Source organism: Xanthomonas rydalmerensis (genome assembly GCF_033170385.1).
Taxonomy (GTDB): domain Bacteria; phylum Pseudomonadota; class Gammaproteobacteria; order Xanthomonadales; family Xanthomonadaceae; genus Xanthomonas_A; species Xanthomonas_A rydalmerensis.
On the sequence record NZ_CP126170.1, the window covers coordinates 3,049,959 to 3,106,985 of the forward strand.

At 69.3% G+C, this 57,027-nt stretch carries 50 protein-coding genes (2 of these 50 running past the window's edge); 16 read left to right on the top strand and 34 right to left on the bottom strand.

Annotation, left to right across the window (positions count from 1 at the left end):
* Positions 1-10, bottom strand: the beginning of a protein-coding gene (locus tag QN245_RS12790; protein ID WP_317843348.1) for an NAD(P)-dependent alcohol dehydrogenase. The gene continues 1,040 nt to the left of window position 1, outside the view; 10 of the gene's 1,050 nt are visible here — the first part of the coding sequence; its start codon is at positions 8-10; its stop codon lies off the left edge, out of view.
* Positions 11-130: 120 nt separating this feature from the next.
* On the opposite strand from QN245_RS12790, the gene QN245_RS12795 reads away from it, so the two are divergent.
* On the top strand, positions 131-1,018 hold the full coding sequence (locus tag QN245_RS12795; protein WP_317843349.1) for a LysR family transcriptional regulator: 888 nt from the start codon (positions 131-133) through the stop codon (positions 1,016-1,018).
* A gap of 97 nt (positions 1,019-1,115) precedes the next feature.
* Here the strand turns inward: QN245_RS12795 and QN245_RS12800 are convergent, their stop codons facing one another.
* From QN245_RS12800 to QN245_RS12865, 14 genes are all read right to left on the bottom strand, one after another.
* Positions 1,116-3,032, bottom strand: coding sequence for a CocE/NonD family hydrolase (locus QN245_RS12800; RefSeq protein WP_317843350.1), 1,917 nt, complete (start codon positions 3,030-3,032; stop codon positions 1,116-1,118).
* A gap of 235 nt (positions 3,033-3,267) precedes the next feature.
* A complete protein-coding gene (locus QN245_RS12805) occupies positions 3,268-4,515 on the bottom strand; it encodes a glutamate-5-semialdehyde dehydrogenase (RefSeq protein ID WP_317843351.1) in 1,248 nt (415 codons plus the stop codon).
* 171 nt (positions 4,516-4,686) lie between these two features.
* Positions 4,687-5,877: a glutamate 5-kinase gene (proB, locus tag QN245_RS12810; RefSeq protein WP_160965167.1), complete on the bottom strand. Its 1,191-nt coding sequence runs from the start codon at positions 5,875-5,877 to the stop codon at positions 4,687-4,689.
* A gap of 16 nt (positions 5,878-5,893) precedes the next feature.
* Positions 5,894-6,151, bottom strand: a complete 258-nt coding sequence (locus QN245_RS12815) for a YciI family protein (protein WP_160965169.1) — start codon at positions 6,149-6,151, stop codon at positions 5,894-5,896.
* A 70-nt stretch (positions 6,152-6,221) separates the two neighbouring features.
* Complete coding sequence (locus QN245_RS12820) at positions 6,222-6,971, bottom strand: BPL-N domain-containing protein (RefSeq protein WP_317843352.1); 750 nt, start codon at positions 6,969-6,971, stop codon at positions 6,222-6,224.
* Between the two features lie 86 nt (positions 6,972-7,057).
* Positions 7,058-8,353 carry an argininosuccinate lyase gene (gene argH / locus QN245_RS12825; protein ID WP_317843353.1) on the bottom strand — a complete coding sequence of 432 codons (1,296 nt, stop codon included), beginning with the start codon at positions 8,351-8,353 and terminating at the stop codon, positions 7,058-7,060.
* Between the two features lie 88 nt (positions 8,354-8,441).
* A complete protein-coding gene (argC, locus tag QN245_RS12830) occupies positions 8,442-9,422 on the bottom strand; it encodes an N-acetyl-gamma-glutamyl-phosphate reductase (protein ID WP_317843354.1) in 981 nt (326 codons plus the stop codon).
* Positions 9,419-10,036 (bottom strand): GNAT family N-acetyltransferase, encoded by a 618-nt coding sequence (locus QN245_RS12835; RefSeq protein ID WP_317843355.1) that lies wholly within the window; start codon positions 10,034-10,036, stop codon positions 9,419-9,421. The genes argC and QN245_RS12835 overlap by 4 nt, the downstream gene beginning before the upstream one ends.
* Before the next feature lie 27 nt (positions 10,037-10,063).
* Positions 10,064-11,380 carry an acetylglutamate kinase gene (locus QN245_RS12840; protein WP_184448599.1) on the bottom strand — a complete coding sequence of 439 codons (1,317 nt, stop codon included), beginning with the start codon at positions 11,378-11,380 and terminating at the stop codon, positions 10,064-10,066.
* Positions 11,381-11,460: 80 nt separating this feature from the next.
* On the bottom strand, positions 11,461-12,603 hold the full coding sequence (locus tag QN245_RS12845; RefSeq protein ID WP_317843356.1) for an acetylornithine deacetylase: 1,143 nt from the start codon (positions 12,601-12,603) through the stop codon (positions 11,461-11,463).
* Between the two features lie 6 nt (positions 12,604-12,609).
* Positions 12,610-13,062 (bottom strand): GNAT family N-acetyltransferase, encoded by a 453-nt coding sequence (locus tag QN245_RS12850; protein WP_317843357.1) that lies wholly within the window; start codon positions 13,060-13,062, stop codon positions 12,610-12,612.
* Positions 13,063-13,255: 193 nt separating this feature from the next.
* Positions 13,256-14,497, bottom strand: coding sequence for an argininosuccinate synthase (locus tag QN245_RS12855; RefSeq protein WP_184448602.1), 1,242 nt, complete (start codon positions 14,495-14,497; stop codon positions 13,256-13,258).
* A gap of 72 nt (positions 14,498-14,569) precedes the next feature.
* Positions 14,570-15,595: an N-acetylornithine carbamoyltransferase gene (locus QN245_RS12860; RefSeq protein WP_019798153.1), complete on the bottom strand. Its 1,026-nt coding sequence runs from the start codon at positions 15,593-15,595 to the stop codon at positions 14,570-14,572.
* 297 nt (positions 15,596-15,892) lie between these two features.
* On the bottom strand, positions 15,893-16,426 hold the full coding sequence (locus QN245_RS12865) for a hypothetical protein (protein WP_184448753.1): 534 nt from the start codon (positions 16,424-16,426) through the stop codon (positions 15,893-15,895).
* 408 nt (positions 16,427-16,834) lie between these two features.
* Here QN245_RS12865 and cysS point away from each other — a divergent pair, with 408 nt between their 5' ends.
* The 3 genes from cysS (at position 16,835) to QN245_RS12880 (ending at position 20,237) form a co-directional block, all read left to right on the top strand.
* Positions 16,835-18,250, top strand: a complete 1,416-nt coding sequence (cysS, locus tag QN245_RS12870; protein WP_160965189.1) for a cysteine--tRNA ligase — start codon at positions 16,835-16,837, stop codon at positions 18,248-18,250.
* Between the two features lie 302 nt (positions 18,251-18,552).
* Entirely contained in the window at positions 18,553-18,993 is a 441-nt protein-coding gene (locus QN245_RS12875) for a SufE family protein (protein WP_160970330.1), read from the top strand.
* Positions 18,990-20,237, top strand: coding sequence for an MFS transporter (locus QN245_RS12880; RefSeq protein WP_167087590.1), 1,248 nt, complete (start codon positions 18,990-18,992; stop codon positions 20,235-20,237). The genes QN245_RS12875 and QN245_RS12880 overlap by 4 nt, the downstream gene beginning before the upstream one ends.
* Before the next feature lie 132 nt (positions 20,238-20,369).
* Here the strand turns inward: QN245_RS12880 and QN245_RS12885 are convergent, their stop codons facing one another.
* Positions 20,370-21,446 (bottom strand): alpha/beta hydrolase, encoded by a 1,077-nt coding sequence (locus QN245_RS12885; RefSeq protein ID WP_184448604.1) that lies wholly within the window; start codon positions 21,444-21,446, stop codon positions 20,370-20,372.
* 627 nt (positions 21,447-22,073) lie between these two features.
* On the opposite strand from QN245_RS12885, the gene QN245_RS12890 reads away from it, so the two are divergent.
* From QN245_RS12890 to bamE, 3 genes are all read left to right on the top strand, one after another.
* A complete protein-coding gene (locus QN245_RS12890; protein WP_184448605.1) occupies positions 22,074-22,460 on the top strand; it encodes a hypothetical protein in 387 nt (128 codons plus the stop codon).
* Between the two features lie 61 nt (positions 22,461-22,521).
* Positions 22,522-22,695 carry a hypothetical protein gene (locus QN245_RS12895; RefSeq protein ID WP_255421692.1) on the top strand — a complete coding sequence of 58 codons (174 nt, stop codon included), beginning with the start codon at positions 22,522-22,524 and terminating at the stop codon, positions 22,693-22,695.
* 19 nt (positions 22,696-22,714) lie between these two features.
* Positions 22,715-23,389 carry an outer membrane protein assembly factor BamE domain-containing protein gene (gene bamE, locus QN245_RS12900; RefSeq protein WP_184448606.1) on the top strand — a complete coding sequence of 225 codons (675 nt, stop codon included), beginning with the start codon at positions 22,715-22,717 and terminating at the stop codon, positions 23,387-23,389.
* 252 nt (positions 23,390-23,641) lie between these two features.
* Here bamE and dksA read toward each other — a convergent pair whose 3' ends face one another.
* Positions 23,642-24,772, bottom strand: a complete 1,131-nt coding sequence (gene dksA / locus QN245_RS12905) for an RNA polymerase-binding protein DksA (protein WP_184448607.1) — start codon at positions 24,770-24,772, stop codon at positions 23,642-23,644.
* 114 nt (positions 24,773-24,886) lie between these two features.
* Between dksA and yidD the strand changes: the two genes are divergently transcribed.
* Genes yidD through QN245_RS12920 form a run of 3 tightly spaced genes read left to right on the top strand, consistent with a single transcriptional unit; the run spans position 24,887 to position 27,356 of the window.
* A complete protein-coding gene (gene yidD, locus QN245_RS12910; protein ID WP_184448608.1) occupies positions 24,887-25,159 on the top strand; it encodes a membrane protein insertion efficiency factor YidD in 273 nt (90 codons plus the stop codon).
* Positions 25,159-26,493 carry a dihydroorotase gene (locus QN245_RS12915; protein ID WP_184448609.1) on the top strand — a complete coding sequence of 445 codons (1,335 nt, stop codon included), beginning with the start codon at positions 25,159-25,161 and terminating at the stop codon, positions 26,491-26,493. The genes yidD and QN245_RS12915 overlap by 1 nt, the downstream gene beginning before the upstream one ends.
* Complete coding sequence (locus QN245_RS12920) at positions 26,493-27,356, top strand: M23 family metallopeptidase (protein ID WP_160970316.1); 864 nt, start codon at positions 26,493-26,495, stop codon at positions 27,354-27,356. Before QN245_RS12915 ends, QN245_RS12920 begins: the two co-directional genes overlap by 1 nt.
* Before the next feature lie 643 nt (positions 27,357-27,999).
* Here QN245_RS12920 and QN245_RS12925 read toward each other — a convergent pair.
* Both QN245_RS12925 and QN245_RS12930 read right to left on the bottom strand, forming a co-directional pair.
* On the bottom strand, positions 28,000-28,956 hold the full coding sequence (locus QN245_RS12925; protein WP_317843358.1) for a hypothetical protein: 957 nt from the start codon (positions 28,954-28,956) through the stop codon (positions 28,000-28,002).
* Positions 28,953-30,635 carry a sensor domain-containing diguanylate cyclase gene (locus tag QN245_RS12930; RefSeq protein WP_160970311.1) on the bottom strand — a complete coding sequence of 561 codons (1,683 nt, stop codon included), beginning with the start codon at positions 30,633-30,635 and terminating at the stop codon, positions 28,953-28,955. The genes QN245_RS12925 and QN245_RS12930 overlap by 4 nt, the downstream gene beginning before the upstream one ends.
* A 412-nt stretch (positions 30,636-31,047) precedes the next feature.
* Between QN245_RS12930 and QN245_RS12935 the strand changes: the two genes are divergently transcribed.
* Entirely contained in the window at positions 31,048-32,229 is a 1,182-nt protein-coding gene (locus QN245_RS12935; RefSeq protein WP_255421694.1) for a putative acyl-CoA thioester hydrolase, read from the top strand.
* A 27-nt stretch (positions 32,230-32,256) separates the two neighbouring features.
* On the opposite strand, the gene QN245_RS12940 is transcribed toward QN245_RS12935, so the two are convergent.
* The 6 genes from QN245_RS12940 to efp form a co-directional block, all read right to left on the bottom strand.
* Complete coding sequence (locus QN245_RS12940) at positions 32,257-32,961, bottom strand: isoprenoid biosynthesis enzyme family protein (RefSeq protein ID WP_160970309.1); 705 nt, start codon at positions 32,959-32,961, stop codon at positions 32,257-32,259.
* A gap of 193 nt (positions 32,962-33,154) precedes the next feature.
* Positions 33,155-33,859 (bottom strand): phosphoglycolate phosphatase, encoded by a 705-nt coding sequence (locus QN245_RS12945; RefSeq protein ID WP_317843359.1) that lies wholly within the window; start codon positions 33,857-33,859, stop codon positions 33,155-33,157.
* A gap of 46 nt (positions 33,860-33,905) precedes the next feature.
* Positions 33,906-34,625, bottom strand: a complete 720-nt coding sequence (ubiG, locus tag QN245_RS12950) for a bifunctional 2-polyprenyl-6-hydroxyphenol methylase/3-demethylubiquinol 3-O-methyltransferase UbiG (protein ID WP_184448613.1) — start codon at positions 34,623-34,625, stop codon at positions 33,906-33,908.
* Positions 34,626-34,678: 53 nt separating this feature from the next.
* Positions 34,679-36,013, bottom strand: coding sequence for a TRZ/ATZ family hydrolase (locus tag QN245_RS12955; protein ID WP_160970306.1), 1,335 nt, complete (start codon positions 36,011-36,013; stop codon positions 34,679-34,681).
* 25 nt (positions 36,014-36,038) lie between these two features.
* The gene (locus QN245_RS12960; RefSeq protein ID WP_317843360.1) at positions 36,039-36,704 is read right to left on the bottom strand and encodes a TMEM175 family protein; all 666 of its coding nucleotides are present in this window, start codon (positions 36,702-36,704) and stop codon (positions 36,039-36,041) included.
* Positions 36,705-36,831: 127 nt separating this feature from the next.
* A complete protein-coding gene (gene efp, locus QN245_RS12965; protein WP_184448615.1) occupies positions 36,832-37,398 on the bottom strand; it encodes an elongation factor P in 567 nt (188 codons plus the stop codon).
* A gap of 99 nt (positions 37,399-37,497) precedes the next feature.
* Here efp and epmB point away from each other — a divergent pair, with 99 nt between their 5' ends.
* Positions 37,498-38,532, top strand: coding sequence for an EF-P beta-lysylation protein EpmB (gene epmB / locus QN245_RS12970; RefSeq protein ID WP_317843361.1), 1,035 nt, complete (start codon positions 37,498-37,500; stop codon positions 38,530-38,532).
* Between the two features lie 61 nt (positions 38,533-38,593).
* Here epmB and QN245_RS12975 read toward each other — a convergent pair whose 3' ends face one another.
* The 3 genes from QN245_RS12975 to QN245_RS12985 form a co-directional block, all read right to left on the bottom strand.
* The gene (locus QN245_RS12975) at positions 38,594-40,738 is read right to left on the bottom strand and encodes a putative bifunctional diguanylate cyclase/phosphodiesterase (protein ID WP_160970999.1); all 2,145 of its coding nucleotides are present in this window, start codon (positions 40,736-40,738) and stop codon (positions 38,594-38,596) included.
* A complete protein-coding gene (locus QN245_RS12980) occupies positions 40,735-41,652 on the bottom strand; it encodes a phosphate/phosphite/phosphonate ABC transporter substrate-binding protein (RefSeq protein WP_202395008.1) in 918 nt (305 codons plus the stop codon). Before QN245_RS12980 ends, QN245_RS12975 begins: the two co-directional genes overlap by 4 nt.
* 151 nt (positions 41,653-41,803) lie before the next feature.
* Entirely contained in the window at positions 41,804-42,562 is a 759-nt protein-coding gene (locus QN245_RS12985; protein ID WP_160971001.1) for an RNA methyltransferase, read from the bottom strand.
* Between the two features lie 118 nt (positions 42,563-42,680).
* Here QN245_RS12985 and QN245_RS12990 point away from each other — a divergent pair, with 118 nt between their 5' ends.
* The 3 genes from QN245_RS12990 (at position 42,681) to QN245_RS13000 (ending at position 47,513) form a co-directional block, all read left to right on the top strand.
* The gene (locus tag QN245_RS12990; protein ID WP_160971003.1) at positions 42,681-43,508 is read left to right on the top strand and encodes an inositol monophosphatase family protein; all 828 of its coding nucleotides are present in this window, start codon (positions 42,681-42,683) and stop codon (positions 43,506-43,508) included.
* A 482-nt stretch (positions 43,509-43,990) separates the two neighbouring features.
* The gene (locus QN245_RS12995) at positions 43,991-46,138 is read left to right on the top strand and encodes a methyl-accepting chemotaxis protein (RefSeq protein WP_317843362.1); all 2,148 of its coding nucleotides are present in this window, start codon (positions 43,991-43,993) and stop codon (positions 46,136-46,138) included.
* A gap of 403 nt (positions 46,139-46,541) precedes the next feature.
* Positions 46,542-47,513 (top strand): IS110 family RNA-guided transposase, encoded by a 972-nt coding sequence (locus QN245_RS13000; RefSeq protein ID WP_317843363.1) that lies wholly within the window; start codon positions 46,542-46,544, stop codon positions 47,511-47,513.
* A 180-nt stretch (positions 47,514-47,693) separates the two neighbouring features.
* Here the strand turns inward: QN245_RS13000 and secF are convergent, their stop codons facing one another.
* From secF to QN245_RS13030, 6 genes are all read right to left on the bottom strand, one after another.
* Positions 47,694-48,659: a protein translocase subunit SecF gene (gene secF, locus QN245_RS13005; RefSeq protein WP_160971007.1), complete on the bottom strand. Its 966-nt coding sequence runs from the start codon at positions 48,657-48,659 to the stop codon at positions 47,694-47,696.
* Between the two features lie 73 nt (positions 48,660-48,732).
* Positions 48,733-50,577 carry a protein translocase subunit SecD gene (gene secD / locus QN245_RS13010; protein WP_160971009.1) on the bottom strand — a complete coding sequence of 615 codons (1,845 nt, stop codon included), beginning with the start codon at positions 50,575-50,577 and terminating at the stop codon, positions 48,733-48,735.
* A gap of 56 nt (positions 50,578-50,633) precedes the next feature.
* On the bottom strand, positions 50,634-50,978 hold the full coding sequence (yajC, locus tag QN245_RS13015; protein ID WP_010343515.1) for a preprotein translocase subunit YajC: 345 nt from the start codon (positions 50,976-50,978) through the stop codon (positions 50,634-50,636).
* Positions 50,979-51,326: 348 nt separating this feature from the next.
* Positions 51,327-52,469 carry a tRNA guanosine(34) transglycosylase Tgt gene (gene tgt / locus QN245_RS13020; protein ID WP_317843364.1) on the bottom strand — a complete coding sequence of 381 codons (1,143 nt, stop codon included), beginning with the start codon at positions 52,467-52,469 and terminating at the stop codon, positions 51,327-51,329.
* 162 nt (positions 52,470-52,631) lie between these two features.
* Positions 52,632-54,461: an ABC transporter ATP-binding protein gene (locus QN245_RS13025; RefSeq protein ID WP_184448620.1), complete on the bottom strand. Its 1,830-nt coding sequence runs from the start codon at positions 54,459-54,461 to the stop codon at positions 52,632-52,634.
* Positions 54,462-54,734: 273 nt separating this feature from the next.
* The gene (locus tag QN245_RS13030; RefSeq protein ID WP_317843365.1) at positions 54,735-56,351 is read right to left on the bottom strand and encodes a serine hydrolase; all 1,617 of its coding nucleotides are present in this window, start codon (positions 56,349-56,351) and stop codon (positions 54,735-54,737) included.
* 203 nt (positions 56,352-56,554) lie between these two features.
* Between QN245_RS13030 and QN245_RS13035 the strand changes: the two genes are divergently transcribed.
* Positions 56,555-57,027: the 5' portion of a DUF72 domain-containing protein gene (locus tag QN245_RS13035; RefSeq protein ID WP_317843366.1), read on the top strand. The gene runs 367 nt beyond the window's last position; the window shows 473 of its 840 coding nt (coding positions 1-473); it begins with the start codon at positions 56,555-56,557; its stop codon lies beyond the right edge, outside the window.

Below are 57,027 nucleotides of genomic sequence, written 5' to 3' on the forward strand. Positions count from 1 at the left end.
TGACGAACATGGCGGGATTCCGGTGGAGGGGAGGATGGCCATTGTCGGCATCGCTGATCCGCCTGATAAGATGATGAATCCTTTCCTTCCCTATTAGCCAAGCTAATCAATCGACCTGTCAGACTGGGCCATGGCACGACGCAATCTCAACGACCTGCTGGCCTTCGTCACCGTCGCCCGCGAAGGCAGCTTCACCCGCGCCGGCGCCGCGTTGGGGGTCACCCAGTCGGCGCTCAGCCAGGCGATCAAGGCGCTGGAAACGCGGCTGCAGATCCGCCTGCTCACCCGCACCACGCGCAGCGTTTCGCCCACTGCGGCGGGCCAGCGTCTGTTGCAGGCTATCGGCAACCGCTTCGACGAGATCGAGTCGGAACTGGACGCGCTGACCGCGCTGCGCGACAAGCCCGCCGGCGTGGTCCGCATCACCAGCGGCGACCACATCCTGCACACCACCCTGCTGCCCAAGCTGATCCCGGTGCTGCAGCGCTATCCGGACGTGCAGATCGAGTTCGACGTCAGCTACGGTTTCCGCGACATTGTCGCCGACCGTTTCGACGCGGGCGTGCGCCTGGGCGAGAGCGTGGACAAGGACATGATCGCGATGCCGATCGGCCCGCCGCTGCGCATGGCCGCCGCGGCGGCGCCGGCCTACTTCCAGCAGCGCCCGCTGCCCAAGGTGCCGGGCGACCTGACCCAACACCGCTGCATCAACATCCGCTTCCCCACCCATGGCGGCCTGTACGTGTGGGAGTTCGAGCGGCGCAACCGGCAGGTGAACGTGCGGGTCGAAGGCCAGGTGACGTTCAGCACCTCGCCGCCGATCGTGCGCGCCGCGCTCGACGGACTCGGCATCGCGTTCCTGCCCGAGCAGGAATTCGCGCCCCATCTCGAGGACGGTCGCCTGGTGCGGGTGCTGGAGGACTGGTGCCCGCCATTCTCCGGCTACCATCTCTACTACCCCAGCCGCCGCCAGCACTCGCCGGCGTTCTCGCTGGTGCTCGACGCACTGCGCCTTTGAGTGCGCCGCGCGGCCGCGGCAACCGCGCCGGCCAGCGAGTGCGGCGCGCGTCGCGCGCCGTGTCCGGCGTGGCCGCACGCACGTTCGCTAGCGGCGCTCAGCGCACCGGCAGCTCGATGTAGCTGGCCTGCTGCGGCGTGTGCCAGATCCGCTGCGTCGCCTTCTGGTAATCGCCCGGCTTGGCGAAGTAGATGTTGGGCACGTAGGTCTGCGGGTTGCGGTCGTACAGCGGGAACAGCGTGGACTGCACCTGCACCATGATCCGGTGGCCGCGCTCGAAGGTGTGGTTGGCGGTGGGCAGGCCGAAGCGGTAGGCCAGCGGCTGGTTCGGGGTCAGCGGCGCCGGATGCTCGAAGCTTTCGCGGTAGCGGCCGCGGAAGATCGCCAGCGACACCGGCAGCTCGTAGCCGCCCAGCTTCGGCTCGGACGCCATCTGGTCCGGATACACGTCGATCAGCTTCACCACCCAGTCGCTGTCGCTGCCGCTGGTGGAGGCCTGCAGGTGCACCTGCGGCGCGCCGGCGATGCGCAGCGGCGCCTGCAGCGGTTCGCTGACGAAGGTCAGCACGTCCGGGCGGCCGTCGACGAAGCGCTGGTCGTGCACCAGCCAGGTGGTCCACATGTCGCGGTCGCCGAACACCACCGGGCGCGGCACGAACGGCACCGGCTTGGCCGGGTCGGAGACGTACTCGGTGTAGTCTCCCTGCCCGGCCTTGGGCGCTTCGAACGAAACGCGGCCGCCGGCCTCCAGGTACAGCGGCTTGCTCTGCGCCGGGCAGCCCTGCGCGCAGCTCAGCGGCCAGCGCTGCAGGCGGTCCCAGTGGTTGGCGCCGGTGTCGTAGATCAGCACCGGCGGCGTGTCGGCCTTGGGCGCGCCGTCGACCAGGTACTGGTCGAAGAACGGCTTGAGCACGTCGCGGCGGAACTGCAGCGCGGTGTCGCCGTCGAACTGCAGCGCGCCCAACGAGGCGCCCTCGTAGTTGACCTGGCTGTGCCGCCACGGCCCCATCACCAGGTAGTTCCTGTCGTTGCCGGTGTCGCGCGGCTCCATCGCCTCGTAGCTGTGGATCGCGCCCCACATGTCTTCCTGGTCCCACAGCCCCTGCAGCCACATCGTCGGCACCTTCAGCGGGGTGCGCGCCATCACCTTGTCCAGCGCCTGCTCCTGCCAGAACGCATCGTAGGCCGGGTGCTCGGTGAGCTTGCGCCACCACGGCAACTGCTCCAGGCCGGCGGCCTTGGCGTAGTCGCCGGCCGAACCGGCGCGCAGGAAGTTGCTGTAGTCGTCGTAGCCGTGGCGCGGAATGCCCTCGCCTTTGCCACGCTTGGTCATCTGGCCGGTGAAGTAGTCCAGGTTGACCTGGCGGAAGGCGCCGTAGTTGAGCCAGTCGTCGCCCATCCAGCCGTCGATCATCGGGCTTTCCGGCGCGGCCACCTTCAGCGCCGGATGCGGATCGGCCAGCGCCATCACCACGGTGAAGCCCTCGTAGGACGAGCCGATCATGCCGACCTTGCCGTTGGATTCGGGCACGTGCTTGACCAGCCAGTCGATGGTGTCCCAGGCGTCGGTGGCGTGGTCGACCTTGGTCGGGTTGAGCGGCCCGCGCAGCGGCCGCGTCACCACGTAGTCGCCCTCCGAGCCGTACTTGCCGCGGATGTCCTGGAACACGCGGATGTAGCCGCCGTCGACGAACACTTCGTCGCCCTGCGGCAACAGGTCGCGCATGTGCGGCGAGGCCAGCCGGCTGGCGCGGCCGCTGGCGTCGTAAGGCGTGCGGGTCAGCAGGATCGGCGCGCCGTGCGCGTCCTTGGGCAGCACGATCACCGTGTGCAGCTTGACCCCGTCGCGCATCGGAATCATCACCTCGCGCTTGACGTAGTCGTTGGCCGCGGTCGGTGCGACGAACGGCTTGCCGGTGATGTCCGGCGTCATCGGCGCGGTCTGGGCCAACGCGGTGCCAGCGGTGGCGAGAGCGACGGCAGCGGCGAGCAGGCAGGGAGCGAGGCGGCGCATGGGCGTTGGATCCGGAAAGGAGGCGAATCCGCGACGCTAGGCGACGGCGCGTTGCTCGGCAAGTGACAAAGGCTGGGTCGCCGATCCTGGCCGCTGATATGGCGGTGTGCGAGCGCACAGGCGCGCTATTCCGATCAGCACAGGTTGCCACCCTGCTTCACCGCCACCAGCAGGACGCCGATCCCTCACATGCCAGGCAGCTCAGGCGCCCGCCCAACCAATGTGCGGCGGCGCCTCAGTGCCGGACCTGGCCTTCGCCCCGCACCACGAAGCGCTCCACGGTCAGCGCTTCCAGGCCCATCGGGCCGTAGGCGTGCAGGCGCGTGGTGGAAATGCCGATCTCCGCGCCCAGGCCGAGTTCGCCGCCGTCGGAGAAGCGCGAGGAGGCGTTGACCATCACCACCGCCGCGCGCAGCGCCTGCACGAAGGCTTCGGCGTTGGCCGCGTCCGCGGTGGCGATGACCTCGGTGTGGTCCGAGCCGTAGCGGCGGATGTGCTCGATCGCCGCGTCCAGGTCCGGCACCACCGCGATCGCCAGGATCAGGTCCAGGTATTCGGCGGCGTAGTCGTCGTCGCTGGCGCTGTCGATGTCCGGCAGCAGTGCGCGGGCGGCGGCATCGCCGCGCAGGGCGACACCGCGCTGGCGCAGCGCCTGCGCCGCCAGCGGCAGGAAGCGTGCGGCCACGTCGGCGTGCACCAGCAGCGTCTCCAGGGAATTGCAGGCGGCCGGCCGCGTGGTCTTGCCGTCGACCAGCAGCTTCACCGCCAGCTCCAGGTCCGCGGAGGCATCGACGAACAGATGGCACACGCCCTTGTAGTGCTTGATCACCGGGACCCGCGCATGTTCGGCGACGAAGCGGATCAGGCCCTCGCCACCGCGCGGGATCGCCAGGTCGACGATGTCGTTGAGCTGCAGCAGTTCCAGCATGGTCTCGCGGCGCAGGTCTTCGACCAGGGTCAGCGCGGCCTCGCCGATGCCGGCCTCGCGCAGCGCCCGGCGCAGCGCCGTGGCGATGGCGGTGTTGGAGTGGATCGCCTCGGAACCGCCGCGCAGGATCACGCCGTTGCCGGCCTTGATGCACAGCGCCGCGGCGTCGGCGGTGACGTTGGGGCGCGCCTCGTAGATCATCGCCACCACACCCAGCGGCACGCGGATCTTCTGCACGCGGATGCCGTTGGGGCGCACGTCGTCGCGGGTGACCTGCCCCACCGGATCGGGCAAGGCCGCGACCTCGCGCAACGCCGCGGCGATGCCGTCCAGGCGCTTGCGGTCCAGCGCCAGCCGATCGAGCATCGCGCTGCCGACGTCCTTGGCCCGCGCCGCCTCCAGGTCCCGTGCATTGGCGACGAGGATCGCCTCCGCATCGGCCTGCAGCGCCGCCGCCATCGCCTCCAGCAAGGCCTGCTTGGCCGACGAGGACAACTGCGCCAGCGCTTGCGCGGCATCGCGGCATTGCAGGGCCTGGGTGCGGATGGAGGTCATTGGGGGCTCCGGTGGCTAGGATTCGGGATTCGGGATTCGGGATTCGGGATTCGGAAAGGCTACGCGCTGCGCCGGCGGATGAAAGGCGGCGAGCGCGAGGCGCAACATCGCATGCGCGCGCATTGCAGCGGGATCGGCGGCGCCGTCGCGGCCACCGTGGGGCGGGCGCGCTTACGCCGATTCCCCATTCCCGACTCCCGATTCCCGCACCACCACCAGATCGTCGCGATGAATCACGTTCTCGCCGTAGTTGTAGCCCAGGATCGCCTCGATGTCGCGCGAGTGGCGGCCAGCGATGCGGCGGATGTCCACCGCCGCGTACTGGCTGACGCCGCGCGCCAGGCAGCGCTCGCCGGCCGCGTCGCGCAGCCGCACCTCGACCATGTCGCCGCGGCGGAACTCGCCCACGGCGCCGGCCACGCCACCCGGCAGCAGCGAGGCGCCCTTGTCGAGCAGCGCGGCCGCGGCGCCGGCATCGACCAGGATCGCGCCCGGTTCCACCGGCACGTGGCGCAGCCAGTACTTGCGCGCGGCGATGCGGGTGCGCGCGGCATGGATGCGGGTGCCGCGCAGGCGGTCCTGGGCCAGGCCGCGCACCACCTCGGCGCTGCGGCCGTTGAACAGATAGGTCTCGATGCCGGCGGCGCCGGCCTTGGCCGCGGCCTCCAGCTTGGTGCGCATGCCGCCGGTGCCCACGCCGCTGCCGCTGCCGCCCGCCATCGCCAGCACCGCCGCGCTCAGTTCCTGCACCTCGTGCAGCGGCTGCGCCTGCGAGTCACGGCGCGGGTCGGCGGTGTACAGGCCGTCGATGTCGGTGGCGATGAACAGCGCATCGGCGTCGACCAGGGCGGCGACGATCGCGGCCAGGTTGTCGTTGTCGCCGAGCTTGAGTTCGTCCACCGAGACGGTGTCGTTCTCGTTGACTACCGGCAGTGCGCCCAGCCGCAACAGTTCGCCCAGGGTGGCGCGTGCGTTGAGGTAGCGGCGGCGGTTGCGCAGGTCGTCGTGGGTCAGCAGCACCTGCGCCACCGGCCGTTCGAAGAAGCGCTGCCACAGCGCGATCAGCTGCGCCTGGCCGAGCGCGGCCAGCGCCTGCCGCGCAGCCAGCGCCGCGCCGGCTTCGGCGGCCTTGGGCACGATGGCGCGGCCGGCGGCGACCGCGCCGGAGGACACGATCACCAGTTCACGCCCGGCCGCCAGGTTGGCCGAGACGAACTGCGCCAGGCCCAGCGCGAAGCGTGGCGTGAGGCCGCCGCCGTCGGCGGCCAGCAGGCTGCTGCCGACCTTGAGCACCGCGCGCCGCCAGGGCGGCAGCGCTTGCTCGACGAAGGGCGTGGCGGCGGTGGCGGTCGGTGCGGTCATCGGGCGCTCGCTCGGCTCAGTGCGCGTTCCAGGCGTACACGGTCAGCTCGGACGCGGCCTGGAGCGCCAGCGGATCCTCGGCGACGATGGCCTGCGCCTGCGCCAGGCTGTCCACGTTCTTGAGCACATAGGCACCGCCGCTGCCGTCGCCGAAGCCACCGCTGCGCTCCAGCAGCCCGCGCTCGCGCAGCGCGGCCAGGAAGTCGCGATGCGGCTGGATCACCGACTCCGGAAACGCCGGCTTGCGCATCGCCATCACCAGGTACAACGTCATTGCCTTCTCCTGCATGCGAGGCGCGGCATGGCATGCGCCTCCGGTAAAAGTTCGACGACCGCGCGCTGCGTCAGCGCACCGGCGGTGGTGCCTCCGCGCGGGCGCCGAGGCCGGGAAACAGCCGCAGCAGCCGTCGCAGGTTGTCCTGCGGGGCGACATCGCCGGCCTCGTCCATCCAGCGTTCGTCCGCCTCCGGATGCGGCCCGGCCAGCACCACCGTGCCGCGGCCATGGCGATAACGCGCGATCGCCACGTCGCCGTTGCCGTACTGGGCGATCGGCACGAAGCCGTCCGCCGCGCTGCCGGTGAGGAACGGGCCGTCCTGATAGTAGACGCGCTGCCAGGTTCCGTCCCAGCGGATGGCGATGGTGTGGTCGCCTTCGTCGTCGATGCCCGAGCGCGGACGCCCGACTTCCGACTGCAGCGCCACATCGACCAGGCCGATGCCGTCGCGGTCGGCCAGGTACGCCCCCATGCACAGGCCCAAGAAACCCTTGCCGCCGCTGACGAAGTCGCGCAGGGCATCGGCGCCATCGTCGCCGAGGGCGGCGTACGCGGCCGGGATGTCCTGGCCGCCGCCGGGCTGGATGTACAGATCGACGTCGTGCAGCGTGGCGGGGGTCACGTGCAGCGGCTCGCGCTCGCCGACATAGACGATCGTCAGCGGCAGCCCGGTCGCGCGCAGCGCATCCACCACCATTTCCGAGCAGCCGCGGCAGCCGGCCGCACCGCGGTAGACCGCCACCTTCGGCGCCGCACCGACCGCCGCGCTGGCCGGGGCCGCGGGCAGCGCCAGCAGCCCCACGGCGAGCAGCGCCAAGGCGATGGTCCGCAGGCCGCCCGCCCTGCCTGGCCACGCGGGCGATGCGATCGCCGGGCGCCAGCCTGTGGGACGGCCACGCAGGCTCATCCCAGCGTGTCCCAGCGCGCGCGCAGCGCCTGCAACTGCAGATCGGCGGCGGCGCCGGGCGACACCCGCGCCGCCAGGCTGCCTTCCGGCGTACGCCCCTGCCCTGCGCTGTCGGCGGATGCGGCGGCGGCCTGGTAGGCCTCGCGGAACGGCACGCCGGCCACCGCGGCTTCCACCGCCACGTCGGTGGCGTACATGCCCGAATCGATCGCCGCGCGCAGCCTGTCCTCGCGCCACTCCAGGTTGGCCAGCAGCGCCGGCAGCAGCTCCAGCGCGGCCAGGCCGCGACCGAAGCCGTGGAAGATCGCGCCCTTGCTGCTCTGCAGGTCGCGGTGATAGCCCGACGGCAGCGACAGCAGTTGTTCGATCTCGGTGCGCGCGGCGGCCACGCTGGCGTGGGTGGCGCGCATCAGTTCGATCACGTCCGGGTTGCGCTTGTTGGGCATGATCGAGCTGCCGGTGGTGTACTGCGCCGGCAGCGCCACGAAGCCGAACTCGCCGCTGGTGAACAACGACAGATCCCAGGCCAGGCGGCGCAGGTCCAGGGTCGCACTGCCCAGCGCTTCCAGCGCGGCCATCTCGAACTTGCCGCGCGACAGCTGCGCATAGATCGGGCTGACCTGCAGGCGCGCGAAGCCCAGCGCAGCGGTGGTGTGGGCGCGGTCCAGCGGCAGGTTGACGCCATAGCCGGCGGCGGTGCCCAGCGGATTGCAGTCGACCAGGCGCAGGGTGTCGCGGGCACGCAGCGCATCGTCGATGAAGGCCTCGGCCCAGCCCGCCCACCACATGCCGGCCGAGGACACCACGGCGCGCTGGATGTGGGTGTAGCCGGGCACCGGCAGGTCGCGCTCGGCCTGCGCGCGGTCCAGCGCCACCTTGGCGATCTCCGCGCTCAGTTGCGCCAGCCGCGCCAGCTTGTCCTTCAGCCACAGCCGGGTGGCGACCAGGATCTGGTCGTTGCGGCTGCGTCCGGTGTGGATCTTGCGCCCGGCATCGCCCAGGCGCTCGGTCAGCCGGGCCTCGATCGCCGAGTGGCCGTCCTCGAAGCGCGAATCCAGCACGAACGCGCCGCTGCGGAAATCCTCGGCCAGCACCGCCAGCTCGCGCTGCAGCCCGGCCAGTTCGTCGGCCGAGAGAATGCCGATGCGCTGCAGGCCTTCTGCGTGCGCGCCGCTGGCGGCGATGTCGTGCAGGAAGAACTCGCGGTCCAGCAGCACGTCGTCGCCGGCCAGGAACGCCTGGATCTGCGTGTCGACGGCGACGCCGGGTTTTTGCCAAAGCAGATTGGTCATTGGGAAGCCGGGAATGGGGATTGGGGAATTGGGATTCGGAAAGCGGCGCGCTGCGTCCGTTGGGGATGCGGCGCTGATTGTGAGTGTCCTACTCCGGCGTGTGTATCGGCGGGATCGACGTCAGCTCGTCCACGCCCAGCGCCAGGTTGAGGTTCTGCATCGCCTGCGTCGCCGCGCCCTTGAGCAGGTTGTCCAGGGTCGCCACCAGCACCAGGCGCTTGTTGCCCGGGGCCAGGGTGAAGCCGCCGAGCTGCACGCCGTGGCGGCCGGCGATGCGGCTCACCCAGGGCGCCTCGTCGATCACCTCGATCAGCGACTCATCGGCATAGCGGGCACGATACAGCCGCTGCACGGCCTCCAGCTTCAGCGGCTGCTGCAGCCACAGGTTCACGGTCATGGTGATGCCGCGGAAATGCGGCGCCACGTGCGGCATGAACTCCACCGGCACGCCCAACTGTGCGGACACCTCGCGCTCGTGCATGTGGTCGGTCAGCGCGTACGGCATCAGGTTGTCGTGCAGCAGCGCCGGATTGTTCTTGTCCGACGGCGTGGTACCGGCGCCGGAATAGCCCGACACGCCGAAGCACTGCGGCGGTCCGGCGAGCTGCTCGCGCAGCGGCGCGATCGCCAGCTGCATCGCGGTGGCGTAGCAGCCCGGGTTGCTGATGCGGCGCTGCCCGGCGTAGCGCGCGCGGGTCAGTTCCGGCAGGCCGTAGTACCAGGCCGGGTCGAAGCGGTAGTCGGCGGACAGATCGACCACGATGGGATCGGCCGCGCCGGTGGCGACCGCCGCGTCCAACGCCGCCACGTAGGGCGCGGCCTTGCCGTTGGGCAGCGCCAGCACCACCACGTCGGCGCGCTTGGCCGCCACCGCCTCGGGATCGAGGTTCTCGTAGCGTAGTTCGCCCTGGTAGGTGTCGTGGTGCGCATCGACGCGCTGCCCGTCCAGCTCGCGCGAGGACAGGAAGGCCAGGCGCAGTTGCGGATGCGCGGCGATCAGGCGGATCAGCTCGGCGCCGGTGTGGCCGCGGGCGCCGACGATGCCGATGGAATAGATGGGAGTGCTCATGCGTGCGAATCCAGGCGGAACTGCAGGTGGCGTTTCACCCCGGCCCATTCCGTATCGATGATGGAGAAGATGACGGTGTCGCGCGGGGTGCCGTCGGCGTGGCGCTTGTGGTTGCGCAGCACGCCGTCCTGCTTGGCCCCCAGCCGCGCGATCGCGGTGCGCGAGGCGTGATTGAACCAGCTGGTCTCGAACACCACGCTGAGGCAGCCGAGCGTGTCGAAGGCGTGGCCAAGCAGCAGCAGCTTGGCCTCGGTGTTCAGGCCGCTGCGCTGCACTCGCGGCGCGTACCAGGTGTAGCCGATCGACAGGGTCGGCACCTGCGGATCCAGGCCGTAGAAGCGCGTGCTGCCGACGATCTCGCCCTGCGCGTCGCGCACCACGAACGGCAGCACCCGACCCAATGCCTGCACCTCCAACGCAGCGGCGACATAGGCGTCCACGCGTTCCGGCGCCGGCACGTTGGTGTACCACAGCGCGTCCAGGCCGCTGCCGCGCAGCGCGGCGCGCAGGCCCTCGACATGCGCCGCCTGCAGCGGCTCCAGGCTGACGTGGCGCCCGCGCAGCATCGGCACGTGGCGCCAGGATTCGGGAAGCACGGGATCGATGCTGGACATGGGGTAAGTCCTAAACGAAGGGGCCGCTCAACCCTGCAGGGTCGGCGTGCGCGTCGCGCAATGCGCCACGCAGTGCTGGATCTGCTCGAAGGTGTCCAGCCCGTACCAGAACACCTTCCACTTCTCCTGCTTGAAGCAGCCGTCGGACTCGGCGTAGTAGAAGATGTTGACCTGGTTGTTGTGGCGCGAACGCCAGAACAGCTGCGGCGTTTCCTCGCGCATCACGTTCCACACCGCGCGGCCCAGGCCCTCGCCCTGCGCGTCGTCGAGCACCGCGAACTTGTCCAGGTAGGTGTAGCCGCCCTCGTCGGTCAGGATCACCGCAGTGCGGTAGTTCTCGCTGACGTAGGCGCGCAGCAGCTTGGTGGTGTCGAAATAATCCGGCACCAGGGTGCGGCCGAAGCTGGATTCGATCAGGGTCTTCAGCCGCGGCAGGTCCAGCTCGCTCCACGCCGTGGCGCGCAGCACCTTCTCGCCGCGCCGCACCAGGGTACCCGAGCCCTTATGGGTGAACAGTTCCTTGGCCAGGTCGGCCGGGCGCGTGATCGACACCGACGACTCCAGCGGCAGCCGGTCCAGCAGATCCTTGATCTGCTCGATCTTCACCTTCATGCCGCCATGGATCCAGGGCTGTGCGATCAGGTGGTCGTACTCGGTGGACAGGTTGATCGAATCGATCACCGTGCCGCGCTCGTCGAGCAGGCCGCCGGTGCCGGTGAGGAAGATGATCTTGTACGGCTGCAGCTCCTGCACCAATTCGTTGGCGGCGAAATCGGCGTTGATGTTGAGGATCTGCCCGCTGGGGGTCTCGCCCAGGCTGGTGATGACCGGGATGGAGCCGGCCTGCAGGCTGGCCTCGATCGGCGCCAGGTTCACCGCGGTGACTTCGCCGACCAGCCCGTAGGTGTCGCGATCCAGGTACTGCGCCTCGAACACGCCGCCGGTGATCGAAGTGGCGCGCGCGCCGTTCTGCTGCAGCGCCTCGACCAGCTTGAGGTTGGAGGCCTGGAACACCCGGCGCACGATCGCCAGCGCTTCCGGCGAGGTCACCCGCAGACCGTTGACGGTCTGCTTGTCGATGCCGGCGGCGGACAGCTCCGCGTCCAGCTGCGGGCCGGCGCCGTGCAGCACGATCGGGGTCAAGCCCACTTCCTGCAGGAACGACAGCGAAGAGGTCAGCGCCTCCAGGTCGTCGCGCAGCACCGCGCCACCGACCTTGACCACGGCGAAGCGCTTGGCGTCCAGTTGCGAGAAGCGCTTGAGGTACTGGCTGATCTCCTTCGCGCTGGCCATGCTCGAGAGCAGGCGCACGATGGTCTGGCGGGTTTGGCGGTTGGCGTGCATGGCGTGGGGCGGTGTCCGAAGGAGTCCAGGGTGGACGCGATCGCGGGATCGGTCCGGGCGACGTGGGAAAGGCGCGCGGCTCAGCGCGCGCCGTTGATGATGCGGTGCACCGAGTCGGCGTAGCGCTGCAGTTGCTCCAGCGTCACGAACTCGTCGGCGGTATGCGCCTGGGCGATGTCGCCCGGGCCGTAGACCAGCGCGGTGTAGCCGCCGGCGGAGAACAGCGAGGCCTCGGTCCAGAAGTCCACCGCGTTGCCGATCGGCAGCTCCAGCGCATCGGCGACGTCGCGCGCGGCCAGGCGCTTGTCCTCGGCGCGCGCGCCATTCCAGTCAGAAGCCGCGCCCGACGGCAGGCTGGGACCACGGAACGTTTCCTCGAAGTGCGCCGCGGCCGGCTCGGCGAAACCGGCGAAGGTCGCCAGCAAGGCGTCCACGTCCATCGACGGCAGCGGCCGGAAACCGAAGCGCAACTCCGCCGCCGGCGCGATCATGTTGGCCTTGATCCCGCCCTCGACACGGCCGATGTTGAAGCGCAGCCCGGTCAACCCGCCGAAACGCGCGTGCGCCAGCGACTCCACATGGTCCAGCGCACGGCCGCCCCAGCGCATCGCCTGATGCAGCGCGCTGGCTGCGGCGTCCTGCTTGCCCGAGGCGTGGCCGGCGCGGCCGGCGAAGCGCATCAGCACCGAACTGATGCCACGATGCGCCAGCACCGCCTCGCTCATGGTCGGCTCGGCCACCAGCACTGCCTCGAATGCCGGGACCCGGGACCCGGGACCCGGGACCGAGGGGTGGGCGGCCAGGAACGCGGCGATGCAGCGCGGGTCGTTGGCTTCCTCGTCGCTGGAGAACAGAAACGCGGCATCGCCGTCGCCGGCATTGGCCGCGGCCAGCAGCGCCGCCGCCGCGCCCTTGATGTCGCACACGCCCAATCCGACCACGCGATCGTCCAGGCGCCGCATCACGTGCGGATCGGCGCTCCAGTGCGGCGAATCCGGCACCGTGTCCAGATGCACGTTGAACAGGTACTTGGGCGTGCCGCGCACCGCGTACAGGCTGACCGCGCCGGCGCCGTGGTCGATCACCTCCACCGCGAAGCCGGGCAGCTGCGCGCGGAGGTAGTCGAAGATGCCATCGGTGCCGATCGCCCGCGGCGGATTGCGGGTGTCGAAGGACACCAGCGCCTGCAGGTGATCGAGCGTGGAGGTGAGCAGATCGGTCATGGTGGGTCAGTCCGCCGTGGTGCTGGTGCGGTAGAGGTCGGGATAGGCGATTTCCATCAACGACTGCGGCCGCGCCGGCGCGGCGAAGCCGTATTGGGCGTAGAGCGCATGCGCATCGGAGGTGGCGAGCATGAAGCGGCGCAGGCCCTGCAACTGCGGATGGGCCATGATCGCGGCGACCAGTTGCTTGCCGTAGCCGCGGCCACGGTAGGCGTCGAGCACGAACACGTCGGCCAGATAGGCAAACGTCGCCCCGTCGGTGATCGCTCGGGCGAACGCCACCTGCCCTGCGCCCTCGACATAGCCGCCGAAGCACAGCGAACCGGCGATCGCCCGCTGCACCGTGTTCAGCGGGATGCCCAGGCACCAATAGGCCTGCTCGCTGAGGAAGCGATGGATCAGCGACAGATCCAGTTCCTGCTTGTCGGTGCTGATGCGTAGTGCGTGCATGGGTTCCATTGCAGTGGCCCCCTTCTCCCGCCGGGAGAAGGTGCCCCCGAAGGGGGCGGATGAGGGTACGGGCGAAGCCTGGTAAAGCGAATCGCGCCAGCGAGGTAAAGGGAAAGGCGCAACGCGCAGCCGACGATTGCGAGGCTTCGCCCGTACCCTCACCCCAACCCCTCTCCCGAGGGAAGAGGGGCTTTTCAAAGCGTCAGCGATTGACTTGCGCGTACAGCGTGGAGCTCATCCCGAACAGCTTGATGAAGCCCTCGGCCTCGGCCACGCCCCAATCCGCCGACTGCGCGTAGGTCGCGCCCTTGGCGTTGAGCAGGTGCGGCGACTTCACCGCCACCGCGTCGACACGGCCGCCGCGGGTCTCCAGCGTCACCTCGCCGTTGACCATCGCCTGCGACGACTTCAGGAAGGCTTCCAGGTCGGTCTTCAGCGGGTCGTGGTAGAAGCCCTCGTAGACCAGCTCCACCCACTTGCGCGCCACGTCCGGCTTGAAGCGGTTCTGCTGCTTGGTCAGCACCGCGTCCTCCAGCGCGCGGTGCGCGGCCAGCAGCGCCACTAGGCCCGGCGCCTCGAACACGATGCGGCCCTTCAGGCCGATCACGGTGTCGCCGGTGTACACGCCGCGGCCCACGCCGTAGGGCGCGAACAGCTTGTTGAGCTTGGCCAGGATCTGTTCGCCCGGCAGCGCCTTGCCGTCGAGTTCGACCGCCTCGCCCTGCACGAACTTCAGCTTCACCGTCAGCGGCTCGGTCGGCCACGCGCTGCGCGGCGCGCACCAGCCGCGGGCGCCCTCGCCCGGCGCTTCCCAGCGATCGATCTCGCCGCCGGACATGGTCAGGCCGAGCAGGTTCTCGTTGATGGTGTAGGCCTGCTGCTTGGCACGCACGCCGAAGCCGCGCTCTTCCAGGTACTTCTGCTCGTAGGCGCGGGTCTGGGTGTGTTCCTTCTGGATTTCGCGGATCGGCGCGACGATCTCGTAGTCGCCCAGCGCCTTGACCGCCAGGTCGAAGCGCACCTGGTCGTTGCCCATGCCGGTACAGCCATGGGCAATGACCTTGGTGCCCAGTTCCTCGGCGCGCTTGAGCGCGGCATCGACGATCAGGTAGCGGTCCGACACGAGCAGCGGATACTGGCCCTGGTAGCCCTCGCCGGCCCACACGAACGGCTTGACGAAGCCGGCCCAGATCGCCGGGCCGCCATCGACGGTGACGTGGCTGGCCGCACCCAGTTCCGCGGCGCGCTTCTCGATGAAGTCGCGCTCCTCGGCGTCCACGCCGCCGGTGTCGGCGAACACGGTGTGCACCGCATAGCCCTTGGCCTGCAGGTAGGGAATGCAGAAGCTGGTGTCGAGGCCGCCGGAAAAGGCGAGGACGATGTCCTTGGTGCCGGGAGTCGGGATTGGGGAGTCGGGATTGGTGGAAGCGGGGTGCTGCGACATGGGGGCGTCTCTCTGCGGTTGACTAAATTAAGAGCAGGAAGGGAGTCGCCGTTGCGACTCCCCAATCCCGAATCACGAATCCCGGCGGCCCTGGCCGGCCAGCGCCGCCATGATCGCCTTCTGCACATGCAGACGGTTCTCGGCCTCGTCGATGGCGATGCAGTTGGGAGAATCCATCACCGCGTCGGTGGCCTTGACGTTGCGGCGCAGCGGCAGGCAGTGCGAGAACACGCCGTTGTTGGTCAGGGCCATCTTGCGCTCGTCGACGATGAAGTGCTGGTACTGGTCGCGGATCGGTTTCTCCGGGCCCCAGTTGCCGAAGAACGGCAGCGCGCCCCAGCTCTTGGCGTAGACCACGTCGGCGCCGGCGTAGGCGCTGTCGATGTCGTGGCTGACGGTCAGCGAACCGCCGCTCTCTTCCACGTTCTGCGCGGCCCAGCCCATGTAGCGCTCGTCGAGCACGTAGTCCGGGGTCGGGCACAGCAGGGTCACGTCCATGCCCAGGCGGGTGGCGATGGTCAGCGCGGAATTGGCCACCGCGGTGTTGAGCGGCTTGGGATGGTAGGTCCAGGTCAGCACGTACTTCTTGCCGCGCAGGTCGCGGGTACCGAAGTGTTCCTGCAGCGCCAGCGCGTGCGCCAGCTCCTGGCACGGATGGGTGATGGTCTCCATGTTGATCACCGGCACCGGCGAGTACTTGGCGAAGCTCTTCAACACCAGATCTTCGCGGTCCTTGGCCCAGTCGACGAACTTCGGGAACGCGCGCACGCCGATCAGGTCGACGTAGCGGCCCAGCACCCGCGCCACCTCGGCGATGTGCTCTTCGGTGTCGCCGTCCATCACCGTGCCCAGGTCGAACTCGATCGGCCATGCGTCCTTGCCAGGCTGCAGCACCACCGCGTGGCCACCCAGCTGGAACGCGCCCAGCTCGAAGCTGGTGCGGGTGCGCATGGACGGATTGAAGAACACCAGCGCGATCGACTTGCCCTTCAGTTCGCTGCCGAGGCGGTTGCGCTTGAACAGCGCCGCCTGGGTCAGCAGCGCGTCCAGTTCGGCGCGGCTCCAGTCCTGGGTGTTCAAGAAGTGCTTCAGAGACATCGGTCGATCCTTTGCAGCGGTGGGGACGCGGGACGCGCGGGGGGTCTACAGCCTGGTTCTTTACGGGTGAAACTTTTCCGGCCGATGAAAACGAAAAAACCCAGCCTCGGGCTGGGTTTTCAGAACGAACGGCACGACGCTCCGGTTACCCAGCGAGAATGTGGGATTCCGGTCGACGCGCGCGCGACGTCATGCCCGAGGCCATGCGTGCGGCGCTGAGATCGTGCTGGGGCAGGTTCGCTTTCATCGGCGCGCATCCTCGCACGCGCACGCCACAGGCGCAAGCGCGCGCGGCGCTCAGCGCGGCGGCACCACCACCGCGTCGGGCACGTACGGCGCCACCGAGACGCGGATGCGCAGCCGGTTGCCCGGATCCTCGGGCAGCCGCGAGCGGTACTTGGTGCCCTTGTAGACATAGTCCACGTCGTAGGCGATGGGCCGGCGGAACTCGCGGCCGACCTCGACCATCCGGCAGTTGCGTCCGCCCGCCGGTGCCGCAGCCGGCGCGGCCGCCTGCTGTGCCGGTTCCTCGTGGCGGCGGCTGAAGATGTCCTTCACCGAATCCATCAGCCGGTTCAAGCGGCTGTCGTCCTCGGCCGGCTTGGGCGCCGGCGCCGCCGGGGCCGGCGCGGGGGCCGGATCGCATTGCTGCTCGGTACGGGTGGCGCGCAGGGTCTGGTAGACCGGCTCCACGTTCAGCACCTGGGCGTAGTCCAGCTTGACGTTCTCGATCACCACCACCCGGTTGCGCGCCTCGGAGTCCTGCGCCCAGGCCGGCGCGACGGCGCAGGCAAGGATGCCGACCAGCGGCAACAACGGGATCGGACGCATCGGCAGCAGGCTTCGCAAGGGCAGACCTCTGAGTGTAGGCATGGCGGCTTGCGTCGGGCTGAACGCAAGCCGACGGCCGTGCACCGACCTCGTCGAGGGCATGCCACCCCATCCCCGAGTCCGCCGCGCCGGGCTTGGCAGGCGCGCGGCCGGCATGGTGTGGTGCAACGCCTGAGCGGTCGTCAGTTCATGCCGCGCGGTGCCAGGCTGCGGCTGCCAGTCCAACCCGGAGCGCCGCGGTGGCGCGCGCCATGGCCGCGTCATCGCGCACGCGTGCACAGACGGCTGCTTCTTCCGGTTTCCTTGCCATCGGCACGCACACCTGCCGCCCGGTGCGCCCGGGGGGCGGATGACCCGCCTCGGGGCCGCTGCCGGTAGAATCGAGCGGTTTCCCCACCGCCGATGCCGATGAGCCTGCGCCTGCACAACAACCTGACCCGCCGGGTCGATGCCTTCGAACCGCTCGATCCGGTGGCTGGACCGACGCTCTACGTCTGCGGCCCCACCGTCTACAACTTCGCGCATATCGGCAATGCCCGCGGCCCGGTGGTGTTCGACGTGCTGGCGGCGCTGCTGCGGCGCCGCTACGGCAAGCTGCGCTACGCCCGCAACATCACCGACGTGGACGACAAGATCAACGCCGCCGCGCAGGCGCAAGGCGTGCCGATCTCCACCATCACCGACCGCTTCGCCGCCATCTACCGGCAGGACATGGCCGCGCTGGGGGTGACCCCGCCGGACATCGAGCCGGCGGCGACCGCGCACATCCCGCACATCGTGGCGATGATCGAGCGGCTGATCGCCGGCGGCCATGCCTATGCCGCCGAGGGCCACGTGCTGTTCGCGGTGGCCAGCTTCGCCGACTACGGCAAGCTGTCGCGGCGCGACCCGGAGGAGATGCTGGCCGGCGCCCGTGTCGAGGTGGCCCCGTACAAGCGCGACCCGGGCGACTTCGTGCTGTGGAAGCCTTCCAGCGATGACCTGCCGGGCTGGGACTCGCCGTGGGGACGCGGCCGCCCCGGCTGGCACATCGAATGCTCGGCGATGGCCGCCGCGCACCTGGGCGAGACCATCGACATCCATGCCGGCGGCGTCGACCTGCAGTTTCCGCACCACGAGAACGAGATCGCGCAGAGCGAGTGCGCCCACGGTGGCGCCACCTTCGCCCGCGTCTGGCTGCACAACGGCATGCTGACCTTCAGCGGCGCCAAGATGAGCAAGTCGCTGGGCAACATCGAGACGGTGCACGACCTGATCGCCCGGCATCGGCCCGAAGCGCTGCGCTGCGCACTGCTGAGCGCGCACTACCGGCAGCCGCTGGACTGGTCGGACGCCCTGATCCAGGCCCAGGTCGCCCGGCTCGACGGCCTGTACGGGACGCTGCGCGACCTGCAGGCCATCGACGCCGAGGCTGTCATTCCGGCCGAGATCGAGCAGGCCCTCGACGACGACCTCAACACGCCGCTGGCGCTGTCGGTACTGTCGAGCCTGGCGACACAGGCGCGGCAGGCGCTGCGCGATGCGGCGCCGGCCGGCGGCCCCGATCCCGCCGATGCCGCGCAACGTGCGGACACGCTGCGCCAGGCCAAGAGCCGACTGCTCGGCGCCGGCCTGGCCCTGGGCCTGCTGCAGCAGGATCCGCAGGTCTGGTTCCAGGGTGCCGGCAGCGACGACGACGCCCGCATCCAGGCGCTGATCGACGCACGCAGCGACGCCAAGAAAGCCCGCGACTTCGCCCGCGCCGACGCCATCCGCCAGGAACTGGCCGACGCCGGCATTGTCCTGGAGGACACGCCCCAGGGCGTACGCTGGAAGCGTGGGTAACCGCGCCCTCGTAAAAGAAGGGAGCACGGCTATTCCCTTCTCCCTCCGGGAGAAGGTGGCGCGCAGCGCCGGATGAGGGTACGGCGCGAAGCGACTCGCATAGACAGTTCGCGAGGCTGCTCCCAACCCTCACCCCAACCCCTCTCCCGGAGGGAGAGGGGCTTACAAGGTGCCCGAAGGGGCGGATGAGGGTACGGCGCGAAGCGACTCGCATAGACAGTTCGCGAGGCTGCGCCCAACCCTCACCCCAACCCCTCTCCCGGAGGGAGAGGGGCTTTACATCGCTTGATCTTGGATTGCTGATGACCGACACCGACTTCCCGCTCGAACCCACGCCCGCCGAGGCCCAGGCCGCCATCGCCGAGGAATTCGGCTTCTTCGGCGACTGGTCCGAGCGCTACCAGTACCTGATCGACCTGGGACGCAAGCTGCCTGCCTTCCCCGAGCACTGGAAGACCGAGGAGCATCGCCTGCACGGCTGCCAGTCGATGGTGTGGATCGTGCCCGAGGGCAATGCCGAGCGCCTGGTGTTCCATGCGATCAGCGACTCGGCGATCGTCTCCGGGCTGATCTACCTGGCACTACGGGTCTACTCCGGACGCAGCGCCGCGGACATCCTCGCCACCGCGCCGGATTTCGTCGCCGCCATCGGCCTGGGCAAGCATCTGTCGCCGACCCGCAGCAACGGCCTGGCCGCGCTGCTGGCCTTCATCCAGGACACTGCGCGCGCCCAGCAGGCATGAGCGCGCCCCTGCCCACCCCGCAGACCCTGCGCACGCTGCTGGCGCACCCAGGCTTCGCCCTGGTGCTGGCCTATCGCATCCTGGCGATGCTGTCCTACCAGATCGTCGCGGTCACGGTCGGCTGGCACATCTACGAGATCACCCGCGATCCGTTCTCGCTTGGCCTGATCGGGCTGGCCGAGATCCTGCCGTTCTTCTGCATCGCCCCGTTCGCCGGCTACCTGGTCGACCACCTGCCGCGACGCTACCTCGGCATGCTCGCCAGCGTCGGCCTGATCGCCACCGCCGCGGTGCTGCTGGCGGTGAGCCGCGGCTGGCTGTCCGCGCAGGGGGTGTGGCCGATCTATGCGGCGATCGCGCTGACCGGCGCCGCGCGCGCGTTCCTGTCGCCCGTGTACAACGCCCTGTTCGCCCGCGTCCTGCCCCGCGAGGCCTATGCGCGCGGCGCCAGCGTCGGCAGCGTCGCGTTCCAGGCCGGCATGGTGATCGGCCCGGCGTTGGGCGGCCTGCTGGTCGGCTGGGGCGGCAAGAGCCTGGCCTACGGCACCGCCATCGGCGCCTCCACCGCGGCGCTGGCCGCGCTGTGGCTGCTGCGCGTCGCCGAGCCGGTGCACGAAGGCCCGCGCGCACCGATCTTCCGCAGCATCGCCGAAGGCGCGCAGTTCGTGTTCTCCAACCAGATCATGCTCGGCGCGATGGCCCTGGACATGTTCTCGGTGCTGCTCGGCGGCGCGGTCTCGATGCTGCCGGCCTTCATCCACGACATCCTGCACTACGGCCCCGAGGGCCTGGGCATCCTGCGCGGCGCACCGGCACTGGGCTCGATCCTGGTGGGCGTGTGGCTGGCGCGGCACCCGCTGCAGCGCAATGCCGGACGCGTACTGCTGCTGGCAGTGGCCGGCTTCGGCCTGTGCACCATCGCCTTCGGCCTGTCGCGCCATTTCTGGCTGTCGGCGGCGATCCTGCTGGCCTACGGCATGTGCGACGGCGTCTCGGTGATCGTGCGCTCGACCATCCTGCAGCTGGCCACGCCGGACGCGATGCGCGGCCGCGTGTCTTCGATCAATGGCATCTTCATCGGCTCGTCAAACGAACTGGGCGCGTTCTACGACGGCGTGATGGCGCGGCTGATCGGGCTGGTGCCGGCGGTGGTCCTGGGCGGCTGCGTGACCCTGGGCGTGGTCGGCGTTACCAGTTGGAAGGCGCCCAAACTGCGCAATCTGGATCTGCGCGACCTGCAATAGGCTCTGCGGACGGCGTACCTACGTCGTCGCCGAGTGCGCGCAGTGACGGCCCCGCCCCACCGCGCTTCGCGCACGGCGGTATTGCTGCCTGCACTCCGCCCAACCTCTTTCGGCTCGCTGCAACGACCGCGCTCAGTGCGCGGCCGCCACGGCATGCGCCTGCGCCTCGTCGTCGGCCCAGGCATGCGCGCAATCCGGCACGCCGGCCGGCTGCGGCAGACCGCCCCGCCCCGCCAGGAACCGGCAGGTGGCGGCGAACACCGCCGGCACCGCACGCGAGCGGATCGGCGAGGCCAGCACGTGGTTGTCCGCCCCGGGAAAATCCACCGCCTGGCGCAAGGCCGGTGGTGTCCCCAGCTCCTTGAACATCGCCTGCAGTGCCGCCACCGATACCGTGCGGTCCTGGTGCTGCGGATCGCGGTAGTAGTAGCCGAGGAACACCGGCACATGGATCCGCGCATAGGTCGCCGGCTGCATGCCGCCGCGGGTCAGCGCGGCCAGCGCGCGATAGCCGTCCAGGTGGGTGGCATCGGCCCAGTAGGCGCTGTCGACCGGATAGCGCAGGATCGGATCGCCGCCGTTGTGCGTCCACGCCAGCAACTGCGCGCCCCACGGCCACAGCATCGGCTGCAACTGATCGCCGTACTCGCGCACCAGCGGCGACCACAACACCAGCGCCCGCACCTGCCGCGGATTCGCCGCCACCGCCTGCAGCGCCAACGCACCGCCCATCGAATTGCCGATCACCACCACCCGGTCGCCCAATACCCGGGTCACCGCCAGCGCCTCGGCGGCGCCGGCGAGCAAGCGCCCGGCATCGACGCCGCGTAGCGCATCGGCCGCGACCAGCCCGTGCCCGGGCAGGCGCGGCAGATACAGATTGCAGCCGAAGCTGCGCGCCAGCCGCACATGCGTGGGTGCGCCCTCGCCCTGGCTGGCGGTGAAGCCATGCAGATAGACCATGGCGCAGGCGCGTCGCCCCGGATGCGCCGGATCGGCCCACACGATGCGCGCCTGGTTATCCGGACGCACCCCGGGCGTGGTGCGCTCGCGCGCATCGATCCAGGCCTGCAGCGCCAGCGGATCCTGCGGTACCGCCGGCGCCGCCACCTGCGGCAGGGCCACACTGACCCGCGGCCCCAGCGCAATGACCGCCAGCAATAACAAGGCGATCAAGATGGGCAAACGCCAACGACGACGTCTGCGCATGTCTAGGCCGGCCAATTCGGCATTGCGGCTCAAGGACGGCACTCCGTTCTCGATCCAACCCTGGATACGACATGGAAATAATTTTCAAGCAACGACATGGATTGTCAGAGGTGACATGGCGACATACCACGCATTTCATTATGCGACACCGCCATGACAGGCACATTTAAAGCCTTCGACCGGCACCGAAGAAACCGCAACTTGAGCGAAAGCCGCAACGTTTCCAGGCTGGATCCGCGCTTTTCATCGCCATCCTGAGAGCGCACTTTGCAGAAAAGACAGAAAACAAAAAAGGAAAGGAAGACGAAAGAAGCACTGGAGATTATCTTCAGCGATAAAGCTCAAACCGCTTTTTGAAATGGGTGCGCGTCGAGCGCAGCCCCCCATATGAAACACGGATGGAATCAACCGAATGGAACGTTCGCTTTCCCGGGACGAGGCAGTGGACGCCCGAAGCCAGGCGTGGCTGGGAACGTTACGACTGGCAACGCCGCTCTCGACCCAGGCCTGGACCTGCGTCGCACTCGACATCGCCGCCGTTGTGATGTCGCTGCAGGCACTCCCTCCCATCCTCTCCCGGGCCGGCGCCGCCAGCCCGACACACAACCCCCTATCGGAGCTCTGCGCATGAAGTCCTTCTGGTTACCAAGTATCGGCATGGCATTGGCGTTCGCCATTGCCGTGCCAGGATCCTTGCAGGCGAAGCAAGCCCCTTCCCCTGCAGACGGCGAACAGGCGATCGCCTATGTGCTGAAGAACGACATCGTGCTATCGAGGCTATTCGGGGGCTGCCCTGCACTGAAATTTGCACGCACCGGCGCCGATGGCGCCAAGTCCTTCCTGATCGAAGGCAACTGCGACATCAAGAACAACCCGGAGGAAGATGCGGACTGTCCCGCCTATCACGTCCGTGCGACCGGGACGATCGACTCGCCGTCGCATTGGACGGTACGTCGCCAGGAACTGACCTTGGTGTGCTCCAGCGAGGGAGCAACGACGACGCGACGGATGTAACCGCCGCGCAGGTGCCTACGACGCCGGCGCAACACGCGGTGGCGAGAATGCAATCTTCGTGATGATCGCCACCATCACCGCCCATTCGGGCCTGAACCCGTCCGCTCAATGGGGCTCATTGAGCAGCGACCAGCACGACGCGTTCATCACCGCCTACGGGCACCGCGAAGGCTGGCACGGCAACCAACTCACCCTGTGGCGGGGACGGGAGCGCTCCCGTCTTCGCCACACATGACCCGTTACGGAGATTGCTCATGGCACCCCGGCTTCTTTCGCTGTGCGGCCTGCTCGCTCTCGGTCTAGCCTTCTCGCGGGTCCATGCCGCCGGCCGCGATGCGGCGGCCTGCACGCACGCGCTGCATCAGGTTTTTGCAGGCACCAGCAGCGCCGCCACCCTGCCCCCCTCATGCACACGTCTCGGCCCGGTCGCGCTCGGCATGCGCAGGCAACAGGTCCTGGCCGCGCTGGGCCAGCCGGACATCACCCGCCGCGATACGGCGCATCCGGACACGCTCAGTGTGGTGTATCTGTATCCGCGCGGATTCGATGCGCAGTTGGCGCAGCAACCGCGGCCAGCCGCCGCCCTCGCCTACAGCCAGCTGGCGGTGCGCTTTCGCCACGACCGGGTGGTCAACGCGATCGCCTCCGCCACCCCCGGCGCGCCATTGCCGTTCGATCTGCTCGGCCAGCCGGTCGGCACGCACGTCGATCGCGTGCTGCAGGCGATCGGCGGCCAGCCGCAATGGAACGCCAGCCGCGACTACGTGCAGTTCGCGGCGATGCCGCTGGGCCTGGAGGTCGATCCGGACACCTCGGCTCTCGTCGGGCTGGACATCGCAGCCACCAAGCAGGACCTGGACAGCTTCGCCCTGCCCGGCTTGCAACTGAGCAAGGAGACGCAAAGCGGGCTGGTCAACGGGGTGCGCTGAAGGGCGCCGCCGCTCATGCTGAGGTATGGCCGCCTCGACGCAGCATCCACGCAGCCGCAGGTGGCCCCAGCAGCAGGATTGGCCCAGGCCGAGCATCGCGCACCGACCCTGCGAGTACCGGCTTCCCGCGGCGGCATCGCGTCCGGGGCATGCGGCACGAGCCGGGGCGTGCAACGCCTGGACCGGCAGGCCGTAAAACGCAAAGCCCCGCGCGAGCGGGGCCTTGCCTCGACACACCGAAACGGTGAGGACTCAGTCGCCCTGCTGCTTCTGCAGGTGCTCCCAACGCTCCTGCGCATCGATGGTGCGCTCGGCGGTCAGGCGCGCTTCCAGGCGCTCCAGGCCGATCTCTTCGCCGGTGTCCACGCAGTAGCCGTAGTCGCCGGCGTCCAGACGCTTGAGCGTGCTGTCGATCTTGCCGATCAGCTTGCGGTAGCGGTCGCGGGTCCGCAGTTCCAGCGAGTTCTCGGTCTCGCGGGTGGCGCGCTCGGCCTCGTCGCCGATGTCGCGGACTTCGTCGCGCAGGTTCTCGATGGTCTGCTTGGATTCCTCGACCAGGTCGGCGCGCCAGGTGAGCAGACGCTGGCGGAAGTACTCCTGCTGCAGCGCGCTCATGTACTCCTCGTCCGCCGCCGGCTTGTAGCCCTTGGGCAGGATCGGACGGCCGGTGGCCTCGTCGGTCTTGTACTCGACCACCTTGTACTTGGCCGGCTTGGCCGGGGTGTTGGACTTGGCGGTCACGGCCACCGCGACCTTGCCGGTGGGCTTGGCGACCGGGGCCTTCGGGGTGGATTCGGACTTGGTGGGGGTTTTCGCGGAGGATTTCGAAACGGACACGGGATTCTTTTGTGGCGGGGTCGACGACGCGGCGGGCTTGGCGGCAACGGGCTTGGGAGCCGGTGCTGCAGCGGCCGCGGCGGGCTTGACCGGGACAGGCTTGGCCGCAGCCGGCTTGGAGGCCGACTTCGGTACGGAGGTGGCCACCGCAGGTGCGACGGAAGCGGTGGCCGGTTTGGATTTGGCAGGAGCGGCCGCAACCTTGGCGCCAGGCTTGGCCGCGGGCGTCTTCGCTGCCGGCTTGGCGGCGGGCACAGGCTTGGTCGCGACCTTGGCCGGTGCGACTGGCTTGGCGGGCGCCTTCTTGGCCGGGGCCTTCTTGGCAGGAGCGGACTTGGCCGACGCCGCCGCCACGGGCTTGGCCGCCGGCTTCTTGGCCACAGCCTTGCTGGCCGATTTGGCCGGCGCGACCTTGGCTGCCGACTTCGCAGGCGCGGCTTTCTTCAGCGGTTTGCTGGCGGCGGACACCGTCGCTTTCTTGGCGACGGGCTTGGCAGGCTTCTTGGCGGCCTGGACGGCCTTCTTTGCAGGTTTTTTAGCAGCCACGAACGCTCTTCCTTGGTCTTCCCGGGGCCCGGGAAAGCGGGCCTTTATAGCCTACCCTACCCCCCGCGGCAACAACGCGGCGTATACGCCGAGCGACCCGCCTAGTCGAGCACAGTGGCATATCATGGTGGCGTGATCGCCCGCGCTCTCATCGCCTTGCTGCACCTGTACCAGCGCTTCATCAGCCCGCTGCTGGGGCCGCGCTGCCGTTTCGTGCCCAGTTGCTCGGCGTATGCGGTGACCGCCATCGCCCGTTTCGGCGCATTGCGCGGCGGCTGGATGGCCGCCCGCCGCGTCGGCCGCTGCCACCCCTTCCATCCTGGCGGGTTCGACCCGGTGCCCGACCCCACGGCGCCGCCACCCTGCCGCTGCCAAGGAAAACACTGATGTCCGCTTCCACACTGATCGTCAACGCGCGCCTGGTCAACGAAGGCCGCGAAACCCAGGGCGACCTGCGCATCGCCGACGGCCGCATCGCCGCGATCGCCCCGCAGCTGGCCGCGCGCGAGGGCGAGACCGTGGTCGACGCCGCCGGACGCTGGCTGCTGCCCGGCATGATCGACGACCAGGTGCACTTCCGCGAACCCGGCCTGACCCACAAGGGCGACATCGCCAGCGAATCGGCCGCGGCGGTGGCTGGCGGCCTGACCAGCTTCATGGACATGCCCAACACCAATCCGCCCACGCTCGACGCCGCCGCACTGCAGGCCAAGTACGACGCCGCGCACGGCCGCGCCTGGGGCAATTACGGCTTCTACCTGGGCGCCAGCAACGACAACCTGGCCGCGATCCAGACCCTGGACCCGAAGACCGCGCCCGGCATCAAGGTGTTCATGGGCGCCTCCACCGGCAACATGCTGGTCGACAACCCGCAGACCCTGGACGCGATCTTCCGCGACGCGCCGACGCCGATCATCACCCATTGCGAAGACACCCCGACCATCGACGCGACCCTGGCCGCGTTCAAGGAAAAATATGGCGAGGCGCTGACCCCGGACATGCACCCGGACATCCGCTCGCGCGAAGCCTGCCTGAAGTCCTCGCAGTTGGCGGTGTCGCTGGCGAAGAAGCACGGCACCCGCCTGCACGTGCTGCATATCTCCACCGCCGACGAGCTGGCGCTGTTCACGCCCGGCCCGATCCAGGGCAAGCGCATCACCGCCGAAACCTGCATCCACTTCCTGCGCTTCGACCGCGCCGACTACGCCACGCTCGGCAACCTGATCAAGTGCAACCCGGCGATCAAGGACGCCAGCGACCGCGAAGCGCTGATCCGCGCGATCGCCGAGGACGTGATCGACGTGCTCGCCACCGACCACGCGCCGCACACCTGGGAAGAGAAGAGCAAGCCGTATGCGCAGGCCCCGTCCGGCCTGCCGCTGGTGCAGTACGCACTGGTCGCGGCGCTGGAACTGGTCCACGAGGGCCGGCTCAGCGTGGCCCAGGTGGTGCACAAGTTCGCGCATGCGCCGGCGCTGCTGTTCGACGTGCACGAACGCGGCTTCCTGCGCGAGGGTTACCACGCCGACCTGGTGCTGATCGACGACACCGCGTTCACCGTGCGCCGCGAGGACGTGCTGTCCAAGTGCGGCTGGTCGCCGTTCGAAGGCCGCAGCTTCCGCTCCAAGATCGCCGCGACCTGGGTCAACGGCGTGCTGGCCTGGGACGGGACCCGCCTGGTCGGCAGCCCCAACGGGCAGCGCCTGGCGTTCGACCGCTGATGCGCGTCGCCCTGGTGTCCGGCGCCGCACTGGCGCTGGTCCTGCTGACCGCACCGCTCGCCCCGGCGCTGCACGCGCAGACGCCGGCCGCGGCCGGCGCCGAGGCGCGCAGCGTGTTCCCGCGCAGCGCCTCGCAGGGCGCACTGGTGATCGGCAAGGTGGCGCCCGGCAGCCGCGTGCAGTACGCCGGACGCACCCTGCGTGTCAGCGACTACGGCAGCGTGGTGTTCGGCATCGGCCGCGACGAGCGCGGTCCGCTGCGCATCGCCGTGCAGCGCCCGGACGGCGGCAGCGAAACCGTCGAGATTGCGGTGACGCCGCGCGACTGGCCGCTGGAACAGGTCAACGGGGTGCCGCCGAAGACGGTGAATCCGCCGCCGGCGATCGCCGAGCGGATCAAGCGCGAACAGGCCCAGGTCACCGCCGCGCGCGACCGCGACGACCCGCGCACCGATTTCGCCGCGCCCTTCATCTGGCCGGTACAGGGCCGCATCAGCGGTCGCTTCGGCAATGCCCGGGTCTACAACGGCCAGCCTGGCGCCGGGCATTCCGGCATGGACATCGCCGTGCCCACCGGCACTCCGGTCAAGGCCCCGGCGGCCGGCGTCGTCACCTTCGCTGCTCCCGACCTGTACCTGACCGGCGGCACCGTACTGCTGGATCACGGCTATGGCGTCAGCTCCAACTTCCTGCACCTGTCGCGGATCGACGTGAAAGTCGGCGACCGCATCGCCCAGGGCCAGGTCATCGGCGCCGTCGGCGCCACGGGTCGTGCGACCGGGCCGCATCTGCATTGGGGGATGAATTGGTTCGACGTACGGATCGACCCGTTGCTGGTGTTGGAGCGCACGAAGCAGCCCTAAAGCGCGGGCGCGTCAGTTGCGCTGGCGCGCGGCGGCGCGTTCCTGATTTGCGCATCCGACGCCTTCGCTTGGCGCGGTTCGATGTGCGCATCGACCCGTTGCTGGTGCTGGAGCGGACGAAACAGCTTTGAAGCGGGTTCACTGGCGCGCGGCGGCGCGTTCATCAGGTGCAGTGACGTACAGCGGCATGTTCATTTTGTAGGAGCGGCTTCAGCCGCGACGGGCACTCCCGGTAACGCCCGTCGCGGCTGAAGCCGCTCCTACAATCGCGACGATAGATCGCGCCGAGCCACGACGCGTTGCTAGGGATGTCGTCCTGAAGTCGCTCCCACATCGGAACGCTGCGCGGCATCCGCGTCGCGCAGCGGCTGGGCGGCGGGTCTCGGCGCAGGAACGCAAGCGGCAGCGGAGAGGCGCGCCGGCGCTTGTTCGAATGGCCGCGGGAGCGGGACAGGCGGTGTCGCGCGAGGCCGTACCCTCACCCCAACCCCTCTCCCGGTGGGAGAGGGGCTTGCTGCCGGTCCTTTCCTTCTGCCCTCCCCTCGGGACCACAGCTCTCTTATTGCGGGGAGAGGGTGCACCGCAGGGGCGGATGAGGGGTCGGGCGCAGCCTCGTGCAATGCGCTGGCGCGTAGCCTTCCCGTTACACCGGCGTGGCCGTCGGCAGCAGGCGCCCCAGCACGACATGCGATGGGCTGTTGGCCAGGTCCAGCGGCATCACCAGCTTGGGATTGGGATGCGGCAACGGCGTTCCCGGGGCCTCTTCGCCGGCTTCCCGCAGCAGACTGCCGTTGTCTTCCACCTGGTCGGTGACCGGCGGCAGCGGCGGCAGGCCCAGCCCGGCGCGGACCGCGTTGGCACCGTTCAGCAGGTCCTCGTCCGTGACCGTGGTCAGCGCCGAGGCGGCCAGGCTGGCCGGTGCGCCCTCCACCGCCGCCAGGCGCTGCGCCACGTCGCCCAGGACCTGCTGCCGGTGCGGATGCAGCAGTTGCCACACCTCTTCCCATAGCGCCTTCCAGTCCAGGTCCGGGAACGGCATGTGGGTGGGCCCGCTGAGCACGATCTGCGGCGCCAGCCGGCCCGGCGGTGCCGCGTCGCATTCGGCCAGCGCGCGGTACACCACCTCGCTGCACACCATGTGCGAGGGGTTGTCGCGGACCAGGTGGTCCAGCGCCTCGCGCACCACGATCCGCGCCAGCCAGTGCTGCGGCCACTTGCCGCGGATGGCGACCAGCACGCCCAGCGTGGCCAGGCTGTCCAGCGGATACGGAACGCCCAGCAGCGATTGCGCCTTGGCCAGCACGCTGGCGCGGTCGGCGTCGTCCAGCGCCAGGCAGGCGTAGCTGAGTGGCCGGTAGGCGTCGATGATGAGGTAGTTGGTGGTGTCGGTCAGCCGTTGCGACAGCGGATAGCGGCGCACGCCGCTGGCCGCCGCCTCGATCAGATCGCCCTGGTCGGCGACGATCGCGGCATGGCTGTAGATGCTGTCGCCGCACCAGGCGATCAGTTCGGACACCGGGCCGCAGCCCAGTTGCAACAGGATGTCGCCGACCTGCAACTGATCGGGAGCGAACGCGGGCAAAGCGGGCTGGGCAGTCATGGCTGGGGCTCCTGGTGGGTGACGCGGTGGGTGGGGGACACGCTGACGCGGTTGCGGCCGGCGGCCTTGCTGGCGTACAGCGCGGCATCGGCGCGCTGCAGCAGCGCCGCGACGCTCTCGCCGTGCTGCCATTGCGCCACGCCGACGCTCAGGGTGCATGACAGCGCCTGGCCTTCGCGCGGCAGCGGCTGCGCGGCGACGTGCTGGCGGATGTCCTCGGCCACGCGCCGCGCGGCCTCCAGCGTGGCGCCGGGCATCAACAGCAGCATCTCGTCGCCGCCCTGGCGGCCGAGCGTGTCGGTGCTGCGCAGGCGCGCCCGCGCGCAGGCGGCGACCCAGCGCAGGCAGGCATCGCCGCCGGCGTGGCCGTGGATGTCGTTGATGCGCTTGAAGTGGTCGATGTCGATGTAGGCCAGCGCCAACGGCCGCTCGCTGCGTGCGGCGTCCTGCAGCGCCTCGGCCAGGCGCTGCTGCAGCGCGGCGCGGGTGAGCATGCCGGTGAGTTCGTCCACCGTCGCCATGCGGCTGACGCGGTCGCGATCGCGACGCAGCTCCAGCATCTGCTCGGCCAGGCCGAAGGTGACCAGCAGGCAGGAGATCGCCAGCGCCAGGCTGATGCCGTGCGCCAGCAGCGGCGCAGCCAGATCCAGGTGCAGCCAACCGGTCAGTTCCAGGCAGCGCAGCACGCACAGCATCCACAGCGGCGTCCACGAGGCCAGCAGCGGCCAGGCGTAGCGTTGCCCGCGCAGGGCCAGCAGCAGGCAGCACGGCAGCAGCAGGGCCGCGCCGACGATCAGCCCGACATTGCCCAGCAGACTCAGCACCACCGAATCCGACACCAGGCAGGCCATGGCGATGCCGAGCAGGAACAGCGCGCACAGCCGTAGCACCCGGTCCAGCCGCGGCAGTTGCCGGTGCATCTCCAGTTGCCGGCGCTGGAAGGTGATGATGAAGAAGCCGCCGAGCGCGGCGACGATGCGCATCGGCGTCGGCGAGGACGCGAACACGCTGGCCAGGCCGGGCACCGCGCGCGCCTCGCCGCCGAGGCCGAGCAGGTACAGCAGCACGCACATCACGTTGGCGGTGAAGTACCCGTAGATCGGTTCGCGCAGGCGCGCCCACAACGCGATCGCCAGGATCGCCAGCACCGCGGTCGAGCCGAGGATGAAGGCGCGCCAGCCGACGTAGTGCAGGTCCTCGCGCTGCACCTGCGCCAGCGGCACGATGCCCACCGGCATCGGCATCGCCGCCGGCGCATGCACCCGCAGCCAGATCGAGGCGCCGCGCGGCAGTCCCTGCGGCAAGGCGATCACCAGGGCGCGGGTCGAGTAGCGCAGGTCGGCGTCGGCACCGTAGATCGCGTGCCGGGTCGGCGCGGTGCGTCCCGGCACCCAGGCCTCGACCCGGGTCAGGTACGGCGACTGCAGCACCAGCTGCGGTTGGCCCGCGCTGCCGATCGCGCGATCGGCGCGGATGCGCCACCAGGTGGGCTGCTTGCTGCGCTCGTACAGGGTCGCGCCATGGCCGGCATCGGCGAACGCGGCATCGTGGCGCCCCGCCACCACCTCCGGCGCCGGAGGGTCGGCGGCCAGCCGTTGCAACAACAGTTCCTGCCCCAGCGCCGACCCGACCATCCCCAGGCACAGCAACAGGCAGCACCAACGGCACAGGCGCTTCAATCGACGGGTTCCAAGTGGGATCGGCGTCGAGCGTAACGCAAGCCGCGACGCCGTTCGTATCCAAATTCACGACCCCGTCACACCACAACGTGGGGTCGGCACACGGCGCGCAGATCCATGCCGCAGTGCGGCGGCAGTCTCCCGCCGAAAGGTCTGGAACGCCGGTAGCCGTCGCGTTTTGCCCTGGGAATCGCCCTCCACGCCCACACCAACCGGCGCTCCGCACGTGCTGCGGATCAGTGATCGTGATGGAGACGACACAACCGGCCTCTGGCTGCGACATCGGCCGGCATCGACGCGCGAACGTCCCTACCATCGCCGGTCCGCTGACGACGCCGGATCAGGCGACCGGATGACACCGGTATCATTTTAAGCGTCGCCGCGGCCCCTTATCCTTGAGCGGAGGCTTCCCATGACCGTATCGCGCTGGTTGCTGCTTTCCTCCACCCTGGCCCTGGCGGCCGGGGTCGTCACCGATGCGCCGGCCCTGACCGGGACCACGTCGCGCCCGCAACTGACCAGCAGCGAGGCGGCCAGCCAGACCGTCGCCCGCCACCTGGCCCAGGCCGGCCCGATCGGCGCCCTGGTCACCGACAACTGGGATCCGAGCGCCGGGGTCGCGCTGCTGAAGGCCGACTACGCCGTGGCGGCCGACGGCAGCACCCGCTACCGCACCGTGCAGGCCGCGGTGGACGCTGCGGTCGCCGCCGGCGGCAGCATGCGCCGCTACATCAGCGTGGCACCGGGCACGTACACCGAAGTGGTCTGCGTCCCCGCCGCGGCGCCGCCGCTCACCCTGTTCGGGCTGGGCGGCAGCCCGGCCAGCACCACGATCCGTTTCGGCAACGCCAACCCGACGCCGAAGCCCACCGGCAGCGCCACTCATGCCTGCGCCAGCAACGCCGCCAGCAGCACCATCGGCACCTCCGACAGCGGCACCGTCACCGTGCGCGCCGCGCAGTTCCAGGCGCGCAACCTGGCGATCGTCAACAGCTACGTCGAGGGTACCTACAGCGGCAGCAACCAGTCGGCGGTGGCGCTGGCGTTGCGCGGCGACAAGGCGGTGCTGGAGAACGTGGTGCTGACCGGCAATCAGGACACCCTGCTGGTCAGCGCCGGCAGCGCCAACACGGTGATCCGCGCGTACCTCAAGGGCGGCACCATCGAGGGCGATACCGACTTCATCTTCGGCTCGGGCGTGGCGGTGTTCGCCGGCAGCACCATCCGCTACACCGCGGCCCGCCGCGGCGCCACCGACGGCGGCGTGATCTTCGCGCCCAGCACCCGCCCGGGCAGCAGCTACGGCTTCCTGGCCATCGGCAGCACCTTCGATGCGGTCGGCACTCCCGGCAGCGGCACGGTGTGGCTGGGCCGGGCCTGGGACGAGAGCGTGGGCAGCCTGGCCAACTACGTCGACGGCACCTCGCCCAACGGCAAGGTGGTGATCCGCGATTCGGTGCTGGGCGGGCACATCCGCAAGAGCGCGCCGTGGAACGCCTCGACCATCGGCCGGCCGTACTGCAGCAGTGGCTGCAGCACCTCGGCCAACCGCTTCTACGAATACGCCAACAGCGGCGCCGGCAGCGCCCCCTGAAGCAAGGCGACGTGGTGTGGGCCGGGCTTAGCCCAGCCCGGCCCACCAGGCGCGCCACAGCGTCGCCATCTGTCCCGGCGGCTTGGGCGTGGCGGTTGCCTGCTGCGCCGTCCGCGCACGCGCCAGCGCCGACAGGATGCGTCGCGCGCGCGGCCCGCGCACGCGGCGCGGCCATGGCTTCAGCAACGCCTGCGCCCAGCGCTGGCGCTGCTGCGCCTCATCGCCGCCGCGTAGCGCCAGCGGCGCGGTGGCGGCGCCGGCCTCGACCAGGCGCTGCGCCAGCACCTGCAGCGCGACCGGCACCGCGGCGCCCTCGACCGGGGCCTCGAACAGCGCGCGCTCGACCGCGACCACCGCCTGCGCGAACGGCTCCAGCCGCTCCAGTGCGTGCGCGGTGTCGGCCGCGGCCGCGCGCGACTGCGGCAGGCTCGGCAAGGCCTCGGCCAGTTGCGTCCACGGCGCGGCCACCGGCTCCAGCACCCGTCCCAGCGGATGCCGCGAACGCTGCCCGGCCCAACTGCGCAGTTCCTCGCCCCACCAGGCCAGCTTGGCGTCGGCCGGCAGCGGATCGCCGGCGATGTTGAGGATGTCGTCGAACTCCTGCAGCAGGGCGAACCAGGCCACGGTGCGGGCGCGCTGCGACGCCGGCACGAAGGCCTCGGCCACGGCCCATTCCGGCCAGCGGCGGCGCCATTTGTCGAGGAAGGCATCCAGGGCGGACGAACTGCTCATGCGATCGGTGAATCCGGAGTCAGGCGCGCGCAGCGAAGGCGTCGCGCAACGGGGGAGTGAGCGCGGTTGTCGCGCAGAACGCGCAGTTTACGTGCGCGACCGGTGGATGCCGAGCGGTGCCGGCGTGCAGGCGGCGCCACGACGGTCGCGGCCGCTGCGCGGCGGCGTCGCCAACGCAGCGACGGCACCGGCGTCAGGGAGCGGTTGCGCTGACCGGCCAGGCCGCGGCGGCGTACAACTCGGCGGGCGTGGCGACCATCGCATCGGCGCGCCAGGCCAGCGGATCGTCCTCGTCCAGCCGGTAGCCCCACAGCACCGCGACCGAGGCCATGCCGGCGGCGCGTGCGGCAAGGATGTCGCGTTCGTCGTCGCCGACGTAGACCACCTCGTGCGGCGCCACGCCAAGGCGCTGCGCGGCGACCTGCAGCGGCAGCGGATGCGGCTTGCGCTCGGGCAGCGTGTCGCCGCCGATCAGCACCGCGCAGCGCTGCTCCCACTGCAGTTGCGGCAGGATCAACCGTGCCAGCGCCTCGGGCTTGTTGGTGACGATGCCCCACACGCTGCCCGCAGCCTCCAGCCGCTGCAGCAACCCGGCGATGCCGTCGAACGGCTGCGAATGGCGGCCGATCAGCGCCTCGTAATGGCGCAGGAATGCCGGGATCAGCGCATCGCGCTGCGCGGCGGGCAGGTCCGGGAAGGCCACGCCAAGCATCGCCCGCGAGCCCTTGGACACCACCGGCCGTAACTGCGCCAGGGTCAACGCTGCACGGCCGTGCTCGGCCAGTACCGCATTGGCCGCGGCCAACAGATCCGGCGCACTGTCCAGCAGCGTGCCATCCAGATCGAACAACACCACCCGCGGAAAGCGCGCCCGGGTATTGCCCGCCGCGGACTTCACGCCCACACGCACCCGCCGTTACCAATCCCCAATCCCGGCTCCCGAATCACGGCTTCCCCGCACACGCCAGGTAATTGACCTCGGTGCGCGAGGACAGCCGCGCGCGGTTGCGCCACGGCTCGTAGGCCAGGCCGCTGACGTCGCGCAGCTGCAGCTCGGCCTGGCGCAACCAGGCGGCCAGTTCCGCCGGCTTGATGAAATCCTGGTAGCGGTGGGTGCCGGTGGGCAGCAGCCGCGCCACGTACTCGGCACCGACGATGGCCAGGGCGAACGCCGCCGGGGTGCGGTTGAGGGTGGACAGGAACAGCTGTCCGCCGGGCTTGAGCAGGGTCGCGCAGGCGCGCACGATCGCCGCCGGATCGGGCACGTGCTCGAGCATCTCCATGCAGGTGATGGCATCGAAGCTGGCCGGCTGCGCCGCCGCCAGGTCCTCGACCGACTGCACGCGGTAGTCGACCTCCACCCCGGATTCGAACTGATGCAGCCGCGCCACCTTGATCAGCTCCGGCGCCAGGTCGATCGCGGTGACCTGCGCGCCCTCCTTGGCCAGCGCCTCGCTGAGCAGGCCGCCGCCGCAGCCCACGTCCAGCACCGCTGCGCCGCGCAGCGGCAGGCGCTCGGCGACGTAGCGCAGGCGCACCGGATTGAGTGCATGCAGCGGCTTCTGCGGGCCGTCGGCATCCCACCAGCGGGTGGCCAGGGCGCCGAACTTGTCCAGTTCGGCCTGATCGAAATTGGCGGAGGCGTTGGCGGCGGAAGCGGTCATGGCGAACTCTCGTTGGGGCCGCGCGCGCGGTGCGGCACGGCGAACATAGCGGATCAGGCGTGGACGCTGCGGATACGTTCGCGCCACTGCCGCGCATTGGCGACCAGCGCGTCGACGTCCATGTCCACCAGCACGCGCTGGCTCAGCTTGGGCTGGCCGGCGATCCACACGTCGCTGACCTGCTGCCGGCCGGTGGCGTACACCAGTTGCGACAGCACGTTGTGCAGCGGCTGGGTCTCCAGCGCCGACAGGTCCACGCAGATCAGGTCGGCCTGCTTGCCCGGCTCGATCGAGCCGATCTTCTCGCCGAAGCCCAGCGCGCGCGCGCCGCCCAGGGTGGCCGCGCGCAGCGTGCTGGCCGCGTCCAGCGCGGTGGCGTCGTTGGCCACGGCCTTGGCCAGGATCGCCGCGGTGCGGTTCTCGCTGAACATGTCCAGGTCGTTGTTGCTGGCGCAGCCGTCGGTGCCGATCGCCAGGTTCACGCCCGCACGCTGCAGCGCGCAGGCCGGGCAGAACCCGGAGGCGAGCTTGAGGTTGGATTCGGGGCAATGCACCACGCTGACCCCGCGCTCGGCGCACAGGTGGATCTCGGCGTCGGTGAGTTGGGTCATGTGCACCGCGATCAGGCGGTCGTTGACCAGGCCCAGCCGGTCCAGCCGCGCCAGCGGGCGCTGCCCGTATTGCTTGAGCGAGTCGGCGATTTCCTGCGCGGTCTCGTGGGTGTGCAGGTGCACCGGCACCTCGAGCTGGTCGGACAGCATCCGCACCCGCTCGAAGTTGGCGTCGTTGACCGTGTACGGCGCATGCGGGGCGAAGGCGATGCCGACCAGCGGATCGTCGCGCCACTGGTCGTGCACCTCGCAGGCGCGGGCGAAGTATTCGTCGGAGGTCTTGGCCCAGGCGGTCGGGAAATCGATGATCACCGTGCCGACACGGGCGCGGAAACCGTGTTGCTTGTACACCGCGGCCTGCACGTCGGCGAAGAAGTAGTTCTCGTTGGCGCAGGTGGTGCCGCCGCGCAGCATCTCGGCGATCGCCAACGCGGTGCCGTCGGCGACGAACTCCGGCCCGATCACCGCGGTCTCCACCGGCCAGATGTGCTGCTGCAGCCACACCATCAGCGGCAGATCGTCGGCGATGCCGCGCAGCAGGGTCATCGGGTTGTGGGTGTGCGCGTTGACCAGGCCCGGCAGCAGGGCCGCGTCCGGGCGCGAGACGGTGCGCGTGGCGGCGAAGCGCGTGCGCGCCTCGGCGATCGGCAGCACCGCCACGATCTCGCTGCCGCGCACCGCCACCGCGTGGTCTTCCAGCACCACCGCATGCGGCTCGATCGGGACCACGTAGCCGGCTTCGATCAGCAGGTCGCAGGATTCGGGAATGGAGGTCATCGCAGATGCTCTGGAAAGGGAAGGATCACGGTACGGGTGCCGGCGCCACCTGCGCCTGGAGGATGCGCCGCTGGTACACGCGCATCACCACCCACTGCAGCAGGAAGATCGCCAGGAAGCCGAAGCGGCCCAGCCAGGGTGCCACCATGCCCACGGGGATGCACAACGCGAACACCACCGGCGAGACCGCCGCGCGCAGCTTTATCGCCTGCGTCTGCAGCGGACCCAGCCGCTGCGCCAGGCCTTCCTTGCGCACCGCATAGGCATGCAGCCAGTAGCCGGCCAGGCCGATCGCGGCCAGATGCGCGCAGTACACCGCGAACGCCTCGTGGTTGCCGAAATAGTCCGAATACAGCGCGGTGGAGAACGGCAGCAGGCCGATCAGCAGCAGCTGCAGCACGTTGAGCCAGATCAGCCGGTCGTCGAACTGGCGGATGTGCCGGCACAGCTGCAGGTGCGACTTCCAGAACAGCGCGGTGACCAGGAAGCTCACCGCGAAGCCGATGAACAGCGGCAGCATCCGGTGCAGCGCGGCGAGGATGCCGCCGGCGGCCGCGACCTCGGCGTGCCCTGGCACCTTGATTTCCACCGCCAGCAAGGTGATGGCGATGGCGAAGACCGCATCGCTGAAGAACACGACACGGTCGTGCGGGTACTTGCTGTCGGCGCTATCGGCGTGGCTGGTCGTCACGGGGTGTCCTGGGAGCGAGGTGGTCCATCACCGCCGCGCGGCGATCCGGCGCATGGCGCTGCCTGGCCGCCGCAGCCAGCGCGTGCGCACGCCCACGGCCGGCTGCGGCCGCGGGCGTGTCGACGTATTACTTGACGCGCGAGACGTATTCGCCCGAACGCGTATCGACGCGGATCACTTCTTCCTGGCCGACGAACAGCGGCACGCGTACCACCGCGCCGGTCTCAAGGGTGGCCGGCTTGCCGCCGCCGCCGGAGGTGTCGCCACGCACGCCCGGGTCGGTCTCCACGATCTTCAGTTCGACGAAGTTCGGCGGGGTGACCTGGATCGGCGTGCCGTTCCACAGCGTCACCACGCAATCTTCCTCGCCCTTGATCCACTTGGCGGCGTCGCCGACGCCGGCCTTGTCGGCCTGCACCTGCTCGAAGGTTTCCTGCTGCATGAAGTGCCAGTACTCGCCGTCGCTGTACAGATACTGCATGTCGGTATCGACCACGTCGGCCGCTTCCACGCTGTCGGTCGCCTTCATGGTCATTTCGACCACGCGCCCGGACTTGATGAAGCGGTACTTGATGCGGGTGAACGCCTGGCCCTTGCCGGGCTTGACGTATTCGGTATCGGTGATGATCGCAGGCTCGCTGTTGACCAGGATCTTCATCCCGTTCTTGACGTCGTTCATGCCGTAGCTGGCCATCTGAAACTCCTCGGGTAAGGCAAACCCACCGCGTTCGGCGGCCGGCCGGATAGAATGGAAGCCCCGCCGCAACGGCGGGCGCTCGTGTGATGACCGCCTATGATAACCGCAGCCCCCCGCCCGATGCAGCCGTCCTCGCCCCTGCCCGCCGCGCCGCCGCGCTGGCAACAGGCCTGGCGCGACGCCGTGCGCGATCCGCACGAACTGCTGGCATTGCTCGGGCTGGACCCGCAGGCAATGGGCGTCTCCGAACAGGCTGCGACGCAGTTCGCGCTGCGCGTGCCGCGCAGCTTCGTCGCGCGCATGCGCCCGGGCGATCCGCACGACCCGCTGCTGCGCCAGGTGCTGCCGATCGACGACGAGCAGCGCGTGGTCGCCGGCTTCGCCCTGGATGCGGTCGGCGACGCCGCGGCCAAGAAGGCCGACGGGGTGATCCACAAATACCGCGGCCGTGCCCTGTTGGTGGCCACCGGCAGTTGCGCGGTGCACTGCCGCTACTGCTTCCGTCGGCATTTCCCCTATGCCGACGAGACCGCGGCGCGCGACGGCTGGCGCACGGCGGTGGCGGCGATCGCCGCCGACCCCAGCATCGAGGAAGTGATCCTGTCCGGCGGCGATCCGTTGTCGCTGGCCACACCCAAACTGGTCGAACTCACCGAGGCGCTGGCGACGCTGCCGCAGCTCAAGCGCCTGCGCATCCACAGCCGCCTGCCGGTGGTGCTGCCCGAGCGCGTCGATGCGCCGTTGCTGGCCTGGCTGCGCGCGCTGCCGTGGCCGCTGGCGTTCGTGATCCACGCCAACCACGCCAACGAGTTCGATGCCGGCGTCGATGCCGCGCTGGCGCGCCTGCGCGATGCCGGCGCGCACCTGCTCAACCAGGCGGTGCTGCTGCGCGGGGTCAACGACAGCGTCGAGGCGCTGGCCGCGCTGAGCGAGCGCAGCTTCGCCGCCGGCGTGCTGCCCTACTACCTGCACCAGCTGGACCGGGTGCAGGGCGTGGCCCATTTCGAAGTGGACGATGCCCGCGCGCTGGCCCTGCACCAGGCGCTGGCCGCGCGCCTGTCCGGTTATCTCGTGCCGAAGCTGGTACGCGAGATCCCCGGCGACAGCGGCAAGCGCGCGCTGACGCCCTGACCCGTCTGGCGGCGATCGCCGCAGGCAGAGCGCCGGGCTAGCCGCGATACTGCGCCCGCGCTCAGGCACCGGCGGGCGGCGCGTCCTCGTTGGCCAGCAACTGGCGGAATTCCTCCGCGCTGAGCGGACGGCTGAGCCAGAAACCCTGCCCCAGTTCGCAGCCGCGCTCGCGCAGCAGTTCGAACTGGGTCTCCTGCTCGATGCCTTCGGCGACCACGGTGATGTCCAGCGAATGCGCCATCGCGATGATCGCCGTGGTCAGCGCCAGATCGTCCGGGTCGCGCTGCAGGTCGGCGACGAAACTCTTGTCGATCTTGACCCCGTCCACCGGCACCTGGCGCAGGTGGCTCAGGCCGGAGAAGCCGGTGCCGAAGTCGTCCAGCCACACCTTGACCCCGGTGCGGTGCAACCGCGCCAGCATGCTCGCCGCCTGCAGTTCGTCGCCGATCACCGCGGTCTCGGTCAGCTCCAGGTGCAGCTGCGCCGCCGGCAGCCCGGACTCGCGCAGGCAATCGGCCACCACTTCCGGCAGGTCGCCGCTGCGCAACTGCCGCGGCGAGACGTTGACCGAGACGAACAGGTCGCGGCTGCCGTCGGCGCGCCGCCACTGCGTGGCCTCGCTGCAGGCCGCGCGCAACACCTTGGGGCCGATGCTTTCGATCAGCCCGCTCTGCTCGGCCACGTCGATGAACACCGTCGGCGAGATCGTGCCCATCGCCGGATGCTGCCAGCGCAACAGCACTTCCACGCCGACCATGCGCCGGTCCTGGGTGCGGAAGATCGGCTGGTAGGCCAGCTTCAGTTCGTCGCGTTCCCAGGCGCCGCGCAGTTCGTGCTCCATGTGCACGCGCCGCTCCACCGCATAGTCCATGGCACGGCTGTAGAAGCGGTGGCAGTTCTTGCCGGCCAGCTTGGCCTGGTACATGGCGATGTCGCCGTTCTTCAGCAGCGCCGACGCGTCCTCGGCATCGCCGGGGTAGACGGTGATGCCGATCGAGGTGCCCATGAACACCTCGCGGCCCTGGATCCGCAGCGGCTCGCGCAGTTCCTGCACCAGCCGCTGCGCCAGCGCCGTGGCGACCTTGGCCGCCTGCGGGTCCTCCACCAGGATCACGAACTCGTCGCCGCCGAAGCGCGCCAGCAGCGCGTCGTCGCCGCCCAACTGCTCCACCGCCAGCTGGATGCGCCGCGCGAACTGCAGCAGCGCTTCGTCGCCGGCCTCGTGGCCCAGGGTGTCGTTGATCCGCTTGAAATCGTCGATGTCGGCGAACAGCAGCGCCAGCCGGCGCTGCGAGGCGCGTGCCGACAGCATGCGATGGTCCAGCGCCTCGCGGAACGCGAGCCGGTTGGTCAGCCCGGTCAACGCATCGGTGTAGGCCATGTGGCGCACGTCGCGGTCGTGCCGGGCGATCGCCTCGCTCATGCGCCCGAACGCGCGCAGCAATTCGCTGACCTCGTCGTGACGGCCGCTGTCGCGGCGTTCCACCGCGTAGTTGCCGGCCTCGATCTGGCGCGCGGCCGCGGCCATCCAGCGCAGCGGCGCCACCAGGGTGCGCTGCACGTAGACCGTCACCATCGCCGCGGTCAGGCCCAGCGCGGCCAGCAACAGCAGCAGCCAGCCGAGATGGCGCTTGCCCAGTGCGCCCAGGCGCTGGTCGAGGTTCTGCCCGGCCTTGCGCTCGTACTCCTGCGCCCGCGCCCAGGACATGCCCACCCGCACCCCGCCCACCCGCTGGTCGCCGATCATGATCGGCATCGACACGTCGAGGAACTCCGGCGACTCCTGCGCCAGCAGGCCGCGGGAGCGGATCGCGGCGTCGGCCATCGTCCCGCGCATGCGCTGGCCGTAGCCGAGCAAATCCTCGCTGCCGTCGTGGATCAGCCGCCCGTCGGCGTCGTAGACCAGCACATAGGCCACTGCCACATAGCCCAGCGCCCCGCGCACCTGCGTGCCGATCGCATCCAGGTCGGAGTAGTACACCGGATTGGCCAGCGAGTCGGCCAGCTGCCGCGCCAGCGACTCGCCGCGGGTGCGCATGCTGCTGTCGAACAGGCTGTGGATGGCATTGCCGCTGAGCGTGCGCACCTCGCGCTGCATCGCCGCCTGGCGCTCCAGCAGCAGGGCCAGGATCGCCATCACCAACAGCGCAGCCACGCCCATGGCCAGCAGGAACCTGGCCTGCAACCCGAAACGCATGGTCTTCATTCCACTTCCGCCCTCACCCGCGCCACGCCGGCGCGCAGGGTGTCCAGGCGCTTCTGCGAGGCCGGATCGATCGGGTAGAAGCCGGAGGTACCGAAGAACTGGCGCAGCGCCGCGCGTCCCTGCGGATCGTCGGCGGCATGCAGCAGGACCTCGCGCAAGCGCGTCTCCACCTCGGTCGGCAGGTCGCTGCGGACCATTTCGATCGCGCGCGGATACGGCTCGCTGCGGTAGATCACCCGGAAGTCGCGGCGGAATGCCGGCGGGATGCGGCGCTCGTCGTCCCAGTCGAGATTGCTGAACGCCCCGGCATCCACCAGGTGCTTGTGCACGAAGGCGGCGATGTTGAGTTCCGAGCGCGCGAACACATAGCCGACCGTCTCTGCCGAGGGCTGGTCCTTGCTGGACAGCAGGATCTCCGGATGCAGGCCGTGCTCGAACAGCGTCATCATCGGCACCATGTAGGCGCTGGTGGACAGCGGGCTTTGCAGCGCCAGGGTCCGCCCCTGCAGATCCGCCAGGTCGTGCACCGGCCCGTCGCGGCGCACAAAGAACACCGTGTGGTACTGGCGCACGCCGTTGCGCTCGGTCAGCAGCAGCGGCTTGGCGCCGCCGCGCTGTTCCAGCGCCATCGCGGTGGCGGCGGTCTCGGTGACCCAGTCGATCCGGCCACGGCGCAGGTAACTGCTCATCTGCTGGCTGTCGCGGGCCATCAGGATCTGCCCGGAGGTGATGCCGACTTCGCGCATGCGCGGCACCACGTAGTCCAGCAGCGGCTTGAGTTGCTCGTAATGGGCCTTGGGATTGTCGCTGATGCGCCCCAGCACCAGGACCGAGGGCCGCGCGTGCACGGACGCGGGCCAGCAGATCGCCAGCGCCAGCCACACCACGACCACCCGCCAACGCGAACTGGACAAACCACGATCCCCAAGTAGACCTTGCAAAGCCTAGCCGAAAGCGCATGCCGGTGACAGCGTCACAGAATGGCGCCAGCCGCGCATGCTGTTCGCCCCCGACGCGCGCGTCACCGCGCGCGCCGCGAAGGATGCCTTCGCGCCTTGTCCGGCCTCAGTTTCCCGCCTGTCCGGCGAGCCGCGCCATGCGCTGCGCATCGGACAGCACGCCGCGCAACAGGCGCACTTCCTGCTCAGTCAGTTCGGTGCGCAGGAACAGCCGGCGCAGCTTGCGCATCGCCGAATCCGGGGCGCGTCCCTTGTGGAAGTCGATGTCGTCCAGGGTCTCGGCCAACTGCCCGAACAGCCCTTCCACCTGGGCGTGGCTGGCCGGCGCCTCGCGAAAGCCCGGCGCCGGCGCGGGAGCAGGGGCGGCACTGCGCAGCTGCGCCAGGCGCACCTCGTAGGCCAGCACCTGCACCGCCGCGGCCAGATTGAGCGAACTGAACGCCGGATCGGAGGGAATGTGCACCGCCGCGTGGCACAGCTGCAGCTCCTCGTTGGTCAGGCCGGTACGCTCGCGGCCGAACACCAGCGCCACTTCCGCAGGCTCGGCGCTGGTGGCGGTCAGGCGCTGCGCGGCATCGGCCGGCAGCAGTTCCTCCAGCGACACGCGGCGGCTTCGCGCGGTGCAGCCCAGCACCAGCCGGCAATCGGCCACCGCGTCGGCCAGCGCGGGCAGCACCGGCGCCTGCTGCAGCAGGTCCTCGGCACCAGCAGAACGCCGGTACGCCTCGGTATCCAGCTCGCATTCCGGTGCCACCAGTACCAGCCGCGACAGCCCCATGGTCTTCATCGCGCGCGCCGCCGCACCGATGTTGCCGGGATGCTGGGTTCCGACCAGGACGAAGCGAATACGGAGAGAATCGGTCATGGCGGCACGGCAGGCGAAGCGAACGGGGGCGTAGATGGTAAACTGCGCGGCCGGCCTTGGCGCCGGATTGCTCTTTTCCTCCTCCAGACCCACCTCCGCCTTTTCGGGAGCGTTTGCCATGCAAAAACCCGCCGTCACCGTCATGGTCAAGGCTGCCCGCCTCGCCGGCAACGTCCTGTTGCGCCACATCAACCGCCTGGAAGCACTGAACGTGGTGCAGAAGGACCGCATGGACTACGCCAGCGAAGTCGATGCCGATGCGGAGAAAGTGATCGTCAAGGAGCTGCGCCGCGCCTACCCCGACTACGGCGTGATGGGCGAGGAAGGCGGCGTGCAGGGCGGCGGGCGCTACATGTGGGTGATCGATCCGCTCGACGGCACCAGCAACTACCTGCGCGGCTTCCCGCACTACTGCGTGTCGATCGCCCTGGTCGAGAACGGCGAGCCGATCGACGCGGTGATCTTCGATCCGCTGCGCAACGAACTGTTCACCGCCAGCCGCGGCAACGGCGCCGTGCTCAACGACCGCCGCATCCGCGTCAGCGAGCGCAAGGAACTCAACGGCGCCATGGTCCACACGGGCTTCGCGCCGCGCGAGCGCAAGCACGCCAGCGCCCAGCTCAAGTGCGTGGACGCGTTGCTGGTGCAGGCCGAGGACATCCGCCGCACCGGCTCGGCGGCGCTAGACCTGGCCTATGTCGCCTGCGGCCGCAGCGACGCCTACTTCGAAGCGGGGGTGAAGGCCTGGGACATCGCGGCCGGCGTGCTGCTGGTGCGCGAGGCCGGCGGCCGCGTCACCGACTTCAAGGGCGGCACCCTGGGCCGCATCGACGACCGCGGCCCACAGCAGTTCCAGGTGGTCGCCGGCAACCTCAAGGTCGGCGATGCGCTGCAGAAGCTGATCGTCAACACCGGCTACGCCGGCGAGTTCGACGCGAAGTTCTGAGCGGGCGCGTCCGGCGACTGGCCGGCGCCGACACTCCAGCACAAAAAAAGCCGCGCACTTGCGCGGCTTTTTTGTGCCCGGCATTCGCGCACCGCGCGCTCACGCCTCTCAGCGAGGGCCTTGCACGCACCGCTTTCGCATCGCGAGAGGACATGGGACTTCCAGAATTTCCGCTTGCGCTCGTTACGCGGCACAGCGCCTGCGCCTCACGCCACGCTCACGCATTGCACGTCGCGCGCTTCACCTGTGCTTGATCGCGGTTTGCGTAGAAAACGGCGACACGAGGCGCTGCGTGCAGCTGCCATGGCCTGTGCGATGCGCCCGATGCGACCGGCGAACACAGCCCTAAAGATCCCCAGAACGCGGCCGATAAAGATGCGGGCTTTTGCCCGAACTTCCCCCGCTGATCCGCGCCTGCGTTGCCGCCCCTGCGGCAATGGAGCCGGTGGCGCCCGCTCTCTCGCATCTTTCGGAGATCTCGCGTGTCCTTCCATCATCTCACCGTCACCAAACGCCTGGCAATCGGCTTCTGCGGCGTGATCGCCATGCTATTGCTGGTCGGCATCACCAGCCTGATCGGTTTCCGCAAGTTCACCAGCGCCGCGGCGCTGGACGCGCACACGTACAAGGTCATCACTCTCGGCGACCGCATGCTGGTGAGCCTGCTCAACATCGAGAGCGGCGCACGCGGCTTCGCCCTGACCCGCGACAAGTCCTATCTGGAGCCGTTCGAACTCGGCGAGCGCGAGTTCCGCGCGCAGTGGCAGGAATCCAAGCAGCTGACCGCGGACAATGCGGCACAGCAAGCGCGCCTGCAAACCCTGATGCAGGACTACGCGCAGTTCATGGCGACCAAGCGCAAGGCACTGGACCACATGCGCGCCACCGCCGCCGACAGCGACGACGCCCAGTTGGACACATTCCGAACCGTCGGCAAGCAGCAGATGGACGGATTGCGCGACACGATCGGCCAGTACGAGGACGCCGAACGCGCACTGCTGCAGGTGCGCAAGGCCGAGAGCGAGGCACGCGCGCAGTCCGGCGAGTGGACCAGCATCGGCGGCATGCTGATCGGCATCGTCGCCGCGATCCTGCTCGGCCTGCTGGTCCGCAACAGCCTGATGCGCCAGCTTGGCGGCGAGCCGGCCTACGCGGCCGACGTGGTGCGCCGTATCGCCAGCGGCGACCTGTCGCAGGACGTGCGCCTGCGCACACAGGCGCCGTCGCTGCTCAACGACATGCGGCAGATGCAGGAGGAACTGCGCACGGTGATCCAGGCGCAGACCGAGATGGCCCGGCAGCATGCCGCCGGCCAGATCAGCTTCCGCATGGACGAGGCGCGCTTCCCCGGCGACTACGGGCGCATGGTGCGCGACACCAACGCGTTGGTGCACAGCCATATTTCGGTCAAGCAGCGGCTGATCACGTTGATGGGCGAGTACGCCGAAGGCGACCTCAGCCGCGATCTGGAACAGTTCCCGGGCGAGATGGCGATCCTGACCGACACCATGGCCAAGGTGAAGCGCAACCTCGGCGCGATCAACCACGAGATCGACCTGCTGGTGCGCGCCGCCGCGCAGGGCGACTTCTCCCGCCGCGGCGAGGAGCAGCGCTTCCAGCATGCCTTCCGCGGCATGGTCGCCAATCTCAACACGATGATGACCGGCACCGAGACCAACCTCGCGGCGCTGTCGCAGCTGTTGCGCGCGATCGCCGCCGGTGACCTGACCCAGACCATGCAGGGCGATTTCCACGGCGTGTTCGCGCGGATGCGCGACGACGCCAACGCCACCGTCGCGCAGTTGACCGACATGGTCGGCCGCATCCAGCAGGCCGCGGCCAGCATCGACACCGCCGCGGGCGAGATCGCCAGCGGCAACGACGACCTGTCGCGCCGGACCGAGCAGCAAGCCGCGAGCCTGGAGGAAACCGCCGCGTCGATGGAGGAACTGACCGCCACGGTGAAACAGAACGCCGAGCATGCCCGCCAGGCCAATCAACTGGCGGCCGGCGCCGCCTCGGTGGCCTCGCAGGGCGGCACGGTGGTCGGCCAGGTCGTCACCACCATGGACGGCATCGAAGCGGCTTCCAAGAAGATCGCCGACATCATCGGCGTCATCGACGGCATCGCCTTCCAGACCAACATCTTGGCCTTGAACGCCGCGGTCGAAGCCGCGCGCGCCGGCGAACAGGGCCGTGGGTTTGCCGTGGTCGCCAGCGAGGTCCGCACCCTTGCCCAGCGTTCGGCCAGCGCGGCCAAGGAAATCAAGGCGCTGATCGACGACTCGGTCGAGCGCGTGAGCGCAGGCTCGGCACTGGTCGCCCAGGCCGGCACGACGATGCAGGACATCGTGGCCTCGGTGCAGCGCGTCACCGACATCATGGGCGAGATCGCCGCGGCCTCGCAGGAGCAGTCGGCCGGCATCGAACAGGTCAACCACACCGTCACCCAGATGGACGAGACCACCCAGCAGAACGCCGCCCTGGTCGAGGAAGCCACCGCCGCGGCGCGCGCGATGGAACAGCAGGCCGGCGACCTGGTGGAGATCGTCGGCCAGTTCCAGGTGCGCAGCGAGACCTACCCGATGGTGGCGCACCTGGTCGCCCGCGCCACCGCCAACGCGGCCTAGTCCGGACCCGCCGCGCGGCAGGGACGCCGCGGAGGGATGGGCCGTCGTCGACGGCCCATCCCGCGACACCGGCAGGCGCTGCAACCCGACCGACCTATCTGTAGGAGCGGCTTCAGCCGCGACGCCTTACCGGCAAGGCGTCGCGGCTGAAGCCGCTCCTTGTATCTGGACCTGGCGCCCCTAAACAGGCGTCATGTCTTCCGACTGATCATCGGAGGAGGTGTGGGAAGTCCAGTCGCTCCTGAAGCTTAGAGCTTGCATCGTAGATCGGCTCCCCTCTCCACATGCTGGCCCTTGGGTGTCCGAACGGTATCCAGAGTCCGCCCCCGGCGTGAACTCGCATCGACAAGGCAGGACCGGGCACAGCGCCGATCATGACCCTGACACGATGGAGGAATCGCGTATGTCTCCCGTCATCGGCATCGACGTCGCCAAGCGCAGTTTCGATGTGGCCAGCGAGCTGACCAATGGCAAGCACCGTACCAAGGCCAAGTTGTCCAACGATGCCAAGGGCTTCCAGGCCCTGCAGGCATGGCTGCAGACCCATGCGCAGCCCGAGAGCTGGATCGCCATGGAGGCCACTGGCACCTACCACCAGGCACTGGCCGAGTTCCTCCACGCACGAGGCTATCGGGTGTGCGTGCTCAACCCGGCGCAGACGGCCGCGTATGCACGCAGCCAGCTCAGCCGGGTCAAGACCGATCGCAGCGATGCCAAGCTGATCGCCAGCTATGCCCTGCGTCACCGCGAGCAGTTACGCCGTTGGCACCCTGATCCGCCGGCGCTCAAGCAACTCAAGGCACTGGTGCGCCGGCGCCAGGACTTGCAACAGATGCTGCAGATGGAGCGCAACCGGCTGGACGTCGCTCCGGCCCAGGTGAAGGACTCGATCCAGGTCCATCTGGCCGATCTGCAACATCACATCGCCCAGATCGAGCAGGCCATCGATGACCATATCGACCAGGATCCGACCTTGCGGGGGCAGCGCGAGTTACTGGTGAGCATCCAGGGCATCGCCGACACCAGTGCGGCCTTGATGCTGGCCGAGCTTGGCGATGTGAGGCGCTTTGCCGATGCCTCGGCGGTGACCGCCTTCGCCGGCCTGAATCCGTGCCTGCAGGAGTCGGGCGACCGCAAAGGCCATGTCTGCATCTCGCGCACCGGCTCGCCCCGCCTGCGCGCGGGCCTGTTCATGCCGGCCCTGGTGGCCATGACCCACAACCCGGTCATCCGGGCGCTGAAACAGCGGCTAAGCGAACGCGGCAAAGCCGGCAAGCAGATCGTGTGCGCCGCTATGCGCAAGCTCCTGCACCTCGCCTATGGCGTCCTCAAATCGGGCACCGCGTTCGACCCGAAAAGGAGCCTTGCCTGCTAGGGGGTAAGACGGTATCTACGACAAAGCGGATGCGGCGCCGCCCCAACTCGAATCTCCAAGCGTCCGCACAAAGAAAAAGCCGCGCATCCGCGCGGCTTTTCTGTTCGCAGGAGCGAGTGTTTCAGGACCAGGAATCACGCTTTTACGATTCCCGACTCCCGAATCCCCAATCCCGGCCCCTCAGGGCCTACGCGCCAGCGCCTCGACGTCCTTCGACTTCGGCAGCAGGTCCTGCTTGGTGACCTGGAACGGCCCGATCGACAGCAGCGGCACCGCCACGATCACCGAGGACACCACCACCACCACCGCGCCGATCATGTGGGTCAGCGCCAGGCCTTCCATCGACTCGCCGCCGTACAGGTACAGCGCCAGCGCCGACAGGAAGAACATCACCGCGGTGATCACCGTACGCGACAGGGTCTGGTTGATCGAACGGTTCAGCACTTCGATCGGCTCCACGCGCAGGCTGCGGAAGTTCTCGCGCACGCGGTCGAACACCACGATGATGTCGTTGATCGCAAAGCCCATCACCGACAACAGGCCGGCCAGCACGGTGAGGTCGAACTCGCGGCCGGTGACCGACACGTAGGCCACCGTCACCAGCAGGTCGAACAGCGCGGTCACGCTGGCCACCACCGCGAACTTCCACTCGAAGCGGAAGGCGATGTAGATCAGGAAGCCGACCAGCATGAACACGGTGGCGTAGACGCCGTTCAGCGCCAGGTCCTTGCCGACCTGCGGGCCGACGAACTCGCCCGGCTTGACCGTGGCCGGATTCTGCGGCGTGCTCACCGCCTTGCGCACCTGCTCGGCGAGGTTCTTGGTGATGTCCTCGTTGTTGTGCTCGCCCTGCGGCTGCAGGCGGATCACCACCTCGTTGCCGCTACCGACGTTCTGCACCTGCGCGTTCTCGAAGCCGGCCTTGGCCAACTGCTCGCGCACCTGGTCCACGTCGATCGGCTTCTGGAAGCTGGTCTGCACCAGCGCGCCGCCGGTGAACTCCAGCGCGTAGTTGAAGCCCTTGGCGAAGATCACCGCGAACGAGGCCAGCGCCAGCACCAGCATCAGCACCAGGGTCGGGTGCCGCCAGCGCATGAAGTCGATCTTGGTGTCGTTGGGGATCAGGTGAAGCGGGAAGATTTTCATTGGAGACCGCTCTGCGTTTTTTTGGACCCCGCGCCTGCCGGCGCGGGGACGTGCGGAAGGTGGCGTGCGTGGCTCAGATGGCCACGGACTTGATCTTCTTGCGACGGCCGTAGATCAGCACCGCCAGCGCGCGCGACACGGTGATCGCGGTGAACATCGAGGCGAAGATGCCGATGATCATGGTCAGCGCGAAGCCCTTCAGCGGGCCGGTACCGAACGCGTACAGCGCCACGCCGACGATCAGGCCGGTGAGGTTGGCGTCGAGGATGGTGCCGCCGGCCTTCTCGTAGCCGGCCGCGATCGCCGACTTGGGCGGCACGCCCAGGCGGAGCTCTTCGCGGATACGCTCGTTGATCAGCACGTTGGCGTCCACCGACAGGCCCACCGACAGCGCCAGGCCGGCGAAGCCGGGCAAGGTCATGGTGGCGCCGAACAGCGACATCACCGAGACCACGATCAGCAGGTTCATCAGCAGCGCGACCGAGGTGATCAGGCCGAACATGCGGTAGTACACGCTGAAGAACACCAGGGTGAACAGGAAGGCGTAGACCACCGCGGTGACGCCGCGCTCCACGTTCTCCGCACCCAGGCTCGGGCCGATCACGTATTCCTCGACGAAGTCCATCGGCGCGGCCAGCGAACCGGCGCGCAGCAGCTTGGCCAGGTTCTCCGCCTCGGTCTTCTCCAGGCCGGTGGTCTGGAAGTTCTTGCCGAACACGCCGGCGATACGGGTCGGCGCCAGCGCCTCCTCGTTGACGCGCACGCTGCGCACTTCCTTGCCGTCGACCATGGTCACGGTGGGGATGCGCTCGATGTAGACCACCGACATCAGCTTGCCGGTATTGGCGCTGGTGTAGTCGAACATGCGCTGGCCGGCGGCGTTGTTGAGCGTCACCGCCACGGCCGGCATGCCGTTCTGGTCGGTGCTGACGGTGGCGTTGACCATCTGGTCGCCGGACACCAGCACGCGCTTGCTCAGCAGCACCGGGGCGCCGCTGTCGCGCAGGCGGAAGACCTTGGCGTCGGGCGGGATGTTGCCGCTGCGCACCGCGTCCTCGGCATTGCCGTCGACCACGCCGCGGAACTCCAGCGTGGCGGTGGCGCCGATCATGCGCTTGGCTTCGGCGGTGTCCTGCACGCCCGGCAGCTCGACCACGATGCGGTCGTCGCCCTGGCGCTGGATGATCGGCTCGGCCACGCCCAACTGGTTGACGCGGTTACGCAGGGTGGTCAGGTTCTGCTCGATGGCGCCGGCGGCGATCTGCTTCAGCTCCGCCTCCGGCACGGTGACCGTGATGGTCTGCCCGGACACCGCGTAGCTCAGGGTCGGCTGCGCCTTGGCGATGGCGGCGCGCGCGGCGCTGGCGTCCACGCCCTCGCCCAGGCTGACCTGGATGCTGTTGTCCGGACGGCGTTCGACCGAACGGTAGGCCAGACGGCCATCGCGCAAGGTGGTACGGATGTCCTCGGCAAAGGCGTCCAGGCGCTTTTCCAGCGCCGCCTTCTGGTCCACCTGCAGGGCGAAGTGCACGCCGCCGACCAGGTCCAGGCCCAGCACCATCGGCTTGCCGCCCAGCCGCGACAGCCAGTCCGGCACGGTCGAGGCCAGGTTCAGCGCCACCGTGTAGTTCTCGCCCACCTGCTGGCGCAGGACGTCGTTGGCACGGGTCTGCGCCTGCAGGTTCGGCAGGCGCACCATCAGGCTATCGCCTTCCTTGTCGACCAGCTTCGGGGTGATCCCGGCCGTCTTCAGGTCGGCGAGCACCCGCTCGCGCAGGGCGTCGTCGATCTTGCCGCCGCGGCTGGCGGTGATCTGGACCGACGGATCCTTCTGGTACACGTTGGGCAGCGCGTACAAAGCGCTCAACGCCAGCACGATCAGGATGAGGACATACTTCCAGCGCGGAAACTCGAGCATTGCGGGACCCCGCACGACGCCACGCCGGCGTCGCGCCTAGCAGTAGGAGAAATGGATCAGGCGGACTTCAGCGTGCCCTTCGGCAGGACATTGCCGACGGCGCCCTTCTGCACGCGGATGCGCACGTTGTCGGCCACTTCGATGGTGATGAAGTTGTCGCCGATGTCGGTGACCACGCCAGCCACGCCGCCGGAGGTGATGACCTCGTCGCCACGGCCGAGCTTGTCCAGCATCGACTTGTGTTCCTTCTGGCGCTTCATCTGCGGCCGGATCATCACGAAATACATCACCGCGATCAGGATGATGGGCAGCAGGAACATCTGCAGGCCGCCACCGGCCGGGGCGGTGCCGCCGGCGGTCTGCGCCTGGGCGACGGGAATCAGGAAATCGAGCGGATTCATCGGGTACGTCCTATGGTTTGGGCAGCCCGCCGCCCTGGGGCACGGACCGCTGGTTTGCCTTGCGGCAGCAAGCAGCCGCCGATTATGCCACGATCTTCCTTCACCCTCCGGAACCGCCGCGGCGTGCCTTCCTTCTCCCTACGGGAGAAGGTGCCGCGTAGCGGCGGATGAGGGTGCGGGCGAAGCCACGTGTCAGTTCGACTGCACGAGGCTGCGGCCGGACCTAACCCCAACCCCTCCCAAACGGCACGAGGCTTCGCCCGGACCCTCACCCCCCAACTCCTGTCCCGAATAACACGAGGCTGCGCCCGACCCTCACCCCAACCCCTCTCCCGGAGGGAGAGGGGCTTATCCGTGCTCCGGTAGTGGGGTTGCTTCCACGCCGCGCGCCGCATAGAAGGACCGCCGGAACTGGGCAAAGGTTCCCGCTGCGATCGCGGCGCGCATGTCGGCCATCAGCTTCTGGTAGTACCAGAGGTTGTGCAGGGTGCCCAGCATCGGCGCCAGCATCTCGTTGCAGCGGTCTAGGTGGCGCAGGTAGGCGCGGGTGTAGCCACCGCTGCAGGCGTGGCAGCCGCAGCCCGGCTCGATCGGATCCAGATCGCGCTCGTAGCGGGCGTTGCGGATGCGCACCGTGCCGAAGGAGGTGAAATAGTGGCCGTTGCGCGCATTGCGGGTCGGCATCACGCAGTCGAACATGTCCACGCCGCGGGCCACGCCCTCGACCAGGTCCTCCGGGCGTCCCACGCCCATCAGGTAGCGCGGGCGGTCGCCCGGCAGCCGCGGATGCAGGTGCTCGAGCATGGCGTTGCGCTCGTGCTCCGGTTCGCCCACCGCCAGGCCGCCGATCGCGTAGCCGTCGAAGCCGATCGCCTGCAATCCCTCGATCGAACGCGTGCGCAGGTCCGCATGCACGCCGCCCTGGACGATGCCGAACAGGGCCGCGTCGTTGCCCAGTGCGTCGTGCGCGTCGCGCGAGCGCTGCGCCCAGCGCAGGCTCAACTCCATCGAACGCCGTGCCACATCCTCGGTGGCCGGATACGGGGTGCACTCGTCGAAGATCATCACGATGTCCGAATCGAGCACCCGCTGGATCTGCATGCTCTCCTCCGGCCCCAGGAACACCTTGGCGCCGTCGGTCGGCGAGGCGAAGGTGACGCCCTGCTCGCTGATCTTGCGCCGGTGCGCCAGCGAAAACACCTGGAAGCCGCCGGAATCGGTCAGGATCGGCCCGTCCCAGCGGGCGAAGCCGTGCAGGCCGCCGTGATCGCCGATCACGTCCAGGCCCGGGCGCAGGTACAGGTGGAAGGTGTTGCCGAGGATGATCTGCGCGCCCAACGCCTTGATCTGCTCGGGCAGCACGCCCTTGACCGAGCCGTAGGTGCCCACCGGCATGAACGCGGGAGTCTCGACCGTTCCGCGCGGGAAGGTCAGGCGGCCGCGGCGCGCGGCGCCGTCGGTGGTATGGAGCTCGAACTGCAATCGGGACATGGTCTGGCGACTATCGGTAAGCCGCGCATTGTCGCATTGCCGGGCGGCCGGCGCCGCCTCCGAGCGGAGCACGGCGTCCCGGCCACCGCCGTCAGTGCCGCTGCCCTGCCCCGCTGCGTCGTTGCGCCGCGACCGCCGGGCGCGGCGAGGTCCGGCGAAATCCTATTCCGCCGCGACGAAGCCGCCGGTCTGGCGCGCCCACAGGCGCGCGTACAGGCCGCCACGGGCGACCAGTTCGGCATGGGTGCCGGTCTCGACGATGACGCCGCGGTCCATCACCACCAGACGGTCCATCCGCGCGATGGTGGAGAGCCGGTGGGCGATCGCGATCACCGTCTTGCCGGCCATCAGCTCGTCCAGGCTGTCCTGAATCGCCGCTTCCACTTCCGAATCCAGCGCCGAGGTGGCCTCGTCCAGGATCAGGATCGGCGCGTCCTTGAGCAGCACGCGCGCGATGGCGATGCGCTGGCGCTGGCCGCCGGACAGCTTGACCCCGCGCTCGCCGACCTGCGCGTCGTAGCCGCGCAGGCCTTCGCCGTCCACCAACTGCTCGATGAACTCGGCGGCGCGCGCCTTCGCCACCGCCGCGTGCAACTGCGCCTCGCTGGCGTCGGGGCGGCCGTACAGCAGGTTGTCGCGGATCGAGCGATGCAGCAGCGAGGTGTCCTGGGTGACCAGGCCGATCTGCTGGCGCAGGCTCTCCTGGGTGACGCCGGCGATGTCCTGACCGTCGATCAGGATGCGGCCCTGCTCCAGGTCGTACAGCCGCAGCAGCACGTTGACCAAGGTCGACTTGCCGGCGCCGGACGGGCCGACCAGGCCGATCTTCTCACCGGCGCGCACCTGTAGGTCGAGCCCGGCGATGACCCCGCCGCGCTTGCCGTAGTGGAAGTGAATGTGCTCGAAGTGCACCGCGCCGCGCTGCACGCGCAGCGGCACCGCGTCGGCGCGATCCTGCACCTGCGCCGGCTGCGCGATGGTTTCCATGCCGTCCTGCACCGCGCCGATGTCTTCGAACAGGCCGTTGACCGTCCACATGATCCAGCCGGACATGTTGTGGATGCGGATCACCAGGCCGGTGGCCACGGTGATCGCGCCTACGCTGATCTGGCCGCGGTTCCACAGCCACAGCGCCAGGCCGCAGGTCCCGACGATCAGGAAGCCGTTGGCGATGGCGATGGCGGTATCCATCGCCGTGGTCATGCGGGTCTGCCGGCGATGCTTGACCGCCAGTTCGTCGATCGCCTCGCGCACATAGCCCTGCTCGCGCCCGGCATGCGAGAACAACTTGAGCGTGGCGATGTTGGTGTAGCCGTCGACGATGCGACCCATTGCCTTGGAGCGCGCGTCCGAGGCGATCCAGGCGCGCTGTTTCATCCGCGGCACGAAGTAGACCATCAACCCCACGTAGACCAGCAGCCACGCGATCAGCGGCACCATCAGCCACGGGTCGGCCTGGGCGAACAGCCACAGCGCGCTGGTCGTGTAGACCAGGATGTACCACAGCGCATCGACCATCTGCACCGCCGACTCGCGCAGCGAGGTCCCGGTCTGCATCACCCGGTTGGCGATGCGCCCGGCGAAGTCGTTCTGGAAGAAGCCCAGGCTCTGCCGCACCACGTAGTTGTGCATCAACCAGCGCGCGCGGTTGCTGAGGCCGGGCACGATCGCCTGGTTCACCAGCAGGTTGTGCAGGCCGACGAAGAACGGCCGCGCCACCAGCACGATCAGCGCCATCCACAGCAGTTCGCCGGCGTGGCGCTGGAAGAAATCCGGCCCCGGCTGCTCGGCGACCATGTCGACGATGCGGCCGAGGAAATCGAACATCGCCACTTCCACCAGCGCCAGCAGCAACCCCGCCACCACCGTGGCCAGCAGCAGCGGCCACAACGGGCGCAGGTAGTGCAGATAGAAGCGCACCACCCCGCGCGGCGGCATCTGGGTCTCGACCTTCGGGAAGACCTCGATCAGGGACTCGAACCAGCGGAACATCGCGACGCCACGCTAAAAAGGGGCGTCAGGGTAGCGTATCTGGCGTCACGTCCTGTGACGCTGGGAATGGGGATTTGGGATTCGGGATTCGAGGTGAAGCCGAGATTAGGGAGTCGGGATTGGGGATTCGCAAGAGCGGCCTCCCGCCCGCATGGCGCCTATCGCTTTCTGTTGTAGGAGCGGCTTCAGCCGCGACCAGGCGTTACCGATAACGCTTGGTCGCGGCTGAAGCCGCTCCTACGAATCCCGAATCCCCACTCCCGAATCCCGGTCTCACTCCGGCGTCAACACCAGATCCTGGAAATCGAAGCTGAAATCGGTCAACGGCGAGATCGCCTGCATGCGCGCCTCGCGCACCTTGCCGTCGGGCGTCAGCGCGAAATTGACGAAGGCGTCGGCGTTGAGCGAGCGGTCGCGCCAGCGCACGATGAAGGTGTCGTGCTGCCAGTGCTCCAGGGTGCCGACCAGTTGCGCGGTCTTGCTGAACTGCAGTTCCAGGCGCTTGCCCTGCTGGCGCACCACCACGTCGCCATACCAGGGGTCGCGGTAGGTGCCGGCGTAGCCGGACAGCGGCAGCGACGGCGTGGACTTGGCGTCGCGCGCAGCCACGTGCTTGGCCCAGTCCTCGTCGGCGCTGGCGTCGGCCTTGGCCACGGCCTTGGCGTAGGCGGCGGTCCAGTCGGTCGCCGGCGCGCCCAGGTAAGCGTCCAGCACCCGCAGGGTGATGGCGTTGAAGGCGGCGCCGACCTCCTGATTGGTCAGCACGATCACGCCCAGCTTGCGCTCCGGCACCAGGGTCAGCCGCGAGACCATGCCCGGCCAGCCGCCGGTGTGCCAGACCAGCTTGGCGCCGCGATAATCGCTCAGGCTCCAGCCCTCGCCGTAGCCGGCGAAGTTCGGCTTGGCCGGCAGCAGTTCCGGCACGCTCGGCTCGGACACCGCGATCGGCGTGATCATCTGCCACATCTCCTGCTGGCGCTGGGCGCTGAACAGCTGCCGCGTCTGGCCATCGGCCGACGGCAGGCGCCCGCCGTCGAGCTGCACCTGCATCCACTTGGCCATGTCGTGCACGTTGGCGTAGATGCCGCCGGCGCCGGAATTGTTGGACCAGGTCAGCGGCGCCACCGTGCGCAACTCGCGGAAATCGAACTTGGCGTGGCCGACCGCGGCTGCATCACCGGGCTGCAGGTGGTCGCTGTTGATGCGCGCCCCGGTCATGCCCACCGGCACGAAGATGCGCTGGCGCACGAACTCGGCGTAGCTCTGCCCGGACACCTGCTCGATCAGCTTTTGGGCTACGGCATACAGGATGTTGTCGTAGGCGTAGCGGTCGCGGAAACCGCCCTTCAGCGGCACGTGCGCCAGGCGCCGCACCACTTCTTCGTTGCTGTAGCTGGTGGCCGGCCAGAACAACAGGTCGCCGGCACCGAGGCTCAGGCCGCTGCGATGGCTGAGCAGGTCGCGCACGCGCATCTCGCGGGTGACATAGGCATCGGACATCTGGAACCACGGCAGGTGATCCACCACCCGGTCCTCGAGCTTGAGCTTGCCTTCGTCGGCCAGGATCGACAGCGCCGCGGAGGTGAAGGCCTTGGTATTGGAGGCGATCGCGAACAGGGTCTGCGCATCCACCGGCTCCGGCTTGCCGAGTTCGCGCACGCCGTAGCCGCGCTCAAGCACCACCTTCCCGTCCTTGACGATGGCGATGGCGATGCCCGGCACGTCGAACTGCTTGCGCACGCGCTCCACCTGCGCATCGAGATCCTGCAAGGCCGGCGGCAACGCGGCCGGGGCCGGCGCGGGAGTTGACGACGTGGGGGCCGGCGCCTGCGCCTGCACGGTGGCGCTCACCGCCAACAACAGGCCGCAGCCCATCGAGATGCTCTTCAACTGCGTCGCTCCTGAAAGAACCAAGGGAAAGGGACCGGCCGGCGCGGGCTGCGGCGCAGGCCTAGCCACGCGGGCGTCGCCGCCGAGTGTAGGCCAGCGCGTGCGCAGGCGGCAGTGCCGCGCTTGCAGGGCCGCGTCGCAGACGGTGCGACGACGCCGCGCTGCGGCACAATCGGGTCTTCCCCCTCCGCTCGCGTACCCGCATGAACGATCTTTTCGACTCCGCCCCGGCCGCGCCGGACGGCATCCGCGTCGGCATCGGCGGCTGGACCTACGCGCCGTGGCGCGGCGGCATGTTCTATCCGCAGGGCCTGGTGCAGCGCCGCGAGCTGGAATACGCCAGCCGCCACGTCACCAGCATCGAGATCAACGGCACCTACTACGGCGCGCAGAAGCCGGACACCTATGCGCGCTGGCGCGACGAGACGCCGCCGGGTTTCCTGTTCTCGGCCAAGGCGCCCAAGCGCATCACCGCGCTGCGGCGGCTGGCCGGCGCCGGCACGCAGATCGAGGATTTCGTCGGCGGCATCGCCAGTCTCGGCGACCGCCTCGGCCCGCTGCTGTGGCAGTTCGAGCACGGCCACCGCCTGGACCTGGACGACCTGGCCGCGTTCCTGGACTTGCTGCCGCGCAAGGCCGGCGGACGCCGGCTGCGCCACGTGCTGGAAGTGCGCGA

Coding starts and splice junctions, on each gene's coding strand:
- QN245_RS12985 (WP_160971001.1), bottom strand. CDS start 42,562: ATGACCGATTCTCTCCGTATTCGCTTCGTCCTGGTCGGAACCCAGCAT.
- QN245_RS12800 (WP_317843350.1), bottom strand. CDS start 3,032: ATGCGCCGCCTCGCTCCCTGCCTGCTCGCCGCTGCCGTCGCTCTCGCC.
- bamE (WP_184448606.1), top strand. CDS start 22,715: ATGGCACCCCGGCTTCTTTCGCTGTGCGGCCTGCTCGCTCTCGGTCTA.
- argH (WP_317843353.1), bottom strand. CDS start 8,353: ATGACCAATCTGCTTTGGCAAAAACCCGGCGTCGCCGTCGACACGCAG.
- QN245_RS12875 (WP_160970330.1), top strand. CDS start 18,553: ATGACCGACACCGACTTCCCGCTCGAACCCACGCCCGCCGAGGCCCAG.
- QN245_RS13025 (WP_184448620.1), bottom strand. CDS start 54,461: ATGTTCCGCTGGTTCGAGTCCCTGATCGAGGTCTTCCCGAAGGTCGAG.
- QN245_RS12880 (WP_167087590.1), top strand. CDS start 18,990: ATGAGCGCGCCCCTGCCCACCCCGCAGACCCTGCGCACGCTGCTGGCG.
- QN245_RS12845 (WP_317843356.1), bottom strand. CDS start 12,603: ATGACCGATCTGCTCACCTCCACGCTCGATCACCTGCAGGCGCTGGTG.
- secF (WP_160971007.1), bottom strand. CDS start 48,659: ATGAAAATCTTCCCGCTTCACCTGATCCCCAACGACACCAAGATCGAC.
- argC (WP_317843354.1), bottom strand. CDS start 9,422: ATGAGCACTCCCATCTATTCCATCGGCATCGTCGGCGCCCGCGGCCAC.
- QN245_RS12975 (WP_160970999.1), bottom strand. CDS start 40,738: ATGAAGACCATGCGTTTCGGGTTGCAGGCCAGGTTCCTGCTGGCCATG.
- QN245_RS12795 (WP_317843349.1), top strand. CDS start 131: ATGGCACGACGCAATCTCAACGACCTGCTGGCCTTCGTCACCGTCGCC.
- QN245_RS12915 (WP_184448609.1), top strand. CDS start 25,159: ATGTCCGCTTCCACACTGATCGTCAACGCGCGCCTGGTCAACGAAGGC.
- QN245_RS12885 (WP_184448604.1), bottom strand. CDS start 21,446: ATGCGCAGACGTCGTCGTTGGCGTTTGCCCATCTTGATCGCCTTGTTA.
- efp (WP_184448615.1), bottom strand. CDS start 37,398: ATGGCCAGCTACGGCATGAACGACGTCAAGAACGGGATGAAGATCCTG.
- QN245_RS12850 (WP_317843357.1), bottom strand. CDS start 13,062: ATGGAACCCATGCACGCACTACGCATCAGCACCGACAAGCAGGAACTG.
- QN245_RS12815 (WP_160965169.1), bottom strand. CDS start 6,151: ATGACGTTGTACCTGGTGATGGCGATGCGCAAGCCGGCGTTTCCGGAG.
- QN245_RS12835 (WP_317843355.1), bottom strand. CDS start 10,036: ATGTCCAGCATCGATCCCGTGCTTCCCGAATCCTGGCGCCACGTGCCG.
- proB (WP_160965167.1), bottom strand. CDS start 5,877: ATGACCGCACCGACCGCCACCGCCGCCACGCCCTTCGTCGAGCAAGCG.
- yajC (WP_010343515.1), bottom strand. CDS start 50,978: ATGAATCCGCTCGATTTCCTGATTCCCGTCGCCCAGGCGCAGACCGCC.
- QN245_RS12855 (WP_184448602.1), bottom strand. CDS start 14,497: ATGTCGCAGCACCCCGCTTCCACCAATCCCGACTCCCCAATCCCGACT.
- QN245_RS12940 (WP_160970309.1), bottom strand. CDS start 32,961: ATGAGCAGTTCGTCCGCCCTGGATGCCTTCCTCGACAAATGGCGCCGC.
- tgt (WP_317843364.1), bottom strand. CDS start 52,469: ATGTCCCGATTGCAGTTCGAGCTCCATACCACCGACGGCGCCGCGCGC.
- secD (WP_160971009.1), bottom strand. CDS start 50,577: ATGCTCGAGTTTCCGCGCTGGAAGTATGTCCTCATCCTGATCGTGCTG.
- QN245_RS12935 (WP_255421694.1), top strand. CDS start 31,048: ATGACCGTATCGCGCTGGTTGCTGCTTTCCTCCACCCTGGCCCTGGCG.
- QN245_RS12860 (WP_019798153.1), bottom strand. CDS start 15,595: ATGTCTCTGAAGCACTTCTTGAACACCCAGGACTGGAGCCGCGCCGAA.
- QN245_RS12805 (WP_317843351.1), bottom strand. CDS start 4,515: ATGACCTCCATCCGCACCCAGGCCCTGCAATGCCGCGATGCCGCGCAA.
- QN245_RS12920 (WP_160970316.1), top strand. CDS start 26,493: ATGCGCGTCGCCCTGGTGTCCGGCGCCGCACTGGCGCTGGTCCTGCTG.
- QN245_RS13000 (WP_317843363.1), top strand. CDS start 46,542: ATGTCTCCCGTCATCGGCATCGACGTCGCCAAGCGCAGTTTCGATGTG.
- QN245_RS12955 (WP_160970306.1), bottom strand. CDS start 36,013: ATGACCTCCATTCCCGAATCCTGCGACCTGCTGATCGAAGCCGGCTAC.
- ubiG (WP_184448613.1), bottom strand. CDS start 34,625: ATGACCGCTTCCGCCGCCAACGCCTCCGCCAATTTCGATCAGGCCGAA.
- QN245_RS12895 (WP_255421692.1), top strand. CDS start 22,522: ATGATCGCCACCATCACCGCCCATTCGGGCCTGAACCCGTCCGCTCAA.
- epmB (WP_317843361.1), top strand. CDS start 37,498: ATGATAACCGCAGCCCCCCGCCCGATGCAGCCGTCCTCGCCCCTGCCC.
- cysS (WP_160965189.1), top strand. CDS start 16,835: ATGAGCCTGCGCCTGCACAACAACCTGACCCGCCGGGTCGATGCCTTC.
- QN245_RS12990 (WP_160971003.1), top strand. CDS start 42,681: ATGCAAAAACCCGCCGTCACCGTCATGGTCAAGGCTGCCCGCCTCGCC.
- QN245_RS12865 (WP_184448753.1), bottom strand. CDS start 16,426: ATGCGTCCGATCCCGTTGTTGCCGCTGGTCGGCATCCTTGCCTGCGCC.
- QN245_RS12840 (WP_184448599.1), bottom strand. CDS start 11,380: ATGCACGCCAACCGCCAAACCCGCCAGACCATCGTGCGCCTGCTCTCG.
- QN245_RS12890 (WP_184448605.1), top strand. CDS start 22,074: ATGAAGTCCTTCTGGTTACCAAGTATCGGCATGGCATTGGCGTTCGCC.
- QN245_RS12925 (WP_317843358.1), bottom strand. CDS start 28,956: ATGACTGCCCAGCCCGCTTTGCCCGCGTTCGCTCCCGATCAGTTGCAG.